A 57671-nucleotide genomic window follows, 5' to 3' on the forward strand; every position below is an offset into this window, starting at 1 on the left:
CCCGCCGCCGACCCGCAAGCGGCCGCTGGAAATGATCTGATCAAAAGAAAAGGGCCTTCCCGAATCCGGAAAGGCCCTTTTGTCGAATTCGGCTTGTGAGAAAACTCACATCCCCTGCGAACCGCGGTTCATCGCGGCAATGCCGGTGCGGCAGACCTCGACGAGGCCGAGCGGCTTCATGATCGCCACGAACTGGTCGATCTTCGACGACTTGCCCGTCAACTCCAGGATGAAGTGATCGGTGGTGGCATCGACAACCTTGGCGTGGAAGGCGTCGGCAAGACGCAACGTTTCCTGCCGCATCTCGCCGGAGCCGACGACCTTCACCAGCGCCACTTCCCGCTCGATCGGCCGTTCCTGGCCGAGCGCCTTGGCGCGAACGGTGAGATCGACCACGCGGTGGACGGGAACGATACGCTCGAGTTGCGACTTGATCTGCTCGAGAACGCTGGGCGTGCCGCGCGTCACGATGGTGATGCGCGACAGGTGCGATTCATGCTCGGTCTCGGAAACCGTGAGGCTTTCGATGTTGTAGCCGCGACCGGAGAACAGGCCGATGACGCGGGCAAGCACGCCCGGCTCGTTATCGACCAGTACGGAGAGCGTATGGCTCTCCGCAACCTGGGTTTCCTTGGCGATGAAGTAGGCAGAACCGGTGGGTTGAAGGTGTGCGTTCATAATCGTTTCTACCTTTTCATCAAACGAGCTGGCGGCCCTTGGCGTCGATCGCATTGGCGACCGCTTCGTCCGTGGCCTCGTCGGGCAGCAGCATTTCGTTGTGTGCCTTGCCCGACGGGATCATCGGGAAGCAGTTGGCGAGGTTCGCCACGCGGCAATCGAAGATGACGGGACGCTTGACGTCGATCATCTCCTGGATGGCCGCATCGAGATCGGCAGGCTTGTCGCAGGCGATGCCGACGCCGCCATAGGCGTCCGCCAGCTTGACGAAATCAGGCATCGCTTCCGTGTAGGAGTTCGACAGGCGGTTGCCGTGCAGCAACTGCTGCCACTGGCGCACCATGCCCATGTACTGGTTGTTCAGGATGAAGATCTTGACCGGCAGATTGTACTGAACGGCGCAGCTCATTTCCTGAATGCACATCTGGATCGAGGCATCGCCGGCGATGTCGATGACGAGGCTGTCGCGATGTGCGACCTGCACGCCGATCGCCGCCGGGAAGCCATAGCCCATAGTGCCGAGACCGCCCGAGGTCATCCAGCGGTTCGGCTGTTCGAAACCGTAGAACTGCGCCGCCCACATCTGGTGCTGGCCGACTTCCGTCGTAATGTAGGTGTCGCGGTCCTTGGTCAGCTCATAGAGCCGCTGGATCGCGTATTGCGGCATGATCACGTCGTTGCTTGCCTTGTAGGCAAACGAGTTGCGTGCACGCCACTTGGCAATCGAGGCCCACCAGTCGCCCTGCAGCGACCTGTCGTAATCCTTGGCGCCGGCCCGCCACAGGCGAACCATGTCCTCGAGGACATTGCCGACGTCGCCGAGGATCGGAACGTCGACGCGGACATTCTTGTTGATCGATGACGGGTCGATGTCGATGTGGATCTTCTTCGAATTCGGCGAAAACGCATTGAGGCGGCCGGTGATGCGGTCGTCGAAGCGCGCGCCGATGCAGACCATGACGTCGCAGTCATGCATCGCCATGTTCGCTTCGTAGGAACCGTGCATGCCGAGCATACCCAGCCAGTTCTTGCCCGAAGCCGGATAGGCGCCGAGACCCATCAGCGTTGAGGTGATCGGGAAACCGGTGATCTCGACCAGCTCGCGCAGCAGGCGCGAAGCCTCCGGACCGGAATTCACGACGCCGCCGCCGGAATAGATGATCGGACGGCGTGCGCCCTTCATCAGGCTGACGGCCGCCTCGATCGCGCGGGCATCGCCCTGGATCTTCGGCTGGTAGCTTTTCTGGACGGGGGCGGCCGACGGCGGCGTGTAGGTGCCGGTCGCGAACTGCACGTCCTTCGGAATATCGACGACGACAGGGCCCGGGCGACCGGACTGCGCGACGCGGAAGGCCTCATGGATGATGCGGGCGAGGTCGTTGACGTCCTTGACCAGCCAGTTGTGCTTGGTGCAGGGGCGCGTGATGCCGACCGTGTCGCATTCCTGGAAGGCATCCGAACCGATGAGCGTGGTCGGAACCTGACCGGTGAGGCAGACGAGCGGGATGGAATCCATCAACGCATCCTGCAGCGGCGTGACGGCATTCGTCGCGCCCGGACCTGACGTGACGAGCATGACGCCGACCTTGCCGGTGGAGCGGGCATAGCCTTCGGCCATATGGCCGGCGCCCTGCTCGTGGCGAACGAGAATGTGCTCGATATCGTCCTGCTGGAAGATCTCGTCGTAGATCGGCAGCACGGCGCCGCCCGGATAGCCGAAGATATGTTCTACGCCGTTGTCTCTCAGGGCCTGCAAGACAATCTCGGCGCCCGTCATCTGGTTTTCTGTTCCGCTCATCGGTTTCCCGTCCGTCTCTCTTGTATTTCCAGGGTGCTTATCGAATTTTCGGGCATAAAAAAAGGCCCCTTGGAGGAGCCTGCTTACCGCGCATGGGTGCTTTCGCCGGGTGGTTACACCACCCTGCCCATGCGCGTTCCCACCACAAGAATAATAGCCGTCAAATTTGTCATGGGGCGAAGTGTTAGCCACAAAGGCTGCGCGCGTCAACGCTTTTCCGGATGTTTCGAAACGGCACGGAATCCGGCGCGCGGGTCAAAAGCCGGTCCCGGATCGCCCCGGCACGAAACGTCTTATTAAGCGGCATCGGCTAGACTTCCGCTTTGATGGCAAGGAGTGCCGTGATTGCTGAACAGTGATTTCCAGAGTTCTATTGTGGCGGGCGAGCAGGAACGCCGGGATGACGCGTTGCACGGCAATCGTCTGATGGGCCGCGTCGTGGCCTGCAACGGTTCGCACGCCACCATCAGCGCCGTCGCCGAAAGCGGGCAGACCGCACTGACGGAACTGTGGGCCGTGGGTCGCCTGATCTCGATTTCCGTCGGCCGCAATCGCGTGGTCGCTCTCGTCTACTCCATGTCCACCGACCAGCAGAGCTGGGTTGAAAACCGCGACACCGTCTTCCGCATCGAAGTCGAACTCCTGGGCGAAATCCACATCGGACCGAACGGTCGGGAGGAATTTTCCGCCGGCATCACCGACTATCCGCATCTCGGCGCCATCGCGCATCGCATCCGCGCCACCGACCTCGCGAAGGTCTACGACACCGGCAAGAACGACGTCTGCGCCATCGGCAAGCTGACGCAGGACGATAGCCTGGACGCCACGATCCACGTCCCTTCCATGCTGGAAAAGCATTTCGCCATCGTCGGAACCACCGGCGTCGGCAAGTCGACCTCCGTCACGCTGCTGCTGCACAAGGCCATCCAGGCCGACCCGCGCCTGCGCGTGCTGATCCTCGACCCGCACAATGAATTCGCCTCCGCCTTCGGCGATCTCGCCGTCGTGATCGACACGGATACGCTGGACCTGCCCTTCTGGCTGTTCCGGCTGGAAGAATTCGCCGAGGTCATCTTCCGTGGACGCCCCCCCGTGCCGGAAGAAATGGACATACTGCGTGACCTCATTCCCGAGGCGAAGCGCGCCTTCCGCGGTTCCAGCGACAACGGCCTGATGCGCCGCGCCAGCGAAAAGAGTTCGGTCACGTCGGATACGCCGGTTCCTTTCCGCATCGCCGACCTGCTGGCGCTCGTCGACGAACGCATCGGCCGCCTCGAAGGCCGGGCCGAGAAGCCGCACCTGCGCTCGCTCAAGGTCAAGATCATGTCGGCGATCAACGACCCGCGCTATCATTTCATGTTCTCCTCGAACACGATCACCGACACGATCCTCGACACCATTGCCCGCATCTTCCGCATTCCCGGCGAAGGCAAGCCGGTAACGACCTTCCAGCTCGCCGGCATTCCCTCCGAGGTGGTCAATTCCGTGGCCTCCGTTCTCTGCCGCATGGCGTTCGAAATCGGCCTGTGGAGCAATGGCGGCGTGCACATGCTGGTGGTCTGCGAAGAGGCGCACCGTTATGTGCCGGCCGATCCCAAGCTCGGCTTCATGCCGACGCGCCAGGCCATCGCACGCATCGCCAAGGAAGGCCGCAAATACGGCGTTTCGCTCGGCATCATCACGCAGCGCCCCGGCGAACTCGATCCAACCATCCTGTCGCAGTGCTCGACGATCTTCGCGATGCGCCTAGCCAACGACCACGACCAGGAGATCATCCGCTCGGCGATCCCCAACTCCTCCTCCTCGACGACGAGCTTCATCTCCTCGATCGGCAACGGCGAAGCGATCGCCTTCGGCGAGGCCGTCGCGGTGCCGATGCGCATGCGCTTTTCCCGCGTCGAAGCGGAACGCCTGCCCAAGGCGAACGGCACCGGCGTGAAGATCAGCGAGGAGACGCCGCAAAGCGTCGATGTCCGCAATATCGTCGCGCGCATGCGCGCCATTACCGGGCCGGACATTTCCGGCTTCCAGAACGCCTACCTCTCCACGCAGAGCCAGGGCGGCGCGCTGCCGACCGGCTATGAGGACGCGCCCTACGAGGACGAGGAAGACTATATCGACACGCTGCAGAACGCCGCGCCTGCGCCACGAACGCCAGCCGCAGCGCCGACGCAGGATCCCTACCGCCCGGCCGCAGCCGCGCCGGCGCCTGAAACCTATCGGCCCGCCGCAGCACCGCCGACGCATGAGCCTTACCGCCCCGATATGCTGCCGGGCGCAGCCGGTGCCTATGATCCCTCGACGCAGGAGCGCTTCGAGACCATCCGCCGCGAACTGACGACGGATCAAGCGCGCCCGGCCGCCGAGCCCTATCGCCAGCCCGCCCGCCCGGCCTTCGGTGAACAGGAGCCGCCGAGGCGCGAAGGCTCCATCCGCGACCAGCTGCTCAAAAAACCCCTCAGCAGCCTTATTCGCCGCTGATCTTCGTCAGTTGCCCGCCAGGGGATCGAACCGCCGCCAGCTCTCGTCAAGCTGGTTGCGGAACCAGGTCATCTGGCGTTTGGCATATTGCCGCGTCGCAGCGGCGCCGCGCTCGATCACCTCGGTCTCCCGCATCTCGCCCGCCAGCATGGCCGCAATCTGCGGCACGCCGATCGCTTTCATGGCAGGCATGGCCGGTGAAAGGTTCTGGGCAAGCAACGCCTTCACCTCCTCGACAGCGCCAGCCTTGAGCATCAGGCCGAAGCGCTGATTGATACGCGCGGCCAACACCGCGCGATCCGGCAAAACGACGATTTTTTCCGCCCGGTCAGGGTCGATCACCGCCGGGACCGTCGCGGACTGGAAGGCCGTGATCGATTTGCCCGTCGCCTCCAGCACCTCAAGCGCACGCAGGATGCGCTGGCCGTCGCCGGGCATCAGCCGTGCCGCGGTTTGCGGGTCACGCTCCGCAAGGTCCCGGTGCAGCGCTTCTGCCCCTTCATGGATCAGCCGCGCGCGCACCCGTTCGCGAATGTCGCCAGGAATCGACGGCATATCCGAAAGGCCGCCCGTCAATGCGCGAAAATAGAGGCCTGTGCCGCCGACGAAGACCGGCAGCTTGCCGCGCTCGCGCAGCTCCGCTACCAGACCCGTCGCCTCGCGCTGCCAGTCACCGGTGGAATACGCCGCTCCCGCCGGCACTTGGCCGTAGAGCCGATGCTCGATGCCGCCCATCTCGCTGGGCTGCGGGCGCGCGGTCAGCACATTCAGCGTATCGTAAACCTGCATGCTGTCGGCATTGACCACGACGCCGCCGTGCTCGGCGGCGAGGCGCACGGCAAGCGCGGACTTGCCGCTGGCCGTCGGGCCCGTTATCAGGATCGCGTCCCGCTTTCGATCAAGGTTTTCCATCATGGCCTTCGTTGCCACGCTTGTCGCCAATCCGTCAAATCCTGTTCTGATCCCTGCCCTTGCCGAAAAGGCAGCCGAAGCCGTCGGTGCCTCCGGCCTCTACTGGCTCGCCGATGGCATCGCCTGCGACATCGTCCTGCGCGACGGCAGCGACGTCCTCGTCGCACGCGACACGATCCTAGCGACCATCGGCAACGCGCCGATCGATCTTGCCGTGCAGGACGCCGAAACCCGCCGCAAGAAGCTTTTGATCGCCGACATGGATTCGACGATGATCGGCCAGGAGTGCATCGACGAACTGGCGGCCGAAGTCGGCCTCAAGGATAAGGTCGCAACCATTACGGCCCGCGCCATGAACGGCGAGATCGCCTTCGAGCCCGCCCTGCGCGAGCGCGTCGCGCTGCTCAAGGGCCTGCCGGTCTCCGTCATCGACGAGGTCATCGAAAAACGCATCACGCTGACGCCGGGTGGCCGTGAACTCATCGCCACCATGAAGGCGAAGGGCTACTACACGGCGCTGGTCTCCGGCGGCTTCACGGTCTTTACCAGCCGCATCGCGGCAACCCTCGGCTTCGACGAGAACCGCGCCAATCTCCTTCTCGACGCCGATGGCAAGCTGACCGGCGAGGTCGCCGAACCGATCCTCGGTAAACAGGCGAAGGTCGATGCGTTGAACGAGATCGCCGCGCGCCTCGGCATTTCCCCCGACGACGCCATGGCCGTCGGCGACGGTGCCAACGACCTCGGCATGCTGCACCGCTCCGGCGCCGGCGTGGCCCTCCACGCCAAGCCCGCCGTCGCGGCCGAAGCGAAAATCCGCATCGACCACGGCGACCTCACAGCCCTTCTCTACCTGCAGGGCTATCGCAAGTCCGACTTCGTGCTTCCTGCCTGAACCCACGCAAAAGGCCGTTGAAGCAACGCTCCAACGGCCTGAATCACTCTCTCCGGCGCCGCCGGCAAGTCCCTGAAGGGACTCGGTCTTTCGTCAATCGATGCGAACCGTGATGTAGCGCAGGGCGCCGGTGCGGTTGGCAATCATCATGAGCGCGTTGCGGCGGTCTTCCGACTTCAGCTTGTCGACGCGGGTCTTGACCTCCTCGGCCGTCGCGACCGTCTCCTGGCCGATCTCGACGATCACGTCACCCGGCACGATGCCGCGCTCGGCTGCGGCCGATTCCGGGGTAACCTCCGTGATGACGACACCTTTGACGCTTTCGACGATATCGAAGGTCTTGCGCGCATCCGCGTCGAGGTCGCTGATCGCCATGCCGAGCACCAGGTCGGCCTGCGCGGGTGCAGCCTTGTCGCCGGTCTCGGGCGTCGCGCCCTCTTCCGGCGTGCCTTCGTCCTGCGTCATCTCATCGCCGGCATCGGCCTGCTTCTCGCCATCCTCGAGACGGCCGAGCGTGACCTTGACGGTCGTCTCCTTGCCGTCGCGCAGAAGCAGCACGTCAACGGCCTTGCCGACCGGGCTTTCGGCGACCACGCGTGGCAGGTCGCGCATCTCGCGCACGTCCTTGCCATCGAAGCGGATGATCACATCGCCGGTCTCGATCGAACCGTTGTCGACCGGCCCGCCCTTGATGATGCCGGCAACGAGGGCACCCTTGGTTTCCTTCATGCCGAGGCTTTCGGCAATGTCGTCGGTCACAGGCTGGATGCGCACGCCAAGCCAGCCGCGACGGGTTTCGCCATAGTCTCGCAGCTGCGTGAAAATGTTCTGCGCCAGCTCCGTCGGCACGGAGAAACCGATGCCGATCGAGCCGCCCGAAGGCGAGATGATCGCGGTGTTGATGCCGATGACCTCACCCTTCATGTTGAAGAGCGGGCCGCCGGAATTGCCGCGGTTGATGGCAGCGTCCGTCTGGATGAAGTTGTCGTAGGGGCCGGCATTGATGTTACGTCCGCGCGCCGAAATGATGCCGACCGTCACCGAGCCACCGAGGCCGAACGGATTGCCGATCGCCATGACCCAGTCGCCGATGCGCATGGTGCGGGAATCGCCGAAGGGCACGGCCTTCAGCGGCACCTTCGGTTCGACCTTGAGGAGCGCAAGGTCGGTCTTCGGATCGGTGCCGACAAGCTTTGCCTTCAGCTTGGAGCCGTTGGCGAAGTTGACCTCGATGTCGTCGGCGCCCTCGATGACGTGGTTGTTGGTGGCGATGAAGCCCGAGGGATCGATGACGAAACCGGAGCCCAGCGAATTGACCGTCTGGCCCTGGTTGCCGCCCTCGCCGCCTTCGCCCTTGAAGAATTCGTCGAAGAAATCCTGGAACGGCGATCCTTCCGGCACCTGCGGAATGGGCGCCTTGTCGTCGCTCTTGACGTTCTGCGAGGTGGAAATGTTCACGACGGCATCGAGCAGGCCCTCCGCGAGGTCGGCGACGGAATCCGGGCCGGCCGCTGGCTTCACCTGCGCCGCCGCCGGCACGGCGAGCGGTCCCCCCGCCACCAGCGAGAAACTCACCGCGAGCGCAAGCGCTGCCTTGGCCGCGCTGGACGTCGTCTTCAAAGCCATGTTCGGCATCCCTTTTTGTTCCGGCAATTCCCGACAAGCAGACCGCTTCACAGTTTGCTGGAATTGCTCAAGCTTTCGTGGCGAGTGTTTGCTGCGGATACGGCAAAAATCAGTCCGCCATGTCGAATTGATGAGAAGTCATGCCCGTCTTCCGAGGTCCCCGCAAGACCCGCCCTCACGCGCCCCGGATGAACCAGACCATCAGTACGCCCAGACCAACCGCGACGAGCCCGGAAGCTCTGAGTTGGTTCTCGGGAATTTGCGGCAGCATTTCCGCCATGCGCCTCAAAACCGAAGGGGCCAGTGCGTACACCAGCCCCTCGATGATCAGGAAGAAGGCGATTCCCGTCAGGAAATCGGCCATGATCTTCAGTTCGCGGTCGACGGCGTCGTTGCCGTGCCCGTAGTCGTGGACGTTGCAGGCTTGTTGCCGGCAGCATCCTCGAAGTAACGGAAGAACTCGGACTGAGGCGACAGCACCAGCGTCGTATCGGACGCGCCCATCGATTCCCGGTAGGCGCTCATCGACCGGTAGAAGTCGAAGAAGGCCGGATCCTGCGAGAAGGCTTCGGCGAAGACGCGGCTGCGCTCACCTTCGCCCTCGCCTCGCAGGATTTCCGAATCGCGCTGCGCGGCCGCGATGAACTCGACGACCTGACGATCGGCGATGGCGCGACGGCGTTGGCCGGCTTCGTTACCACGGGCGCGGATGAGTTCGGCTTCGGCAAGACGTTCGGCCTTCATGCGTTCGAAGGTCTGCTGCGAGACTTCCTGCGTCAGATCCGTACGCCGGATGCGCACGTCCGAGATCGTCAGGCCGAGGTTCGAGGCGTCGTTGGCCAGTTCGCCGCGAACTTCGCGCATCATCGACGCGCGTTCCTCGGACAGAGCGGACTCGAAGCCGCGCAGACCGTAGACACGGCGCAGCGCCGCATCGAGACGGGTGCGCAGACGCGCTTCCGCCGATTCCCGGTCACCCGAGACGGCTTCGCGGAAGCGGCGTGCATCCGTGATCTTGTAGACCACGAAAGCATCGACCTCATAGAACTTGCCGCCCGAGACCTGGACGCGGATGTCGTCGAGATCGAAGCGCAGCGCCTGGTCCTGGATGTACTGGACGCTATCGGCATCCATGAAGCCGAAGGGCAGCTTGAAGTAGATGCCTGGCTCCGTCTTGACGTCCTGGATCTGGCCGAAGCGGATGACGATCGCCTGCTGGCGCTCGTTGACCACGAACACCGAGGAATAGGCGATGAAGAGCAGAACGCCGATGGCGATCAGGATGGCTGGCAAACGGTTACCCATTACTGCGTACCTCCCGCCTGCTGACCCGTCGTGCGGCCCAGTTCATTGAGGGGAAGGAAGGGAACCACGCCCTGTCCGCCCTGATTCTCGTTGATGATGACCTTCTTGGAGTTCTTCATCACGCCTTCCATGGTTTCAAGGAAGAGACGCTTGCGGGTGACATCGGGCGCTGCCTTGTACTGTTCGTGGATGGAAAGGAAGCGTGCCGCCTCACCTTCCGCTTCCTTGACGACGCGGTCTTTGTAGGCGGCCGCCTCTTCGCGGACCTGCGCGGCCTGACCGCGGGCGAGACCCAGTTTCTGGTTGGCATACTGGTTGGCTTCTTCGAGGAAGCGGTCTTCGTCCTGCTCGGCGCGCTGCACTTCGTCGAACGCGTCGGCGACCTCGCGCGGCGGGGCCGCATCCTCGATGGCAACCGTGTTGATCGAAATGCCGGCGCCGTAGGCGTCCATGGTCGCCTGGATCGTCGTCTTCACGCCTTCTGCGATCGCCTGACGGTTATCGCGGAAAATATCCTGTGCCGGACGGCGGCCGACGACTTCGCGCATGGCGCTCTCGGAGACCTGTTGCAGCGTTTCGGCCGGATATTCGAGATTGAAGAGATAGGCCTGCGGATCGGTGACCGAATAGAGCACCGAGAACTGCACGTTGACGATGTTCTGGTCGCCCGTCAGCATCAACCCGGAGGCATCGGAATTCGACGCCGCCGCGCGGCGGCCGATATTCTGCTGCTGCTCGGTGATCTTGACGAGTTCGACGGTCTCGAAGGGCCACATGTGGAAATGCAGGCCCGGCATGGAGACTTCCTGCTTGGGCTTGCCGAAGCGCAGCTCGACGCCACGCTCGTCCGGCTGGACCGTATAGATGGAGTTCATCAGCCAGAAGACGCCGAGAAGCAGCAGGCCGATGACCACGGCGCCGCCGTTGAAACCGCCCGGCATGACATTCTTCAGCTGATTCTGGCCGCGCCGGATGATTTCCTCGAGATCCGGAGGGCCGCCATTGCCGCCTCCGCCACCGCGGGGGCGGTTCGGACCCTGCCCCCATGGCCCCTGATTGTTTCCACCGCCGCCACTGCCGCCGCCGCCCCAAGGGCCGCCGCCGCCATTCTGATTGCTCCAGGGCATCAATACCTCTTTCTTTCGAATCCCCTTGGAGCATTTTTTGCGCGAGACGCGAAAATGCTCCATCGATTTGTTTCTGAGCGTTTCGCGGATCGTTTCGCCGCGCAACGCTAGGTGAACCCGTTATAGGTATCCCTCGGGCACCTTTCAACAAATCCCAGACGCGATGCGTGCCCGTGCGGCAAAATAGTTCGTGATCGACGCGATTTATGGTTTACGCGGTGGTTTTTCGTCGCCAGGTGACGAAGCGCATGGCGTGGCTGTCCTTCTCGCCCCGGGGAATAGGCTCTTCGACGACTTTTTCGAAGGCATCGGGATCGATGGCCGGAAACCGCGTGTCGCCATCGACATCCGCCTCGACATGGGTGACGTGCAGGGTATCCGCCCGGTCGAAGACCTGCGCGTAGATCTGCCCGCCACCGATCACGCAGACCTCGTCGACACCAAGCGTTTCCGCTTCGCGCTGAGCGGCGGCCAGCCCTTCGTCGAGCGAGGACACCACCTCCGCACCGGGCGCGGAAAAAGTCGTATCCCGGGTGATGACGATGTTCGGGCGTCCCGGCAGCGGCCTGCCGATCGAATCCCAAGTCTTGCGGCCCATCAGCACGGGCTTGCCGAGCGTCAGCTGCTTGAAACGCTTCAGGTCGGACGGCAGGCGCCACGGCAGGTCGCCGTCGCGGCCGATGACGCCGTTTCCTGCAACGGCGACGACGAGGACGATCTTGGCTTGGCTCATGCGGTTTCCCGAAAATCAGACGGCGATGGGCGCCTTGATGGATGAATCGGCTTCGTAGCCGATCAGGGTGAAGTCCTCGAATTTGAAGGAGAAAAGGTCCTTCACGTCGGGATTGATCTTCATGAACGGAAGCGGTTTCGGCCGGCGCGTCATCTGCGTGCGCACCTGTTCGAAATGGTTCGCATAGATATGTGCGTCGCCCAGCGTATGCACGAAATCACCCGGCTGCAGCCCCGTCACCTGCGCCACCATCATGGTCAGCAACGCATAGGAGGCGATGTTGAAGGGCACGCCGAGGAAGATATCGGCGGAGCGCTGGTAGAGCTGGCAGGAGAGTTTGCCATCGGCCACATAGAACTGGAACAGGCAGTGGCAGGGCGGCAGCGCCATCTCGTCGACAAGCGCCGGGTTCCAGGCAGAAACGATATGGCGGCGGGAATTTGGGTTGCGTCTGATACTGTCGAGGACGGCGACGATCTGGTCGAGATGGCGACCGTCATGCGTCGGCCAGGAGCGCCACTGATAGCCGTAGACCGGGCCAAGCTCGCCATTCCCGTCGGCCCATTCGTCCCAGATGGTGACGCCGTTGTCGCGCAGATAGCCGATATTGGTATCGCCCTTCAGGAACCACAGCAATTCATGGATGATCGAGCGCAGGTGCAGCTTCTTGGTGGTCAGCACCGGGAAACCTTCCGAAAGGTCGAAGCGCATCTGGTAGCCGAAGACGCCGCGCGTGCCCGTGCCGGTCCGGTCTCCGCGGTCGGAGCCGTTTTCCATCACATGGGCGAGAAGATCGAGATATTGCTGCATGGTCGCCGCCGATTCGTTGTCCAGCGTGAGATATTAGAGGGCGAACGGCGGCGACCAAAGGGCGAAATGGGATTTCCCCGATTTCCTCAGGCAAGCGCGCCGAGTTTTCCAAGTTCCTTGGCGGTGAGATAGTAGAATGTCACGCGCGATTTCGTGCGATCGTCGGCCATCGCCTTGCAGACGGCTTCAACGGCCTTGTCGGCGGCGTCTCCCGAAATACCGAACTTCTTGGCACACCACTTTTCCTTCACGCGGTCGAGTTCCGCCGGGTCGGAGCACGATACCAGCGAGGAATCGCGGTTGCGCAGCGCGATGCCGAGATGGCTCACGATCTTCTTGACGATGGCCTCGTCCGCACCGCTGTCATATTTGCGGACGTCTGCGAGATAGTCGGTCATGGTGTTTCCTCTACAGTCAACTCGGGCGCTGCCGTCATGGCGAGCCTGCTGCACGATCATGTTTTTCACGCCGTCGCGACGAGTCAAGCGCTAATAAACGCCAGCATTGTGGCACCGGGTAGCGACCAAGCCGACCCAAGGTTACAGTGAGCGTAATTTTGCACTTTCTGAAGGAATGTCGCGTAGGCATAATCGCAGATGGCCTGTCCGCAGGCCCAACCAAAACGACGGTCCGTGCCAGGTGAAGCAACTCGAGGATCAATCGCAGCGCTTCCGGCTTGCCTATGGCACAGCCGCGCTGGTTGTCGGCATTTTGACGGCGGGCTGGGGGCTCGTCTTCGCTTACATGCAGGCCTGGCCGCTCGCGGTGATGGATGTGGCGGTGGTCGTGACCGCCTTCTCGAGCTTCGCGTTGACGCGCCGCCATCAGCTTTCGGCCGCGCTCTTCCTCTCGCAGTTCTCCTTCCTCGCCATCATCATCGTCTTCTGCCTTCTGTTCGATGTGCCAAGCGCGACGGCGCCGCGGGTGTCCCATCTCTTCCTGCTCGTGCTGGCGCTCCTCGGCTATATCAACTACCAGCGCGAAGGTTCGCGCCTCCAGCTCGCGCTCATCGCGCTGTGCCTCATGTCCTTCGTCTTTTTCGCCAGCACGAACCTTCGCGTGCCCTATGCCGATCCGATCGCCGACGAGTTTCGCGTCTATGGCTCCTGGCTGAACACGATCGTCGCCGTCAGCATGCTGTGCGGTGGACTCTATGCCATGCAGCGGGAATTCGCCCGCAACCTCGACCAGGCCCGCGACCTCAAGGCCGCGTTGACGAACCGGGAATTCGAACTGTTCTACCAGCCGCAAGTCGATGAAAACGGCAACCTGACGGGCGCCGAGGCGCTTCTGCGCTGGAAAAGGCCCGGGGGCGGCTACGTGTCCCCCGCCGAATTCATCCCCGTCGCGGAGGAGGCGGGCTTCATGCCCGTCATCGGCGACTGGGTCTTCAACGAATCCTGCAAGACACTTGTTTTCTGGCAGCAGGATGTCGCGACGCGCGACCTGACGCTTTCCGTCAATGTCAGCGTCGACCAGTTCATGAAGGATGATTTCGTCGATACGGTGCTGGCGCGCCTCAAGGCGCTGGAGATCGATCCGACACGCCTCAAGCTGGAGCTCACCGAAAGCATGATGGCCGACGATGTCGGCCTGATCGTGAAGAAGATGGGTGCGTTGCGCGCTGCCGGGATCACCATCTCGCTCGACGACTTCGGCACCGGCTATTCCTCGCTCAGCCACCTGCGCCAGTTGCCCGTTCACGAGATCAAGATCGACCGCTCCTTCGTGCAGGGCGCGCCGGAAAGCCGGCGTAACCAGCTTCTCCTGAAGAGCATCTTCGACATCGCCCGCACGCTCGACATGTCCGTGGTCGCCGAGGGCATCGAGACGAAGGAGCAGTTCCGCCTGCTGCAATCCTTCGGCTGCACCGCGTTCCAGGGCTTCTATTTCGGCCGTCCCCTGCCGCTGCCGGCGTTCCAGAAGCAATGGGCCAATGACGGCGCCCCGCCGCTTGCCGAGACCGCCTGATCCACAGGGCTGTGCAAACTTCCGCACATCCTTGTCACAAAACCCTTTTCTTGCGCGACGGGAATGCCTATATGTGAAGTGCTGCCTCGGCAGCTATGGCAATAAACGGGCGGTGTAATAAACCCATTGGACCCGGGGGCGGTACCCGGCGCCTCCACCAAAAACCGGTCATCCTTGACGGACCGGCTTTTGATGGGGGCGAAATAGGATCGACAAGGGCGTAAAGATCGACTTTTTGCTCGGCATTGTACCACCGTTATCGGGCTAAACTTGTAGTTGCAAACGACAACTATGCGGAAGCTCGTCTCGCTGCTTAATCGCGGTGTGACACTTCACTCAAAGTCCTGACGGGTCGCACCGGCAGGCGGGGTCCGAAGGCACCTGGCAACAGAAGCCTTCACCTTCTCCAATCCCTTGAAATGGTCTATAGCTGTGCCAGATGACTCGTGCCGCAAGGTATGAGATGAGACGCAATGCCTGAATATAAAGGCATCAGGAAGAAAGACAGGAACGGATGGCGCAAGACCACATTCGCTACGACATTCTCGCCCAGGACGCGCTGCGCAGCGTCATTCGCAAGGTTTTGTCCGAAGTCGCGGTCACGGGGCACCTCCCCGGTGAGCACCATTTCTTCATCACCTTCCTGACAAACGCTCCCGGCGTGCGCATCTCGCAGCACCTGAAGGCGAAATATGCCGAGCAGATGACGATCGTCGTGCAGCACCAGTTCTGGGACCTTAAAGTCACGGAAAGCCTGTTCGAAATCGGCCTCTCCTTCTCCGACACCCCGGAAAAGCTGGTCATTCCGTTCAACGCCATCCGCGGCTTCTACGACCCGTCGGTGAGCTTCGAGCTGGAATTCGACGTGCCGGCGGTCGAGGGAGAGGAAGAACACTCCGCCGAGATCACCGCCTATCCCGCCGTTGCGGAAAAAGCCGAGGAGATCGGCGAGGAGCCGACGCCCCCGACCGGTGGCGACGACAACAACAAGGGTGGCTCGGTCGTCTCGCTCGATTCCTTCCGCAAGAAGAACTGAGTTCGTCGATGAGCGGCGACGTCGTCAATCTCCGTCAGTTCCGCAAACAGAAGGCCCGTTCCGACAAGGACAAGAAGGCCGAGCAGAACAGGCTGACCTTCGGTCGCACGAAGGCGGAGAAAACACTGACGCGCACGCTCAACGACAAAGCGGAAAAAGCCCTCGACCAGGGCCGCCTCGAGCGGCCCGACGAGACGCAGGACTGAGCGTTTTCAAGCTCTTGCCGGTAAGACCGGAATCGATCTCCCACATCCTTGAATCGATGCGCAAGGCATGATCCGTAAATATTCCACCACCCTGCACGGCCACCGCACGAGCTTTTCGCTGGAGCCGGCCTTTCACGACATGCTGAAGGGCATTGCCGACACGCGCGCCCTGCCGCTCGCCGCCCTCATCCGCGAAATCGACGATACACGCGCGGTGGACGACAATCTCTCCTCGGCGCTGCGCCTCTATGTGCTGCAATGGCTGAAGGAGCGGGTTGGCGATAATCCGGTCAGTTGACGCCTGGCAGGCTGTCAAAATTCAACTGGCCCCCGTCGATCGGCGGCAGATCCTCACCACGCTCGACACCCTCGCTGGGCGAGACCAGGCGGCGGCTTCTGGCCTCGTCTTCGGCCCTTCGCGCTTCCTCGGCCGCGCGCTGTTCGGCAAGACGGCGCGCCGCCTCTTCCGCCTCCCTGAGGCGCCGTTCATCATCTGCCGCCTTGCGGCGCACACGTTCGGCCTCCTCGGCGGCAGCGCGTGTGGACCGTTCCTGTTCCACCCGCTGCTGTGCTTCCGCCCGGCGACGTGCCTCCTCCTCCGCCTGCAGGCGCGCCGCCTCGGCAAGCGCTTCACGCGCTTCGGCGCGGGAACGATAGAGCGCCGCCTCGCGGCGCAGGCGCTGCTTTTCCAGCACATTGGCCTGCAGTGTCTCGACACGCCGGCGTTCCGTCTCGAAGCGGCGCAGCGACAGGAAATTGGCAAGCGGCTGCACATCGAGCTCGAAGCCCGGCGCCTCGACGAGCCCGCGATAGCCGAGCACCACTTCGGGCTCTGCGCCTGCCAGCGCCTCGTCGCCGGCCTTGTAGCTGACGGCAAGACGCGCGGCCATGGTGTCGCCGGCAAGATCGACATCCGCATCGCCTGTGAGCGCGGCTCCGGCATCCTCGGCCGTTACGCTCTGGACGCGCAATTTCCCGCCGGCAAGGGCGAAGGGAATGCGAACGTCACCGAACGAAGCCTCTTTCTGAAGAATGGCGCCAGCGGCAAAGCGCGCAACGCGCTCCGGCGTAATATCCCCCTCAAGACGATCGGCTTGCGCCAGAAGCGAGGGCAGCGCCGCGGTATTTAGCCCGCGCAGGACGAGGCCGGAGGCATGCACCTCGCCCGACCCGCTGGCGCCCTCCACCATGGTCCTGATGCTTTTGCCGGAGGCATCGACGGCAAGCGTCACATCTGCCTTGCCCGTGGCAACCGCCCCCTCGGGTCCGGCCCAGACGATCTTCGAAAGATCCGCGCCCGTCAGCCGCGCGCGCGCCTCGAAGAGGCCGTTTTCATCGGCATTCGCCACCTTGATACGGCCCGAAAGCCGCCCGCCGAGCCAGTTGCCCTCCATGTCATCAAGCGTCAGCTCGCCGCCCATCCACTGGAGGTTGCCCTTGAAACCATCGACGGCGCCGTAGAGCCCCGGCCAGAAGGAACCGGCGGTGAGCGCAACCGAGACATCGGCGGCATCCTGCAACGGCGGCACGAGCGGCGCGGCATTGAGCCCGCCTTCGAGCACGTCCTGCACCGGGCCGGCAACGGCTTCGGCGAGGAAGGCGAAATCGACCGTATCGAAACGCAAAGCGCCCGTGCCCTTGAGCGTTGCCGCCGTGCGGTCGAAGGTCAGATTGCCGGAAAATGTGTTGCGGTCCGCCTCGCCCGCAATATCCGTAATGGCGATGGCTTCGGGGCTGGTTTCAACCGCCATGGCCAACGAAATCGGCAGGCCGGCACCCGCCTGGGGCACGGCAACGCCGTTCATCATCAGATAGGGCTCGATATCGTCGCTTCTGGCCGTAAGGGCGAGCGCGCCGTCGAGGAATCTTTCCGCGGCAAGGACGGCCGTACCCTTTGCGGAAATCGTCGTGCTGCCGGCGGTGAAGGAGGCTGACACGGTCGCAGGGCCCAGCTCCGGCTGCGAAACGCGGAAGGTGACGCTGCCGTCCGGCTCGGCGTCGAAGGGCAACGGATCGAGCCCGACCTGCCCCGCGATGACGACGGACTGCGGATTGAAGAGGCTGCCCTCCAGCTCGAAGCTGTTGCCGGCCAGAAGCGTGGTGGCAGAATCGGCCGAAAGCTTCAGTTCAAGACGCCCCTCATTGACCGGGCCGGTCACGGTCAGCGTCGCGGGATTGCCTTCCGCCATGGCCGCGCGGATGGAAAGGTCGGCCTTGTCGTAGTAGCCGGCATTGGCGACGAAACGGCTGAGAAGCGGATGCACCGGCAAGTGGCGCGCCAGGAGATCGGCGACGGGCCGCATGGCCTCCACCTTCAGCGTCACGTCGATACCCGCACTCGGCGCCAGCAGCGTTCCGCCGAGCGTGCCGCTTGCCGAAAGGGCTGCCCCCTCCAGCGATGCAACATCGAGACGGCTGAGTGTCAGCAGACCATCCTTCATCGACAGCGCCGCGGTGACACCGGAAGCGCTTTCGCCGAAAGCGTCGAAACGGTCCGCCTTGATGTCCAGCGCCATCGCATGATCCGCAAGCGCGCCCAGCGAGGCATCGCCCGCAACCAGACCGGTCAGCGCCTGGAGCGATTCCAGCCGCACTTCGTTGCCGCGCAGTTCGAGTGAAAGCGTCGGCGCGGCATCGCCGCGGGATTCCCGTTCCAGTCGGCCGTTCAGAGACGCGCCGCCAATGGCGATCTCCAGGTTTTCGAAGCGCTGCAGCTCGTCCGTCAGGTTCACGTCGGCGGAAAAGCCGGCTGTCTTCAGCTTGCGGATTTCCGGATCGACGGAGCCGGCAAGCCAGGTGGCAAGGCCGGACGGCTGGTTGGACGCAATCAGCAAGTTGCCGACGAAGCCGCGGTTTTCGCGCAGCGTCAGCCGTCCCTTCGCCTCCAGCGCGGTGCGGCCGGGCAATTGCGCATCCGCCCGGTCGATGCGCCAGCCGTCTCCATCGGGCTTCACGTCGAGGCGGATTTCGCGCACCGTCGTATCGCCCACCACGACGGCGGGCAGGAAGAGGCTTGCGCGCCCCGGGACCTGCGGGATCGGAATGTCGGCGGCGATCGCAAGCAGAGCCTGGAGCCGCTGACGGGCGGAAAGCTGTGGGTCGCGGCCGGTCTTGCCGGTCTCGCCACTGTTGCCGATGCGCGAAACGTCGATCTGCTGGCCATCGGCGATCAGCAGGAATTCCGGTGCGCGGCCGGTGTCCAGCGTCGCTTCGCCCGTCACCACATAGGGATCGGCGGCAGGCCCGGCTTCCAGCCGATACTCCGGAATGCGCACGCGCTCGTTGGAAAGCTCGAACGTACCGGCGACGCGGATCGGATCCCTCGGTGCCTCGCTTTTGGGGCGCGGCTTTTCGGACACGGTGAAGCTGCCCTGATATTGCGGGCGGAAATCGACCACCTTCAGCGCACCGTCAAGATCGGCTGTGAATGCAAGATCGTCAGGCACGATGCGGGCACGCATCGACAGCGCGCCATTCTCCACCTGCCCGCTCGAAAGCTGGAAGGCACCACTCTCGCCATCGAGCGCGCCCCGTCCGTCGACGCGCCACGGACCCGCCAGCGTTTTGGCCGAAATCTGCGCGTCGAGACCGGTCACGTGGCGTGTGCGGCCCGTCTGCTCGTCGATGAATTCGATATCGCCGCCGGTGATGGCGACGTTTTCAAGGATGACGGTGCGGGCAGGAATATCCGACTTGCGGCCCCGCGCCCAGTCGAGCGTGCCATCCTGGAAGAGCTTGATACGCGCCTTCGGCTCCTCGATGCGCATGTCGAAAATCAGCGCTTCGCCGGAGAGGAAGGGCGCCAGCTCCGCATCCATCGAGAACCGCGCGACTTCGACCAGCGGCTTGCCATCCTCCGGCGAGCCGACGCGCACGTCGTTGAGCGTCACGGATGGAAACGGGATCAAACGGGCATCGACGCTGCCATGCACGGTGACGGGGCGGCCCATGATGCGGCTCGCCTCGCGCTCGAAATCCTGCCGGAAATTCGTCCAGTCGACGAAGAGCGGCGCCAGCAGCGCCACGAAGAGCGCCACGACCACCAGGCCGCCACCGATAAGCATGATCCTAGAAAGCACGCCGCATGCCTCGAATTCCAATCCACCGCGTAAGAGTAACGCGAACTGCCGTTAGAAGGTCGAAAAAATCTTGCCGGGGTTGAGAATGTTGTCCGGATCCAACGCCTGCTTGATCTGCTTCATCAACGTAACCGCACCACCCAGCTCCGTCGGCAGGAAAGCCTGCTTGCCCTGGCCGATGCCGTGTTCGCCCGTGCAGGTGCCGTCCATGGCGAGCGCGCGTGCGTTCAAGCGCCCGACGAAGGCCTCGACCTTCTCCAGATGCACAGGATCCTTGTCATCGAAGACCACGCAGACATGGAAATTGCCATCACCGGCATGGCCGACGATCGGCGCGAGCAGGCCGTGCTCCTCGATGTCGCGCTCCGTTTCCGCCACACAATCGGCAAGGCGCGATATCGGCACGCAGACGTCGGTCGCGATTGCCTCATAACCGGGGCGTAGCGCCTTCGACGCCCAATAGACATTGTGCCGCGCCTTCCAGAGCTTTGCCCGCTCGTCGGCATCGGCACTCCAGTGGAATTCTCCGCCACCGCACTCGGCGGCGATGGCGCCGAATTCTTCCGATTGCAGCCGCACGCTCTCTTCCGTGCCGTGGAACTCCACGAACAGCGTCGGCTGCTCCGGCAGCGCCAGGCCGGAATAGGCGTTGCAGGCCTTGATCTGCAGCGTGTTGAGCAATTCGATGCGGGCAACGGGAATGCCGAGCTGAATACACATGATCACGGCGTTGCTGGCATCCTTCAGCGTCGGGAAGCCGCAGATACCGCCTGCAATGACCGCGGGAATGCCTTGCAGGCGCAGCGTGACGGAGGTGAGCACGCCGAGCGTGCCTTCCGCGCCGACAAGGAGGCGCGTGAGGTCATAACCGGCCGACGATTTGCGCGCCCGGCGCGCGGTGCGGATTTCCTCACCCGTCGCCGTGACGGCCGTCACGGCCAGCACATTGTCCTTCATCGTGCCGTAGCGCACGGCATTGGTGCCGGAGGCGCGCGTCGAAGCCATGCCCCCGATCGAGGCATTGGCGCCGGGGTCGATGGGAAAGAACAGGCCGGTGTCGCGCAGATAGATGTTCAGTTCCTCGCGGGTGATGCCCGGCTCGACCGTGCAGTCGAGGTCCTCGGCATTCACCTCGAGAACGCGCTTCATGTTGCTGAAATCGATCGAGATACCGCCAAAGGGCGCATTCACCTGCCCCTCCAGCGACGAGCCCGTACCGAAGGGAATGACGGGAACCCTGAGTTCCGCGCAAAGCCCGACGACGGCCTTCACCTCTTGCGCATTCTCGACGAAGACGACGGCATCGGGAAGCTGGGCGGGAATGTAGGTGGTGGTATGGGCGTGCTGCGCGCGGATCGCCTCGCCGGTCTGCAACCGCGCGCCAAAACGCTCGGAAAGCCCGGCAAGCGCCTGCGCGATGCCTTCCTCGTTGCGCAGGCCCGTCCTGATATCCGCCAATGCCATGGTAACATCCTCACTCTCTGAGGTTTACTCAGCAAATTGGCGCCCGGCTGTCCAGCCGCAATATCCGCTCATGCCAGGCATTTCCGGCAGCGTCACTCCGCCGCCTGCGCCAGCGCCTCTTCTTTCGGCTGCGTCTTCTCCCGGGTGCGGGTCAGCATTTCGGCATGTTGCAGCTCGGCGGCAAGCCGGCGCTCTTCGTCGGCATGCGGGCTCGTGAAGCGGGCAATGGCCAGATAGGCGACGGGTGTCAGGTAGAGCGTCACGACCGTCGCAAGGCCCAGCCCGCCCACCAGAACCCAGCCGAGCGAGATGCGTGCTTCCGCGCCAGCCCCGCTTGCCAGCACCAGCGGCACCGCGCCGACGATGGTCGCGATCATCGTCATCAGCACGGGGCGCAGACGGATGTTGGCGGCGTTCTCGATGGCGCTGCGGATATCCTGCCCCTGGTCACGCAGCTGGTTGGCGAATTCGACGATCAGAATGCCGTTCTTCGCCATGATGCCGACAAGCAGCACAAGCCCGATCTGACTGTAGATATTGAGCGTCGTACCGGTCAGGATCATCGCGAAGACGGCGCAGGCAAGCCCGAGCGGCACCGTCACCATGATGATGATGGCGCTGACGAAGCTTTCAAACTGCGCGGCCAGCACCAGGAAGATGATGGCGATGGCGAAGCCGAAGGTGATGATGAGACCGCTCGAATTCTCCTGCAGCGAGGCGGCTTCCGCCATCGGCATCAGGCGCGACCCCTCCGGCAGCAGGGGTTGTGCCATCTCCTCGACCATGGAAAGCGCATCGCCGAGCGCGAGGCCGTCCTTCAGACCGGCGGACAGTGAAACGGCGCGCAGCTGCTGCTCGCGCGAGAGCTGCGGGGCGACCGCCTTTTCCTCCAGCGTCGCGATGGAGGACATCGGCACGATCTTGCCGTCGCCGGTCTTGAGGAAGATGTTTTCGAGGTCCATCGGGTCATTGATGGGCGTCGTGGTGGAGGATAGCTTGACCGGATAGGACTGGCCCTCGACATAGATGTCGACGACGCTGGTGCCCTCCAGCATGGCCTGCAAGGCGGCGGAAAGGCCTGTTATGTCGATGCCCAGATCGGCCGCGCGCTCGCGGTCGACGGTCACGGAAAGCTGCGCCTGGTTGGCCTCGTAATTGAGGCGAACGTTCTCGAAACGGCCGCTGTCCTCGATCTTGCGCACCAGTTCCGCCGCCGCATTGCCGAGCTTGGTGTAGTCGTTGCCGACCAGCGCCACCTGCAAGCCGTTGCCGGCGCCGCGAATACCGAGACTGTTCGGCTGCTGCGCGAAGGCGCGCACCGACGGCACACCGGCGACGGCCTTGTTGATATCCTGCACGATCTGCTGCTGCGTGCGCTCGCGCTCGCTCCAGGGCGCCAGCGTCAGCACCATGAAGCCGCTGTTCGTCGAACCGCCCTGCCCTGAAATCGAGAAGATGTTGACGATCTCGCCGCCGTCATAGAGCGGGCGCAGCTTGTCCTCGATGATTTCCATCTGGTCCTGCGCGTATTCGAGCGACACGCCCTGCGGTGCGTTGATGCGCAGCATCACCATCGAGCGGTCCTCGCTCGGCGTCAGTTCGGATTTGATGGTGAAGAACGAGGTGGCGCCCGCCGCCGTGAAAAGCAACGCGACGATGAAGACGATGAAAGGCGCGCCGAGGCAGGTGCTGAGCGATGTGCGGTAGAAGCGCGAGGCCGCCCCGCCGATACGGGCCAGAATACCGGTATGGGCGTGCGTCATGTCCTTGGTCAGCATGCGCGAGGCGAGCATGGGGCAAAGCGTCAGCGCCACGAAAGAGGAGAGCAGGATGGCAAAGGCGAGCACGAAACCGAATTCGCGGAAGAGCCGCCCCGCCTGACCGGGCAGGAAGGAAAGCGGCACGAACACGGCGGCGAGCGTCGCCGTCGTCGCGATGACCGCGAAGAACACCTCCAGCGTACCGAGGATGGCGGCGGCGCGTGGTTTCAGGCCCTCGGCCCGGCGGCGCACGATGTTTTCGAGCACCACGATGGCGTCGTCCACCACGAGACCGGTTGCGAGCACGATGGCGAGCAGCGTCAGGATGTTGATGGAGAAGCCGGCCATGTAGATGGCCGCGATGGTGCCGATCAGCGCGATCGGCATGCTGATCGTCGGAATGAGCGTCGCACGCCAGTCGAGCAGGAAGAGATAGATGACGAGCGTGACGATCACCACGGCGACGACCAGGGCGATTTCCACCTCGTGGATCGCGCCATCGATGAAGACCGCGTCGTCGCTGGTGATCTTGATCTGCGTGCCTTCGGGCAGGATGGTGCCGAACTGCGCCACCATCTGCTTCACGCCGGTGGAGATATCGAGCGTGTTCGACTGCGCCTGCCGGATGATGCCGAGACCGATGCCCTGCCGCCCGTTCGAGCGTAGCGCCGTCGAGCCTTCGTCCGGTCCCAGCGAGACCATGGCGACGTCGCCAAGGCGCACATGGTTCTTCAGGATGAGGTTTTCGAAATCGCTCGGCTTGGTCAGGTCCGCCGTCGCGCGAACGGTGATGTCCTGGCTCTGGCTCTTCAGCGAACCGGCCGGCACGTCGAAGGCGGCGGTTGCCAGCGCGTTGCGCAGGTCAGCGACCGTCAGCCCGCGCGCGGCGAGCTTCGCCTGATCGACATCGACGCGAAAGATCTTTTCCTGATCACCATAGACGGCAACGTCGGCAACGCCCTCGACAGAGGCGAGGCGGTCGGTGATCTCGTTTTCGGCGAGCAGCGTCAGGTCTTCGAGCGACAGCGTGTCGGACGTCAGCGCAAGCCGCATGATCGGCTGGCTGTCCGCGTCGGCCTTCACCACGCGCGGATCGTCGGCGTCGTCGGGCAGTTGGTTGGTCACGCGCCCGAGCGCGTCACGCACGTCGTTGGCGGCCTGGTTGATATCCGTGGTGTCGGAGAATTCCAGCGTCACGCGGCTGCGGCCGAAGGAGGAGACCGAGGAGATTTTCTTGATGCCCTGGACGCGCGAAACGCCGCCTTCGATGACATCGGTCAGTTCGCGGTCGATGGTTTCCGGCGACGCGCCGTCAAAATCGGTGGTGACGCTGATGACGGGTTGATCGATGGAGGGCAATTCGCGGATTTCGATGCCGGTGAAGGCAGCAAGGCCGGCAATGATGATCAGCGCATTGACGACGAGGGCAAAAATCGGCCGACGAATGAACAGCGCGGTAAAGCCGGCCTTGCCGGTATCGTTCATTCCCGTCGTCTCGCCCGACATCACGTGCCCTCCGCGATGGCAGGTTTTTCCTTGGTGCCGCGCTCGTCGGCAGTGCGCACCGCGCCGCCTTGGCGCAGCGTCTGCACACCCTCGACCACGACGGCGTCACCCTCGGCAAGCGCGGCCTTGACCAGAACCTTGTCCGGATTGCGCTGGACGATGTGAACGGGCACGCGCTCTACCTTGTCGCCGGACACACGCCAGATGTAGGAACCGTCGGCACTCCACTGGAGAGAGAGCGGATCGACGCTTGGATAGAGGTCGCCGGCAAAGCGCATGGTCACCTGGAAGGACATGCCGGCGCGCAACACGTCGTCGGCATTGGCGATGCGGGCGCGGACGCGGAGCGTGCGGCTTTCCTGATCGATGCGGTTGTCGATGGCCTGCACCTTGCCGGTGAAGACCTCGCCCGGCCGTGCGACCGCTGTCGCGCTCACTTCGCCGCCAACCTTGACGCTCAAGGCAAAACGCTCCGGCACCCAGTAATCGACGAGGATCTCCGACCGGTCGTCGATACGGGCAATCGCCGTCGACGTCGTGACATAGTCGCCCGGATTGACGGAGATGATGCCCACCACCCCGCCATAGGGCGCGGTGATGTCGCGGCGACGCAGTGTCAACTCGGCATTGCGCAACGCCAGTTCAGCGGCCTTCAGCGCCGTCTGGGCGTCTTGCAGGTCGGCCGTGCTGGTGGAGGAACGGAGGTTTTCCAGGCGCTTCAGCTTCTGCTGCGCGGCCTCGACGGTAACACGAGCCTGATCGGCGGCAATCTTCTGCTCGTCGCTGTCGAGCCGGGCGATCACCGCTCCCTGCTCCACCCGCGTGCCGGACTCGACGAGGACTTCCGTGAGGTTACCGGTCGCATACGGCGTGACCGTTACCGTGCGGATCGCCTCACCGTCGCCGATGGCGTTCAGGCGGTCGTTGACGGTGGCCATGGCGACCGGCTTGGTGGCGACCAGCGTCGGTCCACCGCCGAAACCGCCACGACGCCCACCGCCTTCGTTCCCGCCCGCCGCCTTCTCCTCGGAGGCAGGCGCGATGGCCGCGACAAGCGGAGCCGGTAGGCCGGTGGCCGTCAGCATGCCGTTTGCGCCGGGCACGAAGCGACCCCAGAGCAGGACCCCGGCCGAAATCACGCCAAGGCTGATGAGGAGCTGTTTCCAAACTCGCATGCACTCTCTCTCCGATGGAAGCGAACCGTCACGTGTTGCATTGCGACTTAGGGCAAGTATCCCGTTTTGGAAATGAACCGACAATGAAAGAATCGGATCATTACGGATTTGTAAGATTGGAGGCCCGACTGTTACCGAAATGTAAGAAACTGTGGAGAAATCTTCCCGCGCCGCCGCCTCTCGGAGCATGGGGATGACTGGACGTCCCCTTCGCTTGTGATAGCGTTTCTGTCGGCCGCGAGGCCGTATTATATCAGAAATTCTTCATAAACATATTGATCGAGAGGGAAATCCATGTGCGACGCCTGCGTTATTGAAACCGTGAAATCCCGCATGCTTTCGAGACGAAGCTTCTTCCGTGCCGCCGCCGCGGGCGGGGCCGCCGTTGCCGCCGCCAGTACCGGCGCGCTGAGCCCGGCGCTCGCCCAGGCGCCGTCGAAGGTAACGGACCTCACGCATGAACTGTATGAGGAGTTTCCGACCTTTTTTGGCCAGCAGCAGTTCTGGCGCGAGCAGAAGTTCAATTACAAGGAACACAAGTTCAATCTCTTCGAGCTGCGCGTCAACGAGCACACCGGCACCCATCTCGACGCACCGCTGCATTTTTCCGAGGATGGCAAGTCGGTCGCGGAAATCCCGGTTTCCGACCTCGTCGTGCCGCTCGCTGTCATCGACATCCGCGCGAAGGCCGATGCCAATCCGGATGCGCAGCTGACGCCGGATGACATCAAGGCATGGATTTCCGCCAATGGCGATTTGCCGGAGAAGGCCTGCGTGGCGCTCAATTCCGGCTGGGGCAAACATCTCGGCACGGACAAGTTCCGCAATGCCGATGCCGAGGGCAAGATGCACTTTCCCGGCTTCCATGTCGAAGCGGTGCAGTATCTGGCGGAAAGCTCCAGCGCCGTCGGCATCGCCGTCGATACGCTGTCGCTCGACTACGGCATCTCGCCGGACTTCGCCACGCACTATGCCTGGCTCGCCTCCGGCCACTGGGGGCTTGAAGGTGCGGCCAATCTGGACCAGCTTCCGGCCAAGGGCGCCACGATCATCGTCGGTGCGCCGAAAGTGCGCGGCGGTACGGGCGGCCCGTCACGCGTTCTCGCACTGGTCTAAGTCTATCGGCCGGCGGTCCACCGCCGGCCCATCCCGCAGGAGAACACGATGAGCACCGTCAAACCAGCCGAAGACCTCGAAGCGAACCCGCGCGTCAAGGCGGTGTTCGACGACATCCGCGCGACCCGCAAATCGGATTTCGTCAACAATATGTGGCGCTACCTCGCCTTCGATCCAGCCTTGCTGGAACGCACCTGGGCGGAGGTGAAGGCCGTCATGGCAACGCCCTCGACGCTCGATCCGCTGGTCAAGGAAATGCTCTACATCGCCGTATCCGTCACGAATGGCTGCAGCTACTGCGTCCATTCCCACACCGCCGCCGCCAAGGCCAGGGGCATGACGGATGCGCAATATGGCGAACTGCTCGCCATCGTCTCGCTCGCCGGCAAGACCAACCAGCTTGCGACGGCGCTGCAATTGCCCGTGGACGGCGTTTTCGACGCGGATCGCGCAAAGCCCTGAGCGGGCAGCGCTTTCCACAATCCTCCGACCAATCTTTTCCCCCGCGGAATAAAAGCAGAACGGAAAACTGGTCTTTCGGACCCGAATCACTACATTGAACCGCATGATCAGCGGTTACGACGACATTCCCTTCTTCGATGAAGACCCGCAGCTCGGCGCCAGGCCCGCCGCGCCGGCCAAACCGGCCGCCGGTGGCCAGAGCATCGGCATTGCCGCACGCGCCATGGCGGCCCGCGATGCCAACCGTGCGCCGGACTATCTCACCGGCCTCAACCCCGAACAGCGCGAGGCGGTCGAGACCGTCGACGGCCCCGTGCTCGTGCTTGCCGGCGCCGGCACGGGCAAGACGCGCGTGCTCACCACCCGCATCGCCCATATCCTGGCGACCGGCCGCGCCTTCCCGAGCCAGCTTCTGGCGGTGACCTTCACCAACAAGGCCGCGCGCGAGATGAAGGAGCGTATCGGCCTGCTCGTCGGCGGCGCCGTCGAGGGCATGCCCTGGCTCGGCACCTTCCACTCGATCGGCGTGAAACTTCTGCGCCGCCATGCAGAATTGGTCGGCCTGCGCTCGGATTTCTCGATCCTCGACACCGACGATGTCGTGCGCCTGATCAAGCAGATCCTGCAGGCCGAGAGCATCGACGACAAACGCTGGCCGGCCAAGCAGTTCGCCGGCATGATCGACGGCTGGAAGAACAAGGGGCTCGATCCGGCGCAGATCCCCGAGGGCGACGCCCGCGCCTTCGCCAACGGCAAGGGCCGCGAACTCTACGTCGCCTACCAGAACCGCCTGAAGACGCTGAACGCCTGCGACTTCGGCGATCTGCTGCTGCATCCGATCCGCATGTTCCGCGCCAATCCGGATGTGCTGGCCGAGTATCACCAGAAATTCCGCTACATCCTCGTCGACGAGTACCAGGACACCAACACCGCGCAATATATGTGGCTACGCCTGCTCGCGCAGCGCCCCAAGGGCACGCCGCAGAACGTCTGCTGCGTGGGCGACGACGACCAGTCGATCTATGGCTGGCGCGGCGCGGAGGTGGATAACATCCTGCGCTTCGAGAAGGACTTTCCGGGCGCCAAGGTCGTCAAGCTGGAGCGCAATTACCGCTCGACCGCCCACATTCTCGGAGCTGCCGGCCACCTGATCGCCCACAACGAGGACCGCCTCGGCAAAACGCTCTTCACCGACCGGCACGATCCCGACGATGACAAGGTCGTCGTGCATGCCGCCTGGGATTCGGAAGAAGAAGCCCGCGCCGTCGGCGAGGAGATCGAGCAGCTCCAGCGCAAGGATCACAAGCTCAACGACATGGCGATCCTCGTGCGCGCCTCCTTCCAGATGCGCGAATTCGAAGACCGCTTCGTCACGCTCGGCCTCAACTACCGCGTCATCGGCGGCCCGCGTTTCTATGAGCGGCTCGAAATCCGCGATGCGATGGCCTATTTCCGCCTTGTCAGCCAGCCATCGGACGATCTCGCCTTCGAGCGCATCGTCAACACGCCCAAACGCGGCCTTGGCGATACGACGATCCGCAACCTGCACGACTATGCCCGCGCCCGCGATATCCCGATGCTCGCCGCCGCCGCCGATATCATCGAGACGGACGAGCTGAAACCGAAGGCCCGCAAGGCGCTGTTCGATGTCGTGACGGATTTCCGTCGCTGGCAATCCTTGCTGGAAAACACACCGCACACGGATCTTGCCGAGCAGATCCTCGACGAGAGCGGCTATACCGCCATGTGGCAGGCCGACAAATCGGCCGAAGCACCGGGGCGCCTCGACAACCTCAAGGAGCTGATCCGCTCGATGGAGGCCTTCGAATCGATGCGCGGCTTCCTGGACCACGTTTCGCTGGTCATGGATACCGAGCAGAACGCGGAGCTCGACGCGGTCTCGATCATGACGCTGCACTCGGCCAAGGGCCTCGAATTCGAGACCGTCTTCCTGCCGGGCTGGGAAGAAGGCCTTTTCCCGCACCAGCGCGCGCTGGATGAGGGCGGCCGCTCCGGCCTCGAAGAAGAACGCCGCCTTGCCTATGTCGGCATCACGCGCGCAAAACGACGCTGCCACATCTGGTTCGTCTCCAACCGCCGCATCCACGGCCTCTGGCAATCGACGCTGCCCTCACGCTTCCTCGACGAGCTGCCGGAAAGCCATGTCGAGGTTGCCGAGGTCGAACAATCCTATGGCGGTTACGGCCGTGGGGGCGGATATGGCCAGTCGCGTTTCGACAAGCAGGAACCGTTCCAGAACGCCTATTCGACACCCGGCTGGCGCCGCGCGCAGGCCAACCGCACCGATGCGACGCGCGACAACTGGGGCTCGCGCTCCGGCCATGCCGTCGAGCGCATCGGCTATGGCGAGAGCGGACCACGGGCGAAAACGATCGACGGGGAACTGGTGGCGAAATCCACCATGAGCGAACCGTCGAAATTCACCGTCGGCGACCGTGTCTTCCACATCAAGTTCGGCAACGGCAATGTCGCGGCGATAGAAGGCAACAAGCTGACGATCGACTTCGACCGCGCCGGCCAGAAACGCGTGCTCGACGGGTTCGTCGAGCGGGTGTGACGAGGCCGCCCTGCGGCCCCGTCCGTGCTGATTTCAGGATGCCTTGCGCATCATGCCCAGCCGCGCGGCGCGCTCTTCCGACGTCCAGATCTCGCTGCCGTCGCGACGCAGGGTGCGACGGTTGAGCTGGAAGCGGTTCACCAGTTCGCTGAGCGTGATCGCGCCTTCGGCAAGGATTTGGCTGGTCGATGTCGTATGCTCGACCATGGCAGCGTTTTCCTGCGTGATGCGGTCGACGTCGCTCACGGCCGCGCTGATCTCCTCCAGGCCGCTGGCCTGTTCGCTGGCGGAGGTGGCGATCGCATCGACATTGTGATCGATCTCTTCGACGAAGTTCTCGATCTCCCGCAACGCCCGACCGGTCTCGCCGACAAGACGCACGCCTTCCTGCACCTCTGCGCTGGAATTGGTGATCAGCGTCTTGATCTCGCGCGCCGCCTTGGCGGAGCGCTGGGCAAGCTCGCGTACCTCCTGCGCCACGACGGCAAAGCCTCTGCCCGCTTCACCGGCACGTGCCGCCTCCACGCCGGCATTGAGCGCCAGAAGATTGGTCTGGAAAGCGATCTCGTCGATGACGCCGATGATCTGGCCGATCTCGCTCGATGCGGCCTCGATCCGCTGCATCGCGCTCACCGTATCGTTCACAACGCCGGCGGACGTATTGGCCGAAACGCGGGCATCCTGCACGAGCTTGCGTGTCTCGCGGGTGCGCTCCGTCGCGGAACGAACGGCAACCGTCGCCTGCGTCAGTGCGGCAGCGGTCTCTTCCAGAGCAACGGCCTGCTGGCGCGTGCGCTCGGAAAGCTCCTCGGCTGCCTTGCGCATGTCCTGTCCGCTGCGGTTCTGCGTATAGGTCTGGTCCAGCACCTCCGACAACGTTTTCTGGAAGGCACCGATCGAATTGTTGAAGTCGCGCCGCAGCGGCTCGAATTCCGGAATGAAGTCATTGTCGATCGTCATGCGGATATTGCACTCGGCAAGACGGCCGAGACCCGCGCCGATCTCCTCGATCGCCCGCACGCGCTCGGTCACGTCGGTCGCGAACTTCACAACCTTGAACACCCGGCCATCGGCATCGAGAATCGGGTTGTAAGAGGCCTGGATGTGGACCTTGCTGCCGCCCTTGGTGATGCGCGTGAACTGGTCGGACACGAAATGCCCGTCGGCAAGCCGCTTCCAGAAGTCCCTATAGGCCGCACTTGCCACATGTTCCGGCTCACAGAACATGGAATGGTGCCGGCCGACGATATCCGACAGCTGATAACCGAGTGCCGCGAGAAAGTTGGCGTTGGCGGTCAGGATCTTGCCGTCAGGGGTGAATTCGATGACCGCCTGGGCACGGCCGAGTGCCGTCAGCTTGCCGTCGTCCTCCATCGCCTTGCGTTTGGCGGCGGTGATGTCGGTGGCGAATTTCACCACCTTGTACGGTTTGCTGCCGCGAAAAACCGGGTTGTAGGACGCCTCGATCCAGATTTCACGGCCGCCCTTGGCCACGCGCTTGTACTGGCTCTGGTCGAAACGACCTTCGGCAAGCCGCGTCCAGAAGGTCGCATATTCGGCCGAGCGCGCCTCTTCCGGCTCGACGAAGAGACGGTGGTGCTTGCCGACGATTTCCGAAAGCTCGTAGCCGACAGCATCAAGGAAATTCTTGTTGGCATGCAGGATCTTGCCCGTCAGATCGAATTCGATGATCGCCTGCGACTTGTTCATCGCAGCAAGCACGGCGCGGGCATTCATTCCAAAATCAAAAGCAGTCACGTTCGCTCCCCAACCACGATGCGACCCCGCTTCCCCGGGATCGGCACTAGACGTTTGCTAGATTTGACCGAAAACCGTTAGCTTTTGCTAAACCAAACTGCTGTCGACCATAACAATCGAACAAAGCGCGCAAAAAAATAATACTAAAACGAAAACCGGCGCCGCAAGGGCGCCGGTTTTCAAGGAACATCCGGTTTGGATCAGGCGCCGGCCTTGCGGTAGAGCGCGGCAAGCTGGGTGCGGGACGACGGGATTTCCGGCACGACGACCATCATGGTGATATGGCCGCGCTTGAAGGCTTTGAGGAACGGCTCGTAGTTCTGGAAGGCGACACAGCCATGCGAGCCCTTCTGGCCACGCAGAAGGTTGGTGTGCGTCAGAAGACCCGTGCGGTTCTTCGGATCGCGTCCATCGACGGAGAGCATGCGGATGGCTTCGACGCCGTGGAAACGCTGTTCGCGCATCCGGAGGCGATAGATACCGGCCGGGGTCGGGCCGTTCATCTTGACATGTTCGTAGCGCGGGTTGTCGCGCATCTTGCCGATGCCGGAATGCGCGCGCAGCTTCGTGCCGTCGGGCATGTACACGGTCGCGCTCGAGACGTCGTAGATCGCAACCTTCGTGCCGCGACCCGGCCAGCCCGTGCCTGAGCCCTTGCTTTTGAAGAGATCGCCGAACAGCGAGCGCTCCGGCTTCACGAGCGCGACGTCCTCATCCTTGTCCTTGGCTTTCGCGTCGTCGCGCTTGTCGGTGCGCGCAACGGGCTTTTCCTCGACGACAGGCTTTTCGATGGTGACGGTTTCGAGTGCCGGGCGGGTTTCCGGCAGCGGTATTTCGCTCAGAAGATTTTCTTCCTCGACGTCCGGCTTCTTCATGACGAGGCCGAAGGGCTGGATGTCCTTGCGGGCAGACTGATCCTCGATGAGCGCGGTGACGAGCACCGGCTGGCCGGTTATGGCCTTTTCCTGTTCAACGCTGCGCTCGGCGCGGGCGACGGCCGCATCGATCATCGCGGCTTTCGCCTTCTCGCGCTTCACGACGGCCGCAAGCTGGATGGAAATCTTGCGCTGGTGCGCGATCTGGATCGCTTGTGCCGTCAGCTGCTTCTGGCGGACGTCGCTTTCCGAAGGCTTGGAAAGACGCGCGAATTTCTGGATCCTGATCGTGCGTTCGCTCGCGCCTTTGTTGGTGGCGAGCGAGGCGACGTGAAGGGGAGCAGACAGGCTCTTCTTGCCTTCCGAAAGCGAGGAGGCCGCATGCTGCATCGCGCCCAGCGTCGAAACGACGGCCCAGGCGGACCCGGCGATGACGCCGCAGGCAAGCAATGCGCTGACAAGGATGCCGCCGGAACGAACCCGACGGGATTTCGACGCGGAACGCGCGGAACTGTACACAGACGCCATGATACTCGTTACCCGAAACTCGTTACTCGACGCGGCCGCGGAAACTACACTCCGAGAGCCGTTACGCTGGCGGCGGGGGGAGCCAGGGGCTCCGAACATCCGCCGAACGAGCAAAGAATGACGAAATATGGTAAGCAATTCCTAAACGGCGCCTCGTGTTTTTGAAGGTAACCGCCGGAAGGTCCTCAAGACCCGGCGAAACTGCCCTCTCACGAGAATGCGGCGCTCGCGTGTCCGAGCGCGCCTGCCTCCCTAGAATTGGGGATGCCGGTTTAACCAGTCGGTCGCTTTTTCATAGGCCGCGGCCACCGAAAGCACATCCCTGTCGGCCCGCGCCGGGCCGATGATCTGGATACCGGCGGGCAGGCCGCTTTCGCCGAAACCGGCCGGCATGGCCGCGACGGGAAGGCCGGCGAGCGTGGGGCCGATCACCACTTCCATCCAGCGGTGGTAGGTGTCCATCGTCTTTCCGCCGACCGTTTTCGGCCAGTCCATTCCGGCGTCGAAGGGAAAGACCTGCGCGGAGGGCAGGATCAGGAAGTCATGGCTTTCGAAGAGACCGGCAACATAGCGGTGCCAGTCGCTGCGGGCGAGCGAGGCGGCATAGACATCCTTTGCCGCAAGCTGGTGGCCGTTTTCGATTTCCCAGATCATCTCGGGCTTCATGCGCGCACGCCTTGCCGGATCGGCATAGTCGGCCGCCTGCCCGTTCGCGACGAGGAAGTGACGCAGCGTGCGCCAGGTCTGCCAGAGCCTGTCCATGTCGAAGCCGGGTGCGACATCTTCCACCGTGCAGCCAAGCCCGCGAAAAACCTCGAGCGACGCGTGGCAGAGTTCCAACACGCCCGGCTCGAAGGGCAAGTAGCCGCCGAAATCGCCGAGCCAGCCGATGCGGGTGCCGGAAAGGTCACGGTGCGGATCGAGCGCCAGGCTTTCATCGGTCAGCGACAGGGGATCGCGCGGATCGTGCCCGGCCTGCGTGGCGAACAACGCCGCGACATCGGCAACCGTGCGCCCCATCGGTCCGTTGACGGCGAGTTGGCCGAGGAACAACTCGTTGCCGAGCGAGGGTATGCGGCCGAAAGACGGGCGGAAGCCGACCACATTGTTGAAGCCGGCGGGATTGCGCAGCGATCCCATCATGTCGCTGCCGTCGGCGACCGGCAGAATTTGCGCCGCCAGCCCCGCCGCAGCGCCACCGGACGAGCCGCCGGCACTCTTGCCGGTGTTATAGGGATTGCGCGTGACGCCGAAGACAGGATTGTAGCTGTGCGACCCCAGGCCCATTTCCGGCGCGTTGGTCTTGCCGATGATGATGGCCCCCGCCGCACGGATGCGCTCGACATGGATGTCGTCATAATCAGGCACGAAATCCGCATAGTTGGCGGAACCGAAGGAACAGAGAATGCCTTTCGCCTCGGACAGATCCTTGATCGCAAAGGGCATGCCATGCAGCCAGCCCCGATACTCGCCGGCCGAAAGCGCCCTGTCGGCGGCATCGGCTTCCGCCAGAAGCTCTTCCGCCGGGCGCAGGCTGACGATGGCGTTGATCCGGGGATTGATCGCCTCGATACGGGCGAGATAGGCCGCCATCACGCTTCGGCAATCGAGCCGGCGCTCGGCAATGGCGGCGGAAAGGGCAAGGGCGGAAAGGGCTGTGATGTCCTGCAAGGTCGGCTCCGGCATTTGTCTTCGAGAAGAGCTAGCAGGCCGATTGAAGGAGCGCCAGCCCGGCCGTTCAGCCGGGCGACGCGCCCTGGCGGAATGCGAGTGCCAGAAGGGCGACGGCGGCAAGCGAGCCGAGCGTGCGCACATGGTTCCACATCGTCCAGACCTCGATATAGCGCTGCCAAAGCGTGGCCTGCTCGGCGCTGCCGGCCTGTGCGGCGGCGAGTGCATTGTTCAGAGGCACGTTGAAGACGACCGTCACGCCGAAGACGGCGACGAGGAAGGCGATGCCGCCCGCCGCCGCCATCAGCCCGGCCGTTCCGCCCTGCATGTAGCCGATGACGGCAAGGCCGAGAGAGAGCAGCGTTGCGCCGAAAAAGGCGGAAAAGAACAACGGGTTCTGGATGACGTCATTGATCGCATTCATCGCCGCCGTGCCCTCGACCGGCGAAAGGCGCGAGAAAGCCGCCATGATGCAGACCGAGAAGATGAAGAAGAGCCCCGCATTCAGCGCCGTCGCGAGAATGGCGAGAAAGGTCAGGATGGGAAACACACTTGCCATGATCAGGTCCTCCAGAAACCGGTTTCGGCAACATCGCGGGCGAAATCCGCAAAATCGCGCGGCGGGCGGCCGAGCACACGCGCGATATCATCGCTCAGGCGCTCGTTGCGCCCGTCAAGCACCGAGCCGAAGAGATAGCTGACGAGCCAGATAACGTCTTCCGGCATCTGCGCCTCCCGCAGCATCTCCGCATAGGCTTCGATCGTCACGGGCGTGTAGGCGACGTCGCGACTGCCCGCTGCGGCAAACTCGGCCACCGCGTCGGAAAACGTCATCAGCCGCGGGCCGGTCAGTTCGTAGGTCTGGCCCGCATGCCCCTCCTCCGTCAGCGCCGCCACGGCCATGTCGGCGATATCGGCCGTATCGACGAAAGGTTCGCGCACCGTGGCCGAAGGCAGAACGAGTTCGCCGGCAAGGATCGGTTCGGCAAACAGGCCCTCGCTGAAATTCTGGAAGAACCAGCTGCCGCGCAGAACCGTCCACGCAATACCCGCCTCCTTCATCGCCTCTTCGCTCACCTCGGCGGCATCCTCACCCCGGCCGGAGAGCAGCACGAGGCGCTTGACGCCCGCCTCGGCAGCAAGGCGCGAGAGCTTGCGGATGTCGTCGTCCGAGCCCGGCACAGCAAGGTCCGGCTGGTAGGCGATGTAGACGGCGTCGATGCCGGACAGGACTGCCGGCCATCCGGCGGCGTTGCGCCAGTCGAACGGGATCGGCCCCGAGCGCGAGCCGATGCGTACATCGTGTCCCCTTGCCCGCAGCCGCTCGGTAACCGGCCGCCCCGTTTTCCCTTCGCCACCCAGAACCAGAATATGTGTCATTTCCCATCCTCCAAAATATGAGATTTACTCATATTTGCAAAATGTGAGAAATCCTCGTATTTGTCAAGCCTGATATGTGACGAGCCCTGGAGAACGCGATGACCGACACGCAGATGCGCCGCGCGCCAAGCCAGAAGCGCAGCCGCGACCGGGTGGATGCGATCCTTGCCAATGCGACCGGCATGATTGCGGAGACGGGCAGCGACGCGCTGCGTATGAGCGAGCTTGCCCAGCGTACGGGCATCTCCATCGGGTCGCTCTACCAGTATTTTCCCGACAAGAGCGCCATCGTGCACGCCCTTGCCGAGCGCTGCAACGAGGACAGCCGCGCCTGCATCGCCGAAGGCCTTTCCACCGTCACCAGCATGGAGGGCCTCGCCGCCGCTTTCGGTACGCTGATCGACACCTATTATGCCATCTTCCTGGCCGAGCCGGTCATTCGCGACATCTGGTCCGCCGTACAGGCGGACGGCGCCTTGCGTGCAATGGAGGTCGAGGAAAGCCGCCGCAACGGGGGCCTTCTCGGCGCGCGGCTGAAGGCGCTTCGACCGGCAACCGACCCGTCGAAAATCGACGCGACCGCCCTGCTCGTCATGCATCTCGGCGAAGCGACGATGCGCCTTGCCGTCTCCGTCGAGCGCGCGGAGGGCGACGCGCTGGTGGAGGCCTACAAGCGCATGGCGATACGGGAACTGACCGCGCTCTGATCTCGTGAAGCCCATCACCGATTTTTGAAGGACACCCCCCTTTTTCTTCCGCACGCCTGAACCATCTCATTACGATGTGCACGGAGGGGTGACGGTCATGCTGACGACGCTTGCCTTGCTGATGAGCCTGACAGCCGGCACCGCTGTCGCCGCTTCCGGGGAGGAAGTCGACGTGGAGCTGGTGCTGGCCGTCGATGTTTCCGGCTCCATGGATATCGAGGAAGCGCAGATCCAGCGCGCCGGCTATGTCGATGCGCTTCGCCACGCCGATTTCGTCAATGCCGTGCGCGAAGGGCTCACCGGGCGCATCGCCATCAGCTACTTCGAGTGGGCCGGCACGGTTCGCGACAGCTCGCACATCCCCTGGCAGATCATCTCCGGCCCTGATGACGCCAATGCCTTTGCCACGCTGCTGGAAGCCCGCCCGATCGCGACGCGGCGCGGCACATCGATATCGAGCGCCATCGCCTATGGCGCAAGACTCTTCGATACCAACAGCTATTCCGGCATGCGCCGCGTCATCGACGTTTCTGGCGACGGCCCGAACAATTTTGGCCCGCCCGTGACGCCGGCGCGCGACGCGGCCAATGCGCTCGGCATCATCATCAACGGCCTTGCCATCATGATCCGTCCCTCCGCCGCCTATGGCTCGCTGGACGATTACTATTCGAACTGCGTCATCGGCGGCCCCGGCGCCTTCGTCCTGCCGGTGCAGGAACCGGAGGATTTCGCCATCGCCATCCGGCGCAAGCTGATCCTGGAGGTCAGTGGCTCCCAACCGCCCGCCCGCATCATCCCGGCCGCCGGCAGCGATGTCGATTGCCTGATCGGCGAAAGGCTGCGCCCCAGCAACATGGATCGCTATTACCCCGAACTCGACCGCTAGAAGCCCTGTTCCAGCCGAAACAGCGCCACCGGTTCCCTCGTGCGACAGTGAGCTACTGGATGAAATCCCTTCATCCTTTCACTGGAAGAGAGGAGACTGAAATGCGCAAGTTCCTTATGTCCGCCGTTGTCGCGACCATCGCAGCGGTATCCTTCGCAGCACCCTCGCAGGCCGGCGGCTTCTACTTCGGCTTTGGCGGCGGCCATGGCCATCACGGCTGGAGCGGCCACCACGGCGGCTATGTCACCCACTACTACGGCCATCGCCGGCATTGCTTCTGGAAGAAGATCAAGCGCTACGATCACTGGGGCAACCTCGTCATCAAGCGCGTGAAAATCTGCCGTTAAGCAGCGGCAGCGGCCCGGTTTTCGCCGGAAATCCACACTGCCCCGGCCGCCTAGCGGTCGGGGTTTTCCCCGTTTCGGAAAACGCACTTTTCGCAAGCTATTCCTTTTGCACGAAAATCGTGGTTATATTGAATGAACGTTCAGCAAAATAATGGGGAGCGACATGAACGAGATGATCCGCGATATCAGCATTCCCAACGACTGGGACCGGAGCGGACTTCCCGGCTGGTGTTATCACAGCCCCGCTTTGCTGGAGCTGGAAAAGCAGCACGTTTTCCGCGAGCACTGGCAGATCGCCTGCCATGTCTCCGACATCCCCGAGCCGGGCAACTACCTCGCCATGGATGTCGTCGGCGAACGCGCGCTGATCCTGCGCGGACAGGACGGCGAGGTGCGCGCCTTCCACAATATCTGCCGTCATCGCGGCTCCCGCCTTGTCGCGGACGAGAAGGGAAGCTGCCGCAACGCGCTGGTCTGTCCGTTCCACGGCTGGGTCTACAATCTCGACGGCACGCTGCGCGGTGCCGCCCGCCCGCGCAGCTTCCCGCCACTCGACAAGGATGAGTTCGCGCTGAAGTCGCTCGAATGCGAGATCTGGCAGGGCTTCGTCTTCATCCGCTTCGCTCCCGGCCCGCAACCCTCTGTCGCCGACATGATGAAGCCCTTCGAGACGGAGCTTTCCCATTACCGTTCGGAGCAGATGGTGCCGACCGGGGGCATCTGGACGCAGGAAACCCCCGTCAACTGGAAGTCCGTGCGCGATGTCGACAACGAGGGCTATCACGTCGCCATGGCCCACCCGGCGCTTCAGGACCTCTACGGCTCGACCTATTACGACGAGCCCTTCATCGACGGACTCTGCCGGTCCTTTGCGACCTACAATCCCCATGCCGGCCGCCGCTGGAGCGTGCGCAACTACGTCAAGATTTCGCCTGAGAACACGCAGCTGCCGGAACACTTGCGCAAGGCCTGGATCTACTTCGGTCTTTTCCCGAACTGCGTCATCGCTGTGACCCCCGAAACCGTACAGTTCTATCAGGAGTTTCCCGTCGCCGTCGGCAAGACGATGCTGCGCGGCGGCATCTACCGCCACCGGGAGGAAGACCGAGCGCATCGCCTCGCCCGCTACCTCGCCTTCCGCATCGACCGCGACACGCAGGCCGAGGACGTACAACTCACCGTCTGGTCGAACGAGGCCATGACCTCCAACGCCTTTGCCGGCTTCTACCTCTCCGACCTCGAATACGGCGTGCGCACCCACCACGACCATCTGCGCAAGGTGCTTCCGGTGATGACCCTGAAGGACGCACCGGAGGAAAAGGCCATGGCGGAGGCAAATGCCGGCCTGAAAAGCCGGAGCTAGGTTTTACGAGGGACGGGGTTTTGGCAGAGGCACGTCCTCGAGATGCTCACCGGGCCAGGTGGCGATTGAGTGGACCTGCTCGAGGACACGGTCCTTCAGATAGGTTTCCTGTCCCGGCAGGCCCATCGGATAGAGAGCATCCCGACTTGCCTCATAGGCAGCGCTCTTGTCGGTGCAGAGACGAATGCGCATATCCTCCGGAGCGGCGCCAGCCTGGTTCTGCAAGCCCTCGACAGGCCCCGCACCGGCAGGCAGGCGGCCATCGAAGGCCTGCGTCAGATATTGCGCGGACCGCTCATTGCGTTCACGTTCCGTCGTCGCCCCCAGGACGACCACCATCACGCGCCGGCCGCCCCGCGTCGCCAGCCCGACGATGTTACGCCCCGAGGCGCAGATGAAGCCGGTCTTCATCCCGATCGTGCCGCTGAAACGCGTCAGGAGCAGATTGTTGGACTTGATCTCCTTGCCGTCGATCGTGACCGCGGAGGCCTGAAAGAAGCGGCGGTATCCCGGAAACGAGCGGTCCACCTCCATGCCGAGGATCGCGAGATCGCGGGCGGTCGTGTAGTTCGTCTTGTCGAACAGGCCGTTCGGGTTCGAATAGTGAGTGCCGGTGAGCCCAAGGCGTGCGGCCGTCTTGTTCATCCGCTCGACGAAAGACGCCTCGTTGGACGCCACGGCTTCGGCAAGTGCCACGGCGACGTCATTGGCCGACGCGGTAATCACCGCATAAAGCGCGTCTTCCAGCGTCATCGTCCGCCCGAAGGTCAGGCCGGACTCCAGAAACGCCTGCTTCGTCGCGTTGCGCGTCATCGTCACATGCGTCGACATGGTGACTTCGCCGGCTTTCAACGCCTCGAAAACGACGAGCGCCGTCATGAGCTTGGTCGTGGAGGCCGGATACCAGGGCGCGCCGGCGTCTTCCTGGTAGAGCACCTGGCGGCTGTCGGCATCGACCACGAGCACGGGCGTGGCATGGGCCGATGCCGCCATGAAAAGCGGCGCCCACGCGAAAAGCGATGCGATAAGGGCCTGTCTCCTCCACGACCGTTTTTCCATTGTGTCTTTGCTCATGTGCCATTCTCCGAAGAAGGTGCCGTAATGCCATCATGCGCCGCGTGAGCGCAAGCTTTTGCTGCAACCCGAAGCCGCCGGAGCGACCGCTCGTCCTGCATCGAACACACGAATCGAGGCGCGTAAAAAAGAGGCCCACTTTCGCGGGCCTCAAATGTTTGGACCGGGGAATGGGTCGCTCCAAACAAGCTTTTTGAGGGACTTAGCCCCTCCAGAGCCCTTCCCGGACAAGATCGTCCATGGTGAGTTCGATGCCCCTGCGCAGGATGTCCGTCATGTCGTCGATCTGCGAAAGCGAGATGGTCAGCGGCGGCGACATCACGCACATGTTAATGAGCGGGCGCACCAGCAGCCCCAATTCCTGGCAATGCTTGTCGATACGCTTGCCCACCTCGAGGTCGAGCGTCAGCGGGTTGTTGCTGACGCGGTCGGCGACGCATTCGACGCAGGCCATCAACCCGAGCCCACGCACCTCACCGACCAGCGGCAGTTCTTCGAGCGCCTTGAGGCTGTTCTGGAAATGCGCCGACACCGCCTGCGTATGCTCCAGCAGCCCGCCCTCGAGAATATCGAGGTTCTTCAGTGCCACTGCGCAGCCGACGGGGTGGCTGGAATAGGTGAGGCCATGCGCGAACATCGCCTCGGAGTGGTTCGAGCGGCGCAGCTCCTCGAACAACCGCCCCGCGATCATCACGCCGCCGAGCGGAAAATACCCTGACGTGACACCCTTTGCGAAGGTGATCATATCAGGCTCGATGTCGAAGACGTCCTTCGACGCGAAGACATGGCCGAGCCGCCCGAAGGCCGTCACCACCTCGTCGGCGATGAAGAGGATATCGTTGGCGCGGCAGAGCGCATGCATGCGCTTGAGGTAGCCCGGCGGTGGCACGATCACGCCACCGGACGCCATGACGGGCTCGGCGATGAAGGCGCCGATATTCTCCGCCCCCTTGTCTTCTATGACCTGCCGGAATTCCTCGACGAGGACATCGCAGAAGGCATCGACACCCATGCCGTCGGGCCGGCGGAAGGGATTCGGGCAGGAAAGCTTCACGACGAGGTCGGAGGCGCTGTCCATCCAGTCATGATCGCGCGGCCTGCCGTTGAGCGAGGCGGAGAGATAGGTCGAGCCGTGATAGCCGCCCTGCCGGGACACGATCAGCTTTTTCTCCGGCCGGCCCTTCACATTGTTGGCGAACTGCATGAAGCGCAGCGCCGTCTCGACCGCCGAGGAGCCGCCGGTCGTGTAGAACACATGGTCGACGCCGTCGGGCGCATGCCCCGCCAGCCGCGCCGAAAGCACGGCGGACGGCGCGTTGGTCGTGTACCAGGGCGAATTGTAGGACAGCTCCATGGCCTGAGAGGCCATCACGTCGGCAAGCTCCCTGTTGCGATGGCCGGCATTGACGCACCACATGCCGGCGGGGCCGTCGATCAGTCGGCGACCGCTGGCATCCGTGACATAGATGCCCTCGCCAGACTCGATTCGGCCGCGCGCCTCCGCGCCGATGGAGCCGGAGACGGGCCAGGGCTGCACGAGGTGCTGCTCGGCAAGCCGGGTCAGATCGTCAGGCGCCTCGCCGATCGGTTCATTCGCCGTCTTCGGAATTGCCGCCATGTCCCTCTCCATCACTAATTTTCGAAAAGATTCTGCGACCAACAATATGAAAGATTTTATATTTCCAGATCATATTGAATGTTCGTTCAATCAATATTGCAGAAGTGGGGCTTGATTTCAACGGGGATTTGGGCGCATGTTTCGTTTCGGGAACAACAAAGCCGAAAAGGCGGACAGACATGGGAATGGGAAAACTCACCCTCTATGAAAGTTGTCGCGGCTGGATGCTTGCCCGATGACGGCGGCGGCGCTTGAAACCACCGCCGAAACACCCTCCCCCTCCCGGCGCCGGGCCTGGATGCGGAGCGACGAGGCCCGCGGCCTCGCCATGATCTCGCCGACCTTCCTTTACGCGCTGGCGCTGCTCTTTCTCCCTGTTCTCATCGTCATCGCCTACAGTTTCTGGACCCAGAACTATCTCGATATCGACCGCACCTTCACGCTGGAAAACTACCGGCAGGCGCTCACCGAACCGATCTACCGCGACCTCTTCATTCGCTCGCTCTGGATTTCGCTGACGGTCAGCGTCGTCACCGTGGTCTTTTCCTATCCGGTCGCCTGGTTCATTTCCTTCCACGGCGGCGTGCACAAGAACCTCTGGCTCTTCCTCATCACCGTGCCCTGCTGGACCAGCTACCTGCTGCGCGTCCTGTCGTGGAAAGTCATCCTGGGCTATGGCGGCGTCATGAATACCGGCCTCATCTCGATGGGCCTCATCGACAAGCCGGTGACGTCGCTGCTCTACAATTCCAACGCCGTCGTCATCACGCTGGTTCACAGCTGGGCAGCCTTCGCCATCCTGCCGATCTACGTGTCGCTCCAAAAGGTCGACCGCACGCTGATCGAGGCGGCGCGCGATCTCGGCGACAGCAGGATCAAGGCCTTCTTCCGCATCACGCTGCCGCTCTCGCTGCCCGGCGTCATCTCCGCTTTCCTGATCGTGATGATCCCGACCGTCGGCGACTATGTGACGCCGCGCCTCGTCGGCGGCAAGGACGGCGTGATGATCGCCACCGCCATCCAGGCGCAATTCGGCAAGGCCGCGAACTGGCCGCTGGGTGCCGCCCTTTCGGTGACGACCATGGTGCTCGTCTCGCTCTCGGCCGCGGCCGTCGTGTTTGCGCTGAAGTTCACCATCAGGAGGATCAAATGAGTGTCCTCCTGCGGCGCCTGCGCGTCATTCCCGTCCTGCCGGTCTATGTGGCCGTCTATTTCCTCTTTCTCTACCTGCCGATCCTGCTGCTGCCGATCTTCTCCTTCAACAATGCGGCGACGACCACCTTCCCGCTCGCCGGTTTCACCACGAAATGGTACGCCTCGCTTGCCGGCAACTCCGTCATGCTGAACGCGGCCTGGAACAGCCTGATCGTCGGCATTTCCGTCTCGCTGCTCTCCACGGTCCTCGGCATCTGCGCCGCCCGCGCCATCACGCGCTACCGGTTTCGCGGCCAGCGCACGGCCGCCGGCCTCATCATGGCGCCGCTCTTCCTGCCGGAGATCATCGTCGCCGTCTCGCTTTTGATGATCGTGCTGGCAATGGGCGTGGAGCTGTCGCTCGTCACCGTCATCCTCGGCCAGACCGTGTTCTGCGTGCCCTATGCCATGTCGGTGCTCGTCTCCGGCTTCGAGGGCTTCGATCGCAGCCTGGAGGAAGCGTCCTACGATCTGGGCGAAACGGCCATCGGCACCTTCCGGCGCGTGACGCTGCCGGTGGTGGCCCCGGCCATCGTTTCCAGCCTGCTCGTCACCTTCACCATCTCGCTCGACGAGTTCATCCTCGCCTTCTTCCTCTCCGGCACCGAGCCGACGCTGCCGGTCTATATCTGGGGCCAGTTGCGCTTCGCGGCAAAGCTGCCGGGCGTGCTGGCACTCGGCACGATCATGCTCGTCGCCTCCATCCTCATGCTCACCCTTGCCGAAATCCTGCGCCGCCGTGCCGAACGCCGCACGCAACTGGCGCATGCCCTGCCCTAGGAGTCTCCATGACCGACCGAGCGATGATCCAGATCGAAAACGTGTCGAAGTTCTACGGCATCTACAAAGCGCTCGACGACGTCTCGCTTTCCATTGCCGAAGGTGAGTTCTTCTCGCTGCTCGGCCCCTCCGGCTGTGGCAAGACCACGCTTCTGCGTTCCATCGCCGGCTTCGAAAACCCGACGGCTGGCGAAATCTACATCGACGGCGTGCCGTCGCTGGCGCTGCCGCCGAACAGGCGGCCGACCAACATGGTCTTCCAGAGCTACGCGATCTTTCCGCATCTCGACGTCGCGGAAAACGTCGCCTACGGCCTGAAGCGGCTGAGGCTTTCCCCTGAGGAAGAAAGGAAGCGCGTCGGCGATGCGCTCGACATGGTGCGTCTTTCGGGCCTCGGCCAGCGCAAGGCGCATGAACTGTCGGGCGGCCAGCGCCAGCGCGTGGCGCTGGCCCGCGCGCTCGTCATGCGCCCGAAGGTGCTGCTGCTCGATGAACCCCTCTCCGCCCTCGACAAGAAGCTGCGCGAGGAAATGCAGGTGGAGTTGCGCACGCTGCAAAAGGCTGTCGGCATCACCTTTATCCTCGTGACGCACGACCAGTATGAAGCGCTCGCGCTTTCCGACCGCATCGCCGTCATGTTCGGGGGGCGCATCGCACAGATCGCCAGCCCCAAGGAAATCTACCAGCGCCCGCGCACGCGAAAAGTCGCCGACTTCCTTGGCGGCATGAATTTTCTGAAAGCCAGGGTGCTCGGCGAGCAGGGTAACGCCGTCTCCATCGACGCCGCCCGCTTCGGCGCCGTCAACCTCGAAAAACCGCAGGGCTTTGCCGCCAGCAACGGCCACGTCACCGTCGGCATCCGCCCCGAACGCCTGCGGCTGCTGTGGGATGAGGACCGCGCGCCGCATGAACTTGCCGGCCGCATCGAGAACCGCGCCTATTTCGGCGAGGTCACGCATCTGACCGTGGGCGTGGACGGACTGGAACACCCGCTCTCGATGGTGGAAACGAACAATTTCGGCGCTGATGACCTGCCGATCGGTGCGGAAATCCGCCTCGCCTACGATCCGGACGCCTTCGTGCTTCTGGCCGAAGATCCGCCGGTCACACGCGTCTGAAAGCAAAGCTCCCGGCAGACCGGGAGCTGAAGACCCCGCCCCAGCGGGGCGAGGCTCGGCAAAAGCGGTCGTCAGTAACCCGATTTGATCTTCTCGAATTCCGCGATCATCTTCTGCCGCAGTTCCGTCGGCATCGGCGCCTGGAAGAGCGTGTTGGCGACGAAGGCGTCGACATCCGCATAGCCCTTGTCCTTGAGGATCTTCGGATCGACGGCGGCCATGCCCTTGGCATTGGAATGCCCATAACCCCAGCTCTCGACCATATAGGCGGCCACATCGGGATCGGTGACGGCGTTCAGATAGTCATAGGCCATATCCGGGTTCGCTTCGGCACCCTTCAGGCGTACATAACCACAGACCCAGGTGGAAAGGCCTTCCTTGGTGTCCTTCTTGATGGCGATCGGCTGGCTTTCCGCCTGCAGCGTCGTCGCCGTCTCGTTCCATGCCCAGGCGAGATCGACCTCGCCGCTTGCCAGGGCCTGGCTCAGATCCGTGTTGTCGGTCCAGTAGAGCCGCACGTTCTTGTGCACCTCGCGCAGGAAGGCGGACGCTTCCTGGAACTGCGCATCCGTCATCGTCGTCCAGTCCTTGAGGCCGATGGCGAGGCTTGCGAGCGCGTAGGCATCGTCGACATTATCGCCGATCGACACGCGGTCCTTGAACTTGGGATCGGCAAAGGCCTTCAGCGAAGCGACCTCCTCGGGCTTCACCGTATCGGTGCGATAGGTCAGCACCGTATTGCCCCATTCGAAGGGAATGAACCAGGCCGTGCCGTCATCCGACGTCATCAGGTGTTTCATCGCCTTGAAGTTGGGCAGGATATCGTTCCACGAGGCGAGCTTGGCCGTGTCGAGCGGCTCCAGAAGCCCCGCCTCGCGCCACTTCACCACGCTCTGCGAGCAGGGATGCGCCACATCGGCCTTGAAACCCGAGCGCAATTTCTGGAATGCCTCCTCCTCGTCGCCGAAGAACGAAAAGTCCGGCTCCGCGCCGGCCTTTTCGGTGTATTTCGGATGGAAGGCAGGGTCCTCGTAGCCGGACCAGTCGAAAACGGTCAGCGTGTCGGCGGAGAAGGCAGGAAGGGCGGTTGTGAAGGCGAGGACGGCGGCGAGCGCCGCCGTCGTATAAAACCTGGCCGTGTTTGCAGTCTTCATGCCATGCTCCTTCCCCGTTTTCGGGTTCCCTATTGTGGTTTTGGTCCTTGCAATGTGAGGTGCCTCGGGAAGACCACGACGACGAAGGCGATGGCCGCTTCCAGCGCCTTCTCCCGCGTCGTGCCGTCACCCATCATCAGGCGCAGCCACAGGCCTTCCAGCATGGCGCAAAGCGACAGCGCCATCGGTTCCGGTTCGTAGTCGTAGCCACCTTCCGCCTTCAGGTCGGCGCAGAGTGCGATCACGGTTTCCTGGTATTTGACGTCGCGCGCGCCGCAGAGCGCCTGATAGGTCGGCCGGGACTTGGCCTCGCCCCAGAAGGCGCACCAGGCGGCGAGCTTGCGCTTCGTGCAGATCTTTCTGTCGAAATCCGCATGCACGATGGCCCATAAACGGCTGGCGACGCTGGGACCGGCCTTTTCCAGCGCGGAATTCCAGTGGTCGCCATACTCTTCCGACATGAATTGCAGCGTCGCGACGAGCAGGTTTTCCTTGCTCTCGAAATGGAAGTTGACGATCCCGCGGGAAAGACCGGCGCCATCGGCCACATCCGCCAGCGTCGTGTCGGAATACCCGCGTTTGGCGAGCGAATCGATCGTCGCTTCGATAAGCTGCTGTCGTCTCGTTTCCTTGGAGGCCTTGCGGCCCCGCTTCTCGCCGTCGCCCGAGCCCTGTTCAGCCCCGCCTGCCCGCATCTTCACCGTTACCTTGCCTTTGGGATTCTTCAGCACCACGGTCATGGGCGAATTCCCGCGGCCGGCTTGCTTGCGCGCAGATGAGTGGGACAATGCTCCCCGCTGTCAAGAACCTTCTGCATCGCGGTCCAGGTGCGGATGTTCTTCTCGACATAGGCTTCGCCGACCGCCGCCACGGCCTCGGCGTGGAGCGGACCTTTCAGCCGCATAAGCTCGCCGCGCGCCACATCGCGATACCAGCCGTTGCGGCTCTCCGCGACGCTGTCGACGAAACCCGCCGCGGCCATCGCGCGCAGATAGCGACGCGGGGAGGCCATGCCGAAACTGAGCCCCTCGGCGACGATATAGTCCTTCATATCGGCGCTCGGCTCACCGTCATGGCCAATCAGCCAGTCGGAAGCGGCAAAGACGCCGCCGGGCTTCAGCACACGGAAAAGCTCCGCGAAAAGCGCCTCCTTGTCCGGCACATGGATCATCGCATCCTTGGAGAAGACGGCATCGAACTCATCGTCTTCGAATGGCAGGCACCCCGGTGGGCTCGCGACGAACCGCGCAACCGACGAAAGCCCCTGCGCCGCCGCAGCCGCCCGCGCCCGCTCGATGACAGGCTGCTCGACGTCATAACCAACGATCTCCGCCGGACGATATGTCTTGGCAATATGCAGGGTGATGCCGCCGGCGCCGCAGCCGAAATCGAGAATACGTTTGCCCTTGAGATCGATACCCGCGAGCACACGATCGACTTCCGCCGGGCCGCCGGGCGAAAGATAGCCCTCGCCCCACATCACGCCGAGGAAGCGGATCGCCGCCTCGTCATATTCCGGTTCCGCCGCTGCGCCGTCCTCGCCTGCCGCCGTCATGGCTTCCCTGCTCTTGCGGCCTCGCGGCCGGTGCGCTTTCCCATGGATCGAAATTCTAGCGCATAATCAGGCGATTGCAAGATACTTGCTGAATGATCATTCAGAATATCTGGACAACATTTTGCTTTTGATGCAGCTTTTAGAAACAAGGGAGACATCAAAAATGCAAAAGTACGATGCCCTGATCGTCGGCGGCGGCCATAACGGGTTGGTGACCGCCTGTTATCTCCAGCGTTCCGGCCTCAATGTCCTCGTGGTGGAAAAGAACGGCTGGGTCGGTGGGGCCGCCACCAGTCGCGAGTTGACGCCCGGTTTCCTCTACTCCAACTGTTCCTATGTCTGCTCGCTGTTCCGGCCGGAGATCATGCGCGATCTGGAACTGCCCAAACACGGCCTTCAGGTCATCTCCTATGAGGGTGGCGCGGTCTTCACCCGCGATGGCGACTACCTCGCGTCCTACCGCGACCACGACAGCCACCGGCGCGAATTCGCCCGCTATTCCAAGCGCGATGCGGAAGCCTACGAGCGCTATGCCCGCGACGTGACGCGCCAGTGCCGCTTCATCCAGCCGCTGTTGATGCGCACCGCCCCCGACCCGTTCGGTTTTCGCCCGCGCGACATTTCGGAACTGCTCTATCTCGCCAAGAAGTTTGGTGAGTTCAGCCCGCATGAAATGGCCGAGACGCTGCGTTTCTGGACCATGTCGATCTCCGACTTTCTCGACGAATATTTCGAAACCGACGTCATCAAGGCCTATCTGGCGCTGTCGGGCATCATCGGCACGGCGCTGGGCCCCATGTCGCCTGGCACGGCCTATGTGCTCCTGCATCACTACATGGGTGAGGTGGACGGCTCGGTCGGCGCCTGGGGTTATGCGCGCGGCGGCATGGGCGCGGTGACGCAGGCGCTGTCGCGCTCCTTCCAGGCCTCCGGCGGCACGATCCGCACGGACGCCGAAGTCGCGAAGATTTTGACCCGCGGTGGTCGCACGACAGGTGTCGTTCTGGCCAATGGCGACGAGGTGCGCGCAAATCTCGTCGTCTCCAATGCCGACGTGAAACGCACCTTCCTGAAGCTGGTCGAGGAAACGGACCTGCCCGGCGATTTCGTCCACCGCGTCAAGCATTTCAAGATGCGCGGCTCCTCCGGCAAGGTGAACATCGCACTCGACAGCCTGCCGGAGTTTCCGGCGCTACCCGATGGCTCGAACTGCATTCGCGGCGACATGCATTTCACCGATTCGATCGAGCGCATGGAACGCGGTTATGACGACTGGAAGGCCGGGTGCTGGTCGGCCGATCCGTTCCTCGACATGATGATCCCGACCCTGCTCGATCCGACCATGACCTCGCCGGGAAAACACTTCATGAGCTGCTTCGTGCAATATTGCCCGCCGAAAGTGGAGGGCCGCGACTGGACGGATGCCGACCGGGACGCCTTCGCCGAAACCGTCATCAGCCAGATCGCCGATTACTCGCCCGGCTTCCGCGACCGCATCGTGCATATGGAAGTGCGCACGCCGCGCGAGATCGAGGCGGAAGTCGGTCTCACCGAGGGCAATATCTTCCAGGGCGAACTCACCTTCGACCAGCTTCTCTTCAACCGGCCGGTCCCCGGTTACGCGCAGTACCGCAGCCCGATCCACGGCCTCTATATGTGCGGCTCCTCCACCCATCCGGGCGGCGGGGTGATGGGCGCGCCCGGCCGCAACGCCGCCGCCGAAATCCTGCGCGATCTCAAGCGCGTCCCTGAACAGATGAGCAAAGCCCATGACGTCATTTGATGCCATCGTGATCGGCGCCGGACACAACGGCCTTGCCGCCGCAACCCGGCTTGCCAAGGGCGGCCGGCGCGTTCTGGTGCTGGAAGCGGCGAGCGAACCGGGCGGCGCGGCGCGCGGCCGTGAGTTTGCCCCCGGCTTCCGGTCCGCCGGCCTCGCCCATCTCGTCAACCGGTTGGATGCGGAAGTTGCCCGCGATATCGGGCTCGACCTCAAGGGCGAAGAAAAACTGCTGCCGACGACGGTGCTCGACGGTTCCGGCAAGGCCATCACCCTTCACGGCGCCTATGGCGAAAGCATCGACGGCGTCTCCGCCGATGAAGCTGTCGCCTTCGCTGCGATGCGCAAGAAACTGATCTTCCAGGCCGGCATCCTGAAACGCTTCCTGCGCCGCCCGCCGCCGCAGATCGGCGCGATCTCGCTTGGCGACATCTCGACCCTCGCCACCGCCGGCCTCAGCCTGATCCGCAGGGGTCGCAGCGAGAGCCGCGATTTCCTACGCATGCTGCTGATGAACGTCGCCGACGTCACCGACGAATATCTGACGGACGACCGCCTGAAAGGCCTGCTCGCCTTCGACGCCACACTGGGCATCCATCTCGGCCCCCGCTCGCCGACCTCCCTGCTCGGTCTCTATTATCGCCTGACCGGCGACGTCGCCGGGAGAACCGGTGGTCAGTTCATCCCATCAGGCGGCATGGCAAGCGTTGCGCCCGCCTTCGTGCGCGCCGCGGAAAAGGCCGGCGTCACCATTCGCTGCGCGACGCCCGTCGGCCGCATCCTCGCCGACCGCGGCCGGACCAGCGGCGTCGTTCTCGGCGACGGCACGGAGATCCTTGCCCCCATCGTCGTTTCGGCCGTCCATCCACAGACGACGTTCCTTCACCTCGTCGATCCCGCCGAAAGCGGCACCGGCTTCGTGCGTTCGGTGAAGAACGTGCGCAGCTACGGCAATGTCGCCAAGCTGGACCTCGCACTGGAGCGCGTCCCCGACTTCACCGGCCTGCCGGTGGAAGCCCGCAACGGACGCATCGTGCTGGTCCGCTCCAAGGAGCAGGTCGAGACGGCCTTCAACCCGGCGAAGTACGGCGAGTTCTCTACCGATCCGGTCATGGAGATCACGCTGCCGAGCCTTGCCGATCCATCATTGGCAGCGGCCGGCGGCTGCACGCTCTCGGCCCTCGTACAATTTGCTCCCTACCGCCTCAAGGCGGGATGGGAGCAAGGCAAGCCGGCCTTCCTGAAGATCGTGCTGGACGTGCTGGAACGCCACGCGCCCGGCATCGGCAAATCCATCCTCGCAGCCAATCTGATGACACCGGTTGATATCGAGGCGGAATACAATCTGCCGGGCGGTCACTGGCACCACGGCGAGCTGCAGGCCGACCAGCTGCTCGTCAACCGGCCGACGGGGGCCGCATCAGGCTACACCACGCCGATCGAAGGCCTCTATCTCGCCAGCGCGGGCGCGCATCCGGGCGGCGGCATTTCCGGCCTGCCGGGCTGGAACGCCGCGCGCCACATCCTTTCGGGAGCGACAGCATGAACGCCATGACCAAGTCCGCCGCCGACCTGCGCCGCGCCGCTCGCGACCATATCCGCCTGCCCCGCCTCGAAACGCCGTTCCACGACCGCCTGATGGCGATCAGCGAGGTCAACGACTGGTACAATTGGGCCGGCTACAAGGCACCGCATTCGCTCACCGACGGCGAGCTCGAATATTTCGCCATCCGCTCCACCGCCGCGCTCTTCGACATCTCGCCGATGGTGAAATACCACATCGCCGGCCCGGATGCGGAACGCTACCTCAACCGCCTGACGCTACGCGACGTGCGAAAACTCGGGCTCAACCGCGTGCACTACACCGCCTGGTGCGACGACCACGGCCATGTGCTCGACGACGGCACGTTGTTCCGCCTCGGCGAGCAGGAATTCCGCCTCTGCTGCCAGGAACGCCACCTACCCTGGCTCGTCGACAGTGCCTTCGGCTTCACCGTCGATATCCGCGAGGAGACGGAGGAAATCGCCGGCCTCGCGCTTCAAGGTCCGACCAGCTACGCCGTGCTGCGCGATGCCGGTTTCGTCGGCGCGGAAAAGCTGAAACCCTTCGACATCGCCACTTTCCCGCATGAGGGCGGAGAGGTGACGATCTCGCGCACCGGCTTCACCGGCGATCTCGGCTACGAGCTGTTCGTGCCGCGTGCCAAAGCGCTCTCCCTGTGGGATCGCCTGTGGGCTGCGGGCGAGACCCATGCCATCCGCGCCATCGGCTACGGCGCGCTCAACCAGACCCGCATCGAGGCCGGCTTCATCGTCGCCAATGCGGACTTCATGACCGCCGAAGCGGCGCTGCGCGCCGACCGCGTGCGCATGCCGGACGAAATCGGCCTGGAATGGCTCGTCGATCCGGACAAGCCGAACTTCAACGGTCGCCGCGCGATCCTCGATGCACGGCGGAATCAGACTCTCAAGCACATCCTGGTAGGCCTTGAAATCGAAGGGAATATTTCCGCCGAGCACGCCATCGTCTACCATCGGCAGAAGCATGAGGCAGGCCTCGTCACCGCCGCGATCTGGTCGCCGACGGCCAAGCGCAACATCGCCATCGCCAGCCTGGAACGGCCCTACGGTTCGAAATTCACGGGAAATCTCTGGGTGGAGATCTATGCTTTGCGCGAGCTGAAATACCAGAAGATGATGAAGCGCGCGAAAATCGTGCCCCGTCCCTTCGTCAAGCTCGCCCGCCGCACCGCAACGCCGCCCGGCCTCAAGTAGGATGGACGAGGAAACCCGACGCAACTGGGAGATCATTGCCCTTCCGCCCGGCGCCGAATGGTCCGGGCGCGCGCGGTATGCGGCGGCGATGTATTTCTGCCAGCGCGGCGAGATGGCGCCGGAAGTGCTGGAAATCTATCGCATCTGTTCGCGGCTCGATGCGGAGGATCCGGTGTCCGTGCTGCGGCGTTGGGAGGTCGGCGCAGCGTGGATCGAACGCCTGGAAGCCTTCCGCCGCGGATCAGGTTGATGGCGTGGGAGCCGAATACGTCGCAAACAGCCGGCGGAGAGCCTCCTTGCCTTCGCTGGCGATATCGAACCGGCGGCCGAACAGCAGCCATTCCGAGCACAGCCCCTTGATGACCCAGCGCAGCATGGAGGCCGCCGAACGCGGCGTCCAGGTGCCGCCGAGCTTGCCCTGCCCTTCGGCCTTTGCAAAAGCCGCTTCGAGCGCCTGCATGTGTTCGTCGTCGAGATCGTTCTGGCGTTCGGAGATGGCGGCGAACTCACCCGATGTATCGCAGCGCAAGAGGATCGACAGGATGCGCTGGCGGTGTTCGTCGGTGGCGAGCATTTCCAGCCACTCCCGCCCCACCCGTTCGAGCACGCCGAACACGTCGGCATTCTCGGCTTCCAGTTCGCGGGCAATCAGCTCTTCCTGCGGCATCGGAAGCGAGTTGTAGAGTTCCAGCACCAGATCCGCCCGGTTGGCGAAGTGCCAGTAGATGGCGCCGCGGGTAACCCCCGCGACGCGCGCCACATCCTCCATCGAGGCATGGGCGACACCCTTTTCGTAGAAGACCTTTTCTGCCGCCAGCAGGATCTGCTGGCGGGTTTCCTTGGCCTCCGCCTTGGTCCGGCGCATGGCTACCTACTCCGCCGGGCTTGTCGCCGCCGGAGCCGGCTCCTCCTTCTTTTTCCCGTAGCCGAACAGCTTCATCACGAAGACGAAGAAGACGGGCACGAAGAAGATGGCGAGCACGGTGGCGGTGATCATGCCGCCCATCACGCCCGTACCGATGGCGCGCTGGCTGCCCGAGCTTGCGCCCGTGGCGATCGCAAGCGGCAGAACGCCGAGCGTGAAGGCGAGCGAGGTCATCAGGATCGGGCGGAAGCGCAGGTGGCAGGCCTCGATGGTCGCGTCGATCAGCGACTTGCCGTCCTCCATGAGCTCCTTGGCGAACTCGATGATCAGGATCGCGTTTTTCGCCGACAGGCCGATGATCGCGATCAGACCCACCTTGAAGTACACGTCATTCGACATGTCGCGCATCGTCACCGCGAGGACAGAACCGATGACGCCGAGCGGCACGACGAGGATGACCGCGAACGGGATCGACCAGCTCTCATAGAGCGCTGCGAGGCACAGGAACACCAGGAGGATCGAGAGGCCGACCAGGATCGGCGCCTGCGAACCGGACTGGATTTCCTGCAACGACTGGCCCGTCCACTCGTAGCCGAAGCCCGGCGGAAGCTGGGCGGCGAGCCGCTGCATTTCCGCAATCGCGTCACCGGACGAGAAGCCCGGCTTCGTATCGCCGCTGAAGCGGACGGACGGGTAGCCGTTGTAGCCGACCGTCTGCGTCGGCGCCATCGTCCACTCCGCCGTGGCGAAGGCGGAGATCGGCACCATGCCGCCCGAGGCGTTCCTGACATTCAGGTTCAGGAGATCGGCCACCTGCATGCGTTCGTTCTGATCCGCCTGGACCGTCACGCGCTGCATGCGCCCGGCATTCGGGAAGTCGTTGACGTAGGTCGAACCGAGATTGGTCGAGATCGTCGTGTTGATGTCGGCGAAGGTCACACCGAAGGTGTTGGCCTTCTCGCGGTCGATCACGACATTGACCTGGGCCGCATCCGGCATGCCCTCGACGCGCACGCCCGCCACGACATTGCTCTGGGCGGCGAGGCCGAGAAGCTGGTCACGCGCGGCCGACAGCGCCTGCTGGCCGAGACCCGCACGGTCCTGGAGACGGAACGAGAAACCGCCCGTCGTGCCGAGACCCTGGATCGGCGGCGGCGACAGCGCAAAGCTGATCGCGTCCTTGATCTGGCTCATCGCCATGCTCGCACGGCCGGCAATCGACTGCGCGGCATCCTCCGGCCCGCGTTCGGACCAGTCCTTCAGCGTCACGAAGGCAAGGCCGGCATTCTGGCCCGCACCGAAGAACGAGAAGCCGTTGATGCCGACGATGGTATCGACGGCCTTTTCCTGGCCGAAGATCTTTTCGGTCTGGGCAAGCACCTCGTCTGTGCGGTGGCCGGTCGCTTCCGAGGGCAGCTGCATCATGACGATGACGAAACCCTGGTCCTCATCCGGCAGGAACGAGGACGGCAGCTTCATGAACATGTAGCCGAGGCCGACGAGGATCGCGAGATAGATCACCATCACGCGGCCGGTGCGGCGCACCAGCCAGCCGACGCTGCCGCTATAGGCGTGCGAGGTCCGGTCGAAGCCGCGGTTGAACCAGCCGAAGAAGCCGCGCTTGGTGTGGTGATGGCCCTTCGGCACCTGCTTCAGGAAGCTGCCGGCAAGCGCCGGGGTCAGCGACAGGGCGAGGAAAGCGGAGAACAGGATCGAGACGACCATCGTCAGCGAGAACTGCTGGTAGATGACGCCCACGGCGCCCGGGAAGAAGCCCATCGGGATGAACACCGAGGCGAGCACCAGCGTGATGCCGATGACGGCGCCGGTGATCTGCTTCATTGCCTTGCGGGTCGCCTCCTTCGGCGGCAGCCCCTCTTCCGACATGATGCGCTCGACGTTTTCGACGACGATGATAGCATCGTCGACGAGAATGCCGATGGCGAGCACCATGGCGAACATGGTGAGCACGTTGATCGAGAATCCCATGGCGAGCATGACGGCGCAGGTGCCGAGCAGCGCGACGGGCACGACGAGCGTCGGGATGATCGTGTAGCGGATGTTCTGCAGGAACAGGAACATCACGAGGAACACGAGGCCGACGGCTTCGAGCAGCGTATGCAGAACCTTCTCGATCGACACCTTCACGAAGGGCGACGTGTCATAGGGGATCGAGTATTCGAGGCCCGGCGGGAAGAACTTGGAAAGCTCGTCCATACGCGCCTTGATCGCGGCCGAGGTTTCCATAGCGTTGCCGCTCGGCGAAAGCTGGACGCCGATAGCGGCGGACGGCTGGCCGTTGAGGCGGGTCGAGAACGAATAGGTCTCGCCGCCCACTTCCACACGCGCAACGTCACGCAGGCGCACGGCAGAGCCATCCGCATTGGCGCGCAGCACGATGGCGCCGAATTCCTCCGGCGTCGTCAGCTGGCCACGGATGTTGACCGGGGCTGCGATCTGCTGGGTGATCGGGTTCGGCTGGGCGCCGATGGAACCGGCGGCGATCTGCGCGTTCTGCGCCTGAACGGCGGCGGTGATATCCGCTGCCGTCAGGTTAAGACCGAGCATCTTGGCCGGATCGAGCCAGACACGCATCGAGCGCTGGGTCGCAAAGAGCTGCGCGCGGCCGACGCCGGGCACGCGCTGGACTTCCGAGAGCACGTTTCGGTTCAGGTAGTCGCCGAGGCTGATGGCATCCATCGAGCCGTCCGTCGAGGTGAGCGAGACGATGAGCAGGAAGCCGGAGCCGGCCTCTTCCACCTGCACGCCCTGGCGGCGCACGGAATCGGGCAGGCGCGGTTCGACGCGGCTGATGCGGTTCTGCACGTCGACGGACGCCTGGCTCGGGTCTGTGCCCGGCGCGAAGGTGATGTTGATTTCGGCCGAACCCGAAGCACTCGAGGTCGATTCGAAGTACAGCATGCCCTCGACGCCGTTCAGCTCATCCTCGATGAGCTTGGTGACGCTCTGGTAGGTGTCCTGCGACGACGCGCCGGAATAGGTGGTCGAGACAGAAATCTGCGGCGGAGCCACATCCGGATACTGCGAGATCGGCAGCAGCGGGATGGAGATGGCGCCGGCGATCATGATGAAGATCGCGACGACCCAGGCGAAAATCGGCCTGTCGATAAAGAAACTGGGCATCGTTCCGGTCCTTACTTCGCCTGCTCGGTCTTGGCGGCATCGCCGCCTTCGGCCTTGCCGGCTTCACCTGCCTTGGCGTCGTCAGTCTTGGCTTCATCAGCCTTGGCGTCGCCGCCTTCGGCTGCCGGCTTGCCAGCATTCGCTACGGCATTCGGATCCCATTCGGAGGGCACGACTTCTGCGCCCGGCTGAACCTTCTGGAAGCCTTCGACGATGATCTTCTCGCCGTCCTTCAGGCCATCGGTGATGACCCAGCGCGTACCGGCCGCGCGACCGATGCGAACGGGGCGCGTGCCGGCCTTGTTGTCGGCGGAAATGACATAGACGAGAGCGCTGCCTGAAGCATCACGCTGCACGGCCTGCTGCGGCACCAGAACGGCGTTCTTCTCAATGCCCTGCTCGACCTGAACGCGCACATACATGCCCGGAAGGAGATCGCCATCGGGGTTCGGAAATTCGCCGCGCAGCGTCACCTGGCCGGTCGTCTCGTCGACTGCGGCTTCGGAGAACAGCAGCTTGCCCGGCTGCGGATAGGGCGAGCCATCGTCCAGCACGAGCTTGACTTCGGCCGAGTTGTTGTCGGCCATCAGAGCGCCATCCTCCAGCGACTTGCGCAGGCGGATGAGGTCGGTCGCCGACTGGGTGAAGTCGGCATAGACGGGGTCGAGCTGCTGGATCGTCGCGAGATTTTCCGTGCCGCTGGTCGAAACCAGCGCACCTTCGGTGATCAGCGCGCGGCCGATGCGGCCGCTGATCGGCGCCTTGACCTCGGTATATTCGAGATTGAGCTTGGCGGTCGCCAGACCGGCCTCGGCAATCGCGACATCTGCGTCAGCCTGGGCGAGCTTGGCGACGGCATCGTCATAATTCTGGGCGGACGAAACGTTCGACTTCTTCAGCTGCTCCTGGCGGATCGTGTCGTTCTTCGCCTGGGCCTGCACGGCCTTGGCGCGACGCAGCGTCGCCTCGGCACTATCGACCAGCAACTTGAACGGCGCCGGATCGATCCGGTAGAGCACGTCGCCTTCCTTGACCAGCGAGCCCTGCTCGAAGACGCGCTCGACGATGATGCCGGACGCACGCGGGCGCACTTCCGCGGTGCGGGTCGCAGCAATGCGGCCCGGCAGATCGTTGGTGATCGGCACGTCCTCGGCCTTCACGGTGACGACGGCCACCTGCGGCGGCGGAAAGGAGAAGCCCGCCTGCGGCGCCTGCTCATCGCTGCAGCCGGCGAGGATCAAAAGGGCGCCAAAGGTCGCAATCGAAATCGGTCTCGTGAAACGCATGGGTTCTTCCATAGGCGATGCCGGCAAGGGCGGCGGGTGCTGAAAACGAATAGATGCGGTGATCGAAGGACCACCGCATCGCAACATACAAACAT

Annotated in this window: 48 protein-coding genes and 1 other RNA gene (1 of these 49 cut by a window edge); 22 read left to right on the forward strand and 27 right to left on the reverse strand. The window is 63.5% G+C overall.

From position 1 onward, the window contains the following. On the forward strand, positions 1-40 hold the final stretch of the coding sequence (locus tag MUO32_RS12530; protein WP_257948632.1) for an aldo/keto reductase. Its footprint begins 806 nt before the window's first position; the window shows 40 of its 846 coding nt (coding positions 807-846); its start codon lies beyond the left edge, outside the window; it ends in the stop codon at positions 38-40. Between the two features lie 65 nt (positions 41-105). Here MUO32_RS12530 and ilvN read toward each other — a convergent pair whose 3' ends face one another. Both ilvN and MUO32_RS12540 read right to left on the reverse strand, forming a co-directional pair. Then, positions 106-678: an acetolactate synthase small subunit gene (gene ilvN, locus MUO32_RS12535; RefSeq protein WP_257948633.1), complete on the reverse strand. Its 573-nt coding sequence runs from the start codon at positions 676-678 to the stop codon at positions 106-108. A gap of 19 nt (positions 679-697) precedes the next feature. Next, on the reverse strand, positions 698-2476 hold the full coding sequence (locus MUO32_RS12540; RefSeq protein WP_257948634.1) for an acetolactate synthase 3 large subunit: 1779 nt from the start codon (positions 2474-2476) through the stop codon (positions 698-700). 345 nt (positions 2477-2821) lie between these two features. Between MUO32_RS12540 and MUO32_RS12545 the strand changes: the two genes are divergently transcribed. Next, complete coding sequence (locus tag MUO32_RS12545) at positions 2822-4957, forward strand: ATP-binding protein (protein WP_257948635.1); 2136 nt, start codon at positions 2822-2824, stop codon at positions 4955-4957. Between the two features lie 6 nt (positions 4958-4963). On the opposite strand, the gene miaA is transcribed toward MUO32_RS12545, so the two are convergent. Beyond that, the gene (miaA, locus tag MUO32_RS12550) at positions 4964-5872 is read right to left on the reverse strand and encodes a tRNA (adenosine(37)-N6)-dimethylallyltransferase MiaA (RefSeq protein ID WP_257949214.1); all 909 of its coding nucleotides are present in this window, start codon (positions 5870-5872) and stop codon (positions 4964-4966) included. On the opposite strand from miaA, the gene serB reads away from it, so the two are divergent. After that, positions 5871-6764, forward strand: a complete 894-nt coding sequence (gene serB, locus MUO32_RS12555) for a phosphoserine phosphatase SerB (RefSeq protein WP_257948636.1) — start codon at positions 5871-5873, stop codon at positions 6762-6764. The genes miaA and serB overlap by 2 nt on opposite strands. A gap of 93 nt (positions 6765-6857) precedes the next feature. Here serB and MUO32_RS12560 read toward each other — a convergent pair whose 3' ends face one another. The 7 genes from MUO32_RS12560 to MUO32_RS12590 all read right to left on the reverse strand — a co-directional run bounded on the left by MUO32_RS12560 (position 6858) and on the right by MUO32_RS12590 (position 12763). Continuing rightward, entirely contained in the window at positions 6858-8399 is a 1542-nt protein-coding gene (locus MUO32_RS12560; protein ID WP_374708639.1) for a DegQ family serine endoprotease, read from the reverse strand. Positions 8400-8565: 166 nt separating this feature from the next. Next, on the reverse strand, positions 8566-8754 hold the full coding sequence (locus MUO32_RS12565; RefSeq protein WP_257948638.1) for a DUF2065 domain-containing protein: 189 nt from the start codon (positions 8752-8754) through the stop codon (positions 8566-8568). Between the two features lie 5 nt (positions 8755-8759). Beyond that, the gene (hflC, locus tag MUO32_RS12570; RefSeq protein WP_257948639.1) at positions 8760-9695 is read right to left on the reverse strand and encodes a protease modulator HflC; all 936 of its coding nucleotides are present in this window, start codon (positions 9693-9695) and stop codon (positions 8760-8762) included. Next, complete coding sequence (gene hflK / locus MUO32_RS12575; protein WP_257948640.1) at positions 9695-10822, reverse strand: FtsH protease activity modulator HflK; 1128 nt, start codon at positions 10820-10822, stop codon at positions 9695-9697. Before hflK ends, hflC begins: the two co-directional genes overlap by 1 nt. Before the next feature lie 211 nt (positions 10823-11033). Next, a complete protein-coding gene (locus tag MUO32_RS12580) occupies positions 11034-11555 on the reverse strand; it encodes a dihydrofolate reductase (protein ID WP_257948641.1) in 522 nt (173 codons plus the stop codon). Positions 11556-11570: 15 nt separating this feature from the next. Beyond that, entirely contained in the window at positions 11571-12365 is a 795-nt protein-coding gene (locus tag MUO32_RS12585) for a thymidylate synthase (RefSeq protein WP_257948642.1), read from the reverse strand. An 86-nt stretch (positions 12366-12451) separates the two neighbouring features. Next, positions 12452-12763, reverse strand: coding sequence for a DUF2853 family protein (locus MUO32_RS12590; RefSeq protein WP_257948643.1), 312 nt, complete (start codon positions 12761-12763; stop codon positions 12452-12454). Positions 12764-13004: 241 nt separating this feature from the next. On the opposite strand from MUO32_RS12590, the gene MUO32_RS12595 reads away from it, so the two are divergent. The 5 genes from MUO32_RS12595 (at position 13005) to MUO32_RS12615 (ending at position 15876) form a co-directional block, all read left to right on the forward strand. Then, complete coding sequence (locus tag MUO32_RS12595) at positions 13005-14336, forward strand: bifunctional diguanylate cyclase/phosphodiesterase (RefSeq protein ID WP_257948644.1); 1332 nt, start codon at positions 13005-13007, stop codon at positions 14334-14336. A 41-nt stretch (positions 14337-14377) separates the two neighbouring features. Then, positions 14378-14738, forward strand: a transfer-messenger RNA (tmRNA) gene (gene ssrA / locus MUO32_RS12600). 112 nt (positions 14739-14850) lie between these two features. Further along, a complete protein-coding gene (locus MUO32_RS12605; RefSeq protein WP_257948645.1) occupies positions 14851-15372 on the forward strand; it encodes an SspB family protein in 522 nt (173 codons plus the stop codon). Positions 15373-15380: 8 nt separating this feature from the next. Then, entirely contained in the window at positions 15381-15578 is a 198-nt protein-coding gene (locus MUO32_RS12610) for a DUF4169 family protein (protein ID WP_257948646.1), read from the forward strand. A 67-nt stretch (positions 15579-15645) separates the two neighbouring features. After that, positions 15646-15876: a ribbon-helix-helix domain-containing protein gene (locus tag MUO32_RS12615; protein ID WP_257948647.1), complete on the forward strand. Its 231-nt coding sequence runs from the start codon at positions 15646-15648 to the stop codon at positions 15874-15876. On the opposite strand, the gene MUO32_RS12620 is transcribed toward MUO32_RS12615, so the two are convergent. The 4 genes from MUO32_RS12620 to MUO32_RS12635 form a co-directional block, all read right to left on the reverse strand. Then, positions 15869-19657 (reverse strand): AsmA-like C-terminal region-containing protein, encoded by a 3789-nt coding sequence (locus MUO32_RS12620; protein ID WP_257948648.1) that lies wholly within the window; start codon positions 19655-19657, stop codon positions 15869-15871. The two genes, MUO32_RS12615 and MUO32_RS12620, sit on opposite strands and share 8 nt — an antisense overlap. 51 nt (positions 19658-19708) lie before the next feature. Then, positions 19709-21121 carry an FAD-binding oxidoreductase gene (locus tag MUO32_RS12625; protein ID WP_257948649.1) on the reverse strand — a complete coding sequence of 471 codons (1413 nt, stop codon included), beginning with the start codon at positions 21119-21121 and terminating at the stop codon, positions 19709-19711. Between the two features lie 92 nt (positions 21122-21213). After that, the gene (locus MUO32_RS12630; RefSeq protein ID WP_257948650.1) at positions 21214-24387 is read right to left on the reverse strand and encodes an efflux RND transporter permease subunit; all 3174 of its coding nucleotides are present in this window, start codon (positions 24385-24387) and stop codon (positions 21214-21216) included. Continuing rightward, a complete protein-coding gene (locus tag MUO32_RS12635) occupies positions 24387-25562 on the reverse strand; it encodes an efflux RND transporter periplasmic adaptor subunit (protein ID WP_257948651.1) in 1176 nt (391 codons plus the stop codon). The genes MUO32_RS12630 and MUO32_RS12635 overlap by 1 nt, the downstream gene beginning before the upstream one ends. 294 nt (positions 25563-25856) lie before the next feature. Here MUO32_RS12635 and MUO32_RS12640 point away from each other — a divergent pair, with 294 nt between their 5' ends. The 3 genes from MUO32_RS12640 (at position 25857) to MUO32_RS12650 (ending at position 29718) form a co-directional block, all read left to right on the forward strand. Continuing rightward, positions 25857-26678, forward strand: a complete 822-nt coding sequence (locus MUO32_RS12640) for a cyclase family protein (protein ID WP_257948652.1) — start codon at positions 25857-25859, stop codon at positions 26676-26678. A 48-nt stretch (positions 26679-26726) separates the two neighbouring features. Beyond that, positions 26727-27140 (forward strand): carboxymuconolactone decarboxylase family protein, encoded by a 414-nt coding sequence (locus tag MUO32_RS12645; protein WP_257948653.1) that lies wholly within the window; start codon positions 26727-26729, stop codon positions 27138-27140. Between the two features lie 103 nt (positions 27141-27243). Next, the gene (locus tag MUO32_RS12650; protein ID WP_257949215.1) at positions 27244-29718 is read left to right on the forward strand and encodes an ATP-dependent helicase; all 2475 of its coding nucleotides are present in this window, start codon (positions 27244-27246) and stop codon (positions 29716-29718) included. Between the two features lie 33 nt (positions 29719-29751). Here the strand turns inward: MUO32_RS12650 and MUO32_RS12655 are convergent, their stop codons facing one another. The 5 genes from MUO32_RS12655 to MUO32_RS12675 all read right to left on the reverse strand — a co-directional run bounded on the left by MUO32_RS12655 (position 29752) and on the right by MUO32_RS12675 (position 35930). Then, positions 29752-31455, reverse strand: a complete 1704-nt coding sequence (locus tag MUO32_RS12655; protein ID WP_257949216.1) for a PAS domain-containing methyl-accepting chemotaxis protein — start codon at positions 31453-31455, stop codon at positions 29752-29754. Positions 31456-31676: 221 nt separating this feature from the next. Then, positions 31677-32879 (reverse strand): DUF2778 domain-containing protein, encoded by a 1203-nt coding sequence (locus MUO32_RS12660; RefSeq protein WP_257948654.1) that lies wholly within the window; start codon positions 32877-32879, stop codon positions 31677-31679. 252 nt (positions 32880-33131) lie between these two features. Next, positions 33132-34550 carry an amidase gene (locus MUO32_RS12665; RefSeq protein WP_257948655.1) on the reverse strand — a complete coding sequence of 473 codons (1419 nt, stop codon included), beginning with the start codon at positions 34548-34550 and terminating at the stop codon, positions 33132-33134. A gap of 67 nt (positions 34551-34617) precedes the next feature. Continuing rightward, a complete protein-coding gene (locus MUO32_RS12670) occupies positions 34618-35109 on the reverse strand; it encodes a DUF1772 domain-containing protein (protein WP_257948656.1) in 492 nt (163 codons plus the stop codon). A 2-nt stretch (positions 35110-35111) separates the two neighbouring features. After that, entirely contained in the window at positions 35112-35930 is an 819-nt protein-coding gene (locus MUO32_RS12675) for an NAD(P)H-binding protein (protein ID WP_257948657.1), read from the reverse strand. Between the two features lie 98 nt (positions 35931-36028). On the opposite strand from MUO32_RS12675, the gene MUO32_RS12680 reads away from it, so the two are divergent. The 4 genes from MUO32_RS12680 (at position 36029) to MUO32_RS12695 (ending at position 39233) form a co-directional block, all read left to right on the forward strand. Then, positions 36029-36637: a TetR/AcrR family transcriptional regulator gene (locus MUO32_RS12680; RefSeq protein ID WP_257948658.1), complete on the forward strand. Its 609-nt coding sequence runs from the start codon at positions 36029-36031 to the stop codon at positions 36635-36637. 97 nt (positions 36638-36734) lie between these two features. Then, positions 36735-37523 carry a DUF1194 domain-containing protein gene (locus MUO32_RS12685; RefSeq protein WP_257948659.1) on the forward strand — a complete coding sequence of 263 codons (789 nt, stop codon included), beginning with the start codon at positions 36735-36737 and terminating at the stop codon, positions 37521-37523. Positions 37524-37624: 101 nt separating this feature from the next. Beyond that, positions 37625-37870 carry a hypothetical protein gene (locus MUO32_RS12690; RefSeq protein WP_257948661.1) on the forward strand — a complete coding sequence of 82 codons (246 nt, stop codon included), beginning with the start codon at positions 37625-37627 and terminating at the stop codon, positions 37868-37870. Between the two features lie 163 nt (positions 37871-38033). Next, positions 38034-39233 carry an SRPBCC family protein gene (locus MUO32_RS12695; protein WP_257948663.1) on the forward strand — a complete coding sequence of 400 codons (1200 nt, stop codon included), beginning with the start codon at positions 38034-38036 and terminating at the stop codon, positions 39231-39233. Positions 39234-39236: 3 nt separating this feature from the next. Here the strand turns inward: MUO32_RS12695 and MUO32_RS12700 are convergent, their stop codons facing one another. Both MUO32_RS12700 and MUO32_RS12705 read right to left on the reverse strand, forming a co-directional pair. Beyond that, positions 39237-40307, reverse strand: a complete 1071-nt coding sequence (locus MUO32_RS12700; protein WP_257948664.1) for a D-alanyl-D-alanine carboxypeptidase family protein — start codon at positions 40305-40307, stop codon at positions 39237-39239. 202 nt (positions 40308-40509) lie between these two features. Continuing rightward, positions 40510-41925 (reverse strand): aminotransferase, encoded by a 1416-nt coding sequence (locus tag MUO32_RS12705; protein ID WP_257948665.1) that lies wholly within the window; start codon positions 41923-41925, stop codon positions 40510-40512. Between the two features lie 235 nt (positions 41926-42160). Here MUO32_RS12705 and MUO32_RS12710 point away from each other — a divergent pair, with 235 nt between their 5' ends. From MUO32_RS12710 to MUO32_RS12720, 3 genes are read left to right on the forward strand one after another with little or no spacing between them, the layout of a single operon-like run. Beyond that, positions 42161-43078, forward strand: a complete 918-nt coding sequence (locus MUO32_RS12710; RefSeq protein WP_257948666.1) for an ABC transporter permease — start codon at positions 42161-42163, stop codon at positions 43076-43078. Continuing rightward, positions 43075-43899, forward strand: coding sequence for an ABC transporter permease (locus MUO32_RS12715; protein WP_257948667.1), 825 nt, complete (start codon positions 43075-43077; stop codon positions 43897-43899). The genes MUO32_RS12710 and MUO32_RS12715 overlap by 4 nt, the downstream gene beginning before the upstream one ends. A 23-nt stretch (positions 43900-43922) precedes the next feature. After that, positions 43923-45017, forward strand: a complete 1095-nt coding sequence (locus MUO32_RS12720; RefSeq protein WP_257949217.1) for an ABC transporter ATP-binding protein — start codon at positions 43923-43925, stop codon at positions 45015-45017. A 71-nt stretch (positions 45018-45088) separates the two neighbouring features. Here MUO32_RS12720 and MUO32_RS12725 read toward each other — a convergent pair whose 3' ends face one another. Genes MUO32_RS12725 through MUO32_RS12735 form a run of 3 tightly spaced genes read right to left on the reverse strand, consistent with a single transcriptional unit; the run spans position 45089 to position 47726 of the window. Further along, complete coding sequence (locus MUO32_RS12725) at positions 45089-46171, reverse strand: ABC transporter substrate-binding protein (protein WP_257948668.1); 1083 nt, start codon at positions 46169-46171, stop codon at positions 45089-45091. A gap of 29 nt (positions 46172-46200) precedes the next feature. Continuing rightward, entirely contained in the window at positions 46201-46866 is a 666-nt protein-coding gene (locus tag MUO32_RS12730; protein ID WP_257949218.1) for a TetR family transcriptional regulator C-terminal domain-containing protein, read from the reverse strand. Between the two features lie 41 nt (positions 46867-46907). Then, positions 46908-47726 carry a class I SAM-dependent methyltransferase gene (locus tag MUO32_RS12735; RefSeq protein WP_257948670.1) on the reverse strand — a complete coding sequence of 273 codons (819 nt, stop codon included), beginning with the start codon at positions 47724-47726 and terminating at the stop codon, positions 46908-46910. Between the two features lie 163 nt (positions 47727-47889). On the opposite strand from MUO32_RS12735, the gene MUO32_RS12740 reads away from it, so the two are divergent. The 4 genes from MUO32_RS12740 to MUO32_RS12755 are packed head-to-tail and all read left to right on the forward strand — an operon-like array spanning position 47890 to position 52531. Beyond that, a complete protein-coding gene (locus MUO32_RS12740; protein WP_257948671.1) occupies positions 47890-49509 on the forward strand; it encodes an NAD(P)/FAD-dependent oxidoreductase in 1620 nt (539 codons plus the stop codon). Next, a complete protein-coding gene (locus MUO32_RS12745; RefSeq protein WP_257948672.1) occupies positions 49496-51052 on the forward strand; it encodes an NAD(P)/FAD-dependent oxidoreductase in 1557 nt (518 codons plus the stop codon). The genes MUO32_RS12740 and MUO32_RS12745 overlap by 14 nt, the downstream gene beginning before the upstream one ends. After that, the gene (locus tag MUO32_RS12750) at positions 51049-52281 is read left to right on the forward strand and encodes an aminomethyltransferase family protein (RefSeq protein WP_257948673.1); all 1233 of its coding nucleotides are present in this window, start codon (positions 51049-51051) and stop codon (positions 52279-52281) included. Before MUO32_RS12745 ends, MUO32_RS12750 begins: the two co-directional genes overlap by 4 nt. 1 nt (position 52282) lies before the next feature. Further along, on the forward strand, positions 52283-52531 hold the full coding sequence (locus MUO32_RS12755) for an aminopeptidase (RefSeq protein ID WP_257948674.1): 249 nt from the start codon (positions 52283-52285) through the stop codon (positions 52529-52531). On the opposite strand, the gene MUO32_RS12760 is transcribed toward MUO32_RS12755, so the two are convergent. From MUO32_RS12760 to MUO32_RS12770, 3 genes are read right to left on the reverse strand one after another with little or no spacing between them, the layout of a single operon-like run. Then, on the reverse strand, positions 52523-53146 hold the full coding sequence (locus MUO32_RS12760; RefSeq protein ID WP_257948675.1) for a TetR family transcriptional regulator: 624 nt from the start codon (positions 53144-53146) through the stop codon (positions 52523-52525). The genes MUO32_RS12755 and MUO32_RS12760 overlap by 9 nt on opposite strands. Positions 53147-53152: 6 nt before the next feature. Beyond that, positions 53153-56290: an efflux RND transporter permease subunit gene (locus tag MUO32_RS12765; protein WP_257948676.1), complete on the reverse strand. Its 3138-nt coding sequence runs from the start codon at positions 56288-56290 to the stop codon at positions 53153-53155. Between the two features lie 11 nt (positions 56291-56301). Next, a complete protein-coding gene (locus MUO32_RS12770) occupies positions 56302-57588 on the reverse strand; it encodes an efflux RND transporter periplasmic adaptor subunit (RefSeq protein WP_257948677.1) in 1287 nt (428 codons plus the stop codon). Between the last annotated feature and the right edge of the window lie 83 nt (positions 57589-57671).

It is taken from the genome of Shinella sp. CPCC 101442 (genome assembly GCF_024704725.1).
GTDB lineage: Bacteria > Pseudomonadota > Alphaproteobacteria > Rhizobiales > Rhizobiaceae > Shinella.

Bases quoted from the DNA above. Each gene is read 5' to 3' on its own strand.
- MUO32_RS12615 (WP_257948647.1), top strand. From the start codon at position 15,646: ATGATCCGTAAATATTCCACCACCCTGCACGGCCACCGCACGAGCTTT.
- MUO32_RS12730 (WP_257949218.1), bottom strand. From the start codon at position 46,866: ATGCGGGCAGGCGGGGCTGAACAGGGCTCGGGCGACGGCGAGAAGCGG.
- MUO32_RS12680 (WP_257948658.1), top strand. From the start codon at position 36,029: ATGACCGACACGCAGATGCGCCGCGCGCCAAGCCAGAAGCGCAGCCGC.
- MUO32_RS12745 (WP_257948672.1), top strand. From the start codon at position 49,496: ATGACGTCATTTGATGCCATCGTGATCGGCGCCGGACACAACGGCCTT.
- MUO32_RS12650 (WP_257949215.1), top strand. From the start codon at position 27,244: ATGATCAGCGGTTACGACGACATTCCCTTCTTCGATGAAGACCCGCAG.
- MUO32_RS12715 (WP_257948667.1), top strand. From the start codon at position 43,075: ATGAGTGTCCTCCTGCGGCGCCTGCGCGTCATTCCCGTCCTGCCGGTC.
- MUO32_RS12635 (WP_257948651.1), bottom strand. From the start codon at position 25,562: ATGCGAGTTTGGAAACAGCTCCTCATCAGCCTTGGCGTGATTTCGGCC.
- MUO32_RS12770 (WP_257948677.1), bottom strand. From the start codon at position 57,588: ATGGAAGAACCCATGCGTTTCACGAGACCGATTTCGATTGCGACCTTT.
- MUO32_RS12640 (WP_257948652.1), top strand. From the start codon at position 25,857: ATGTGCGACGCCTGCGTTATTGAAACCGTGAAATCCCGCATGCTTTCG.
- MUO32_RS12625 (WP_257948649.1), bottom strand. From the start codon at position 21,121: ATGGCATTGGCGGATATCAGGACGGGCCTGCGCAACGAGGAAGGCATC.
- MUO32_RS12660 (WP_257948654.1), bottom strand. From the start codon at position 32,879: ATGGCGTCTGTGTACAGTTCCGCGCGTTCCGCGTCGAAATCCCGTCGG.
- MUO32_RS12735 (WP_257948670.1), bottom strand. From the start codon at position 47,726: ATGACGGCGGCAGGCGAGGACGGCGCAGCGGCGGAACCGGAATATGAC.
- MUO32_RS12720 (WP_257949217.1), top strand. From the start codon at position 43,923: ATGATCCAGATCGAAAACGTGTCGAAGTTCTACGGCATCTACAAAGCG.
- MUO32_RS12565 (WP_257948638.1), bottom strand. From the start codon at position 8,754: ATGGCCGATTTCCTGACGGGAATCGCCTTCTTCCTGATCATCGAGGGG.
- MUO32_RS12765 (WP_257948676.1), bottom strand. From the start codon at position 56,290: ATGCCCAGTTTCTTTATCGACAGGCCGATTTTCGCCTGGGTCGTCGCG.
- MUO32_RS12540 (WP_257948634.1), bottom strand. From the start codon at position 2,476: ATGAGCGGAACAGAAAACCAGATGACGGGCGCCGAGATTGTCTTGCAG.
- MUO32_RS12755 (WP_257948674.1), top strand. From the start codon at position 52,283: ATGGACGAGGAAACCCGACGCAACTGGGAGATCATTGCCCTTCCGCCC.
- hflK (WP_257948640.1), bottom strand. From the start codon at position 10,822: ATGCCCTGGAGCAATCAGAATGGCGGCGGCGGCCCTTGGGGCGGCGGC.
- ilvN (WP_257948633.1), bottom strand. From the start codon at position 678: ATGAACGCACACCTTCAACCCACCGGTTCTGCCTACTTCATCGCCAAG.
- MUO32_RS12590 (WP_257948643.1), bottom strand. From the start codon at position 12,763: ATGACCGACTATCTCGCAGACGTCCGCAAATATGACAGCGGTGCGGAC.
- hflC (WP_257948639.1), bottom strand. From the start codon at position 9,695: ATGGGTAACCGTTTGCCAGCCATCCTGATCGCCATCGGCGTTCTGCTC.
- serB (WP_257948636.1), top strand. From the start codon at position 5,871: ATGGCCTTCGTTGCCACGCTTGTCGCCAATCCGTCAAATCCTGTTCTG.
- MUO32_RS12690 (WP_257948661.1), top strand. From the start codon at position 37,625: ATGCGCAAGTTCCTTATGTCCGCCGTTGTCGCGACCATCGCAGCGGTA.
- MUO32_RS12645 (WP_257948653.1), top strand. From the start codon at position 26,727: ATGAGCACCGTCAAACCAGCCGAAGACCTCGAAGCGAACCCGCGCGTC.
- MUO32_RS12580 (WP_257948641.1), bottom strand. From the start codon at position 11,555: ATGAGCCAAGCCAAGATCGTCCTCGTCGTCGCCGTTGCAGGAAACGGC.
- MUO32_RS12700 (WP_257948664.1), bottom strand. From the start codon at position 40,307: ATGAGCAAAGACACAATGGAAAAACGGTCGTGGAGGAGACAGGCCCTT.
- MUO32_RS12585 (WP_257948642.1), bottom strand. From the start codon at position 12,365: ATGCAGCAATATCTCGATCTTCTCGCCCATGTGATGGAAAACGGCTCC.
- MUO32_RS12760 (WP_257948675.1), bottom strand. From the start codon at position 53,146: ATGCGCCGGACCAAGGCGGAGGCCAAGGAAACCCGCCAGCAGATCCTG.
- MUO32_RS12675 (WP_257948657.1), bottom strand. From the start codon at position 35,930: ATGACACATATTCTGGTTCTGGGTGGCGAAGGGAAAACGGGGCGGCCG.
- MUO32_RS12670 (WP_257948656.1), bottom strand. From the start codon at position 35,109: ATGGCAAGTGTGTTTCCCATCCTGACCTTTCTCGCCATTCTCGCGACG.
- MUO32_RS12655 (WP_257949216.1), bottom strand. From the start codon at position 31,455: ATGAATGCCCGCGCCGTGCTTGCTGCGATGAACAAGTCGCAGGCGATC.
- MUO32_RS12630 (WP_257948650.1), bottom strand. From the start codon at position 24,387: ATGTCGGGCGAGACGACGGGAATGAACGATACCGGCAAGGCCGGCTTT.
- miaA (WP_257949214.1), bottom strand. From the start codon at position 5,872: ATGATGGAAAACCTTGATCGAAAGCGGGACGCGATCCTGATAACGGGC.
- MUO32_RS12750 (WP_257948673.1), top strand. From the start codon at position 51,049: ATGAACGCCATGACCAAGTCCGCCGCCGACCTGCGCCGCGCCGCTCGC.
- MUO32_RS12605 (WP_257948645.1), top strand. From the start codon at position 14,851: ATGGCGCAAGACCACATTCGCTACGACATTCTCGCCCAGGACGCGCTG.
- MUO32_RS12695 (WP_257948663.1), top strand. From the start codon at position 38,034: ATGAACGAGATGATCCGCGATATCAGCATTCCCAACGACTGGGACCGG.
- MUO32_RS12705 (WP_257948665.1), bottom strand. From the start codon at position 41,925: ATGGCGGCAATTCCGAAGACGGCGAATGAACCGATCGGCGAGGCGCCT.
- MUO32_RS12725 (WP_257948668.1), bottom strand. From the start codon at position 46,171: ATGAAGACTGCAAACACGGCCAGGTTTTATACGACGGCGGCGCTCGCC.
- MUO32_RS12710 (WP_257948666.1), top strand. From the start codon at position 42,161: ATGACGGCGGCGGCGCTTGAAACCACCGCCGAAACACCCTCCCCCTCC.
- MUO32_RS12740 (WP_257948671.1), top strand. From the start codon at position 47,890: ATGCAAAAGTACGATGCCCTGATCGTCGGCGGCGGCCATAACGGGTTG.
- MUO32_RS12685 (WP_257948659.1), top strand. From the start codon at position 36,735: ATGCTGACGACGCTTGCCTTGCTGATGAGCCTGACAGCCGGCACCGCT.
- MUO32_RS12610 (WP_257948646.1), top strand. From the start codon at position 15,381: ATGAGCGGCGACGTCGTCAATCTCCGTCAGTTCCGCAAACAGAAGGCC.
- MUO32_RS12560 (WP_374708639.1), bottom strand. From the start codon at position 8,399: ATGCCGAACATGGCTTTGAAGACGACGTCCAGCGCGGCCAAGGCAGCG.